The organism is Sphingobacterium sp. GVS05A, from assembly GCF_019969845.1.
Classification (GTDB): Bacteria; Bacteroidota; Bacteroidia; order Sphingobacteriales; family Sphingobacteriaceae; genus Sphingobacterium.
The window spans coordinates 57,672-115,342 of record NZ_JAHXYR010000011.1 but is presented as its reverse complement, the minus strand read 5'-3'; the positions used below and the strand labels follow the sequence as shown (position 1 = coordinate 115,342).

Sequence of the window (57,671 nt, the reverse complement as noted above, 5' to 3'; positions counted from 1 at the left end):
ACTAATGTGGGGGCCTCACGTCTATTTGGCTCTTTCCTAAGTGGTAACTATAGTTATGACAACCGGTATCTACTTGATGCAACCTTACGCATAGACGGATCGTCCAAATTTGGCGCAAATAAACGTACAGCGCCTTTCTGGTCTACAGGAATTGGCTGGAATGTGCATAATGAAAATTGGTTTGCCACTAAGGTGATCAGTCAGTTGCGTCTTCGCGCAACCGTTGGCTTGACAGGGTCCGTCCAATTTGATCCTTACATGTCGCGCGTTACTTATTCTTATGATAAAAACAACTGGTACTCGTCGGGACTGGGGAGTATAGTACGAAATTATGGTAATGAGAATCTTGCTTGGCAAAGGACGCAATCGGTGGACTTGGGTTTAGATATCGGCTTCTGGAAAAACAGATTGACTTTTTCACTGCGCAACTATAGTAAAATTACAAAAGATATTTTGGCAGATATTAATATCGCTCCTTCGACAGGATTTAGTTCTTATAAAGAAAATCTAGGCGATATGGAGAATAAGGGCGTGGAGTTGGGCATAAATTGGCAGGCGATTAAGTCTGAAAAATGGACTTTGAGCTTGTTGGCCAATCTTGTTCAGAATCGCAACAAAATTGTGCGTATATCGAATGCTTTGAAGAGTTACAATGAGCGCGCAGATGAAGAACAACAGAAAGATGAATTTAAAGCCGTACCCTTATTACGTTATGAAGAGGGGCAGTCCATGGATGCCATATATGCGGTTCCTTCTTTGGGTATAGATCCTGAAAGTGGACGGGAAGTCTTTGTGAAGCGAGATGGAACACTGACTTATATCTGGGATCCGCGCGATATCGCAGTGGTTGGTGTAGCGACGCCAAAAATGGAGGGATCTTTCGGTGGTACCTTGCGTTATCAGCAATGGATGTTGGTGGCCTATTTCCAAACACGCGTGGGAGGAAAGACCTATAACCAAACCCTGGTGGATCGAGTTGAAAATGCAGATCCACGTTACAATGTGGATGCGAGGGTGCTTGAGGAACGATGGAAGAATCCGGGAGATCATACATTTTTTAAAAGTATTGAGGATTTGGGACGGAGCGAGTTATCTTCTCGTTTTGTGATGCCAGATAATCTATTAACACTGCAATCCCTTAATATATCTTACGATGCTAATAAAGCTTTTGCCAATCGGTTGGCTCTGGCGAGTTTGCGTGTGGGCCTGATTGGTAACGATATTTTTCGTTGGTCTAATGTGAAGGAGGAGCGAGGCATCAATTACCCTTTTGCAAGATCAGTAACCTTGACGTTACAGGCTAGATTTAAATAAGGTTTGCTAAAATCAAGAATGTAGATTGATAGTGATGTGATTCGTGAACATTACTTCATTCAAACGAACTAACATATGAAAAAGAAAAATATATTTATCGTTGTACTTTGCAGTATTTGCTTGTTTTCCTGCCAGAAGTGGCTTGATATACAACCCCAAAGTGAGGTCGAAAAAGACCTGCTCTTTACTACGGAGGATGGTTTTAAGGAAGCACTATTGGGAATTTATACCCGCTGTGCTAAGGGTGACCTCTACGGTAAAGAATTGACAATCGGCACGCCTGAAGTACTTGTTCAAAATTATACAATTCCGAACAATGATCCCTTAAGTTATCAGAAGACAGCACGATTTTTATACGATGATGGCGACTTTAAAGATCGCAAGGACAATATTTGGAAGGGTTTGTACCATGGGATAGTGAATGCAAATCTCTTACTAGCGGAAATCGACGGCAAGAAAAATCTGTTTGCCGGAGACAACTTCGCTTTGATCAAGGGAGAGGCGCTGGCTTTGCGTGCTTTCCTACATTTCGACGCCTTACGTCTGTTCGCTCCAGCACCTGGCGTGAATGCACAGGCCGATGCCATACCCTATGTAACCAAATACGCGAATAAAACGACTCCATTAAGCAAAGTGTCAGCAGTGTTGGATTCTGTCATTGCGGATTTGGCGATAGCGAAAGATTTATTAAAGGTAGATCCAATACGCTCTGCTTCTTATGTAGTAGGGTATCCGACAATAAAGGACACGCTGGCCAGCTCGGAATTGAATAGCAGCAGCCTCTTTTTGCAAAATAGAAGGCATAGATTGAATTATTATGCTGTATGTGGTATTCTAGCGCGGGTTTATCTTTATAAAGGAGATAAGCCCAAAGCTTTGGCAAATGCGATGGAAGTGATCCTATCGAAAAAATTTCCTTGGACAAATAACACCGATTTCCAATCCGTAAAGGAGGATAAGAAGGATCGAATTTTATACAAAGAGCTTCTATTTGCCTGGTATATTCCGGGAATGAATAACGAATATAATCAAGAATGGTTTAGCACCGGAAGGATGAACTTAGATAAAGAAGAAGGACGCACAATTTATGAAGTTGGAGGTAATGGGGGAGGTGATTTACGTTACACCCAATGGTTTGGTTCAGTGAGTTTAGGAACCACAGCTTTAAGTGCTTTGGTAAAATACAATAGAAATTCTTTTAGTGATAATTTTGAAGCCAATTTACATTATCTAATGGCTCCAGCGATACGATTAAGTGAGCTCTACTACATTGTTGCTGAATGTAATTATGAAAACAATCCGACCTTGTCCGCAGAATATCTGAATCAGGTGCGTATACAGCGTGGTGTAGGAGAACCCGCCGATGTGTCGACGGCTGCTAAATTCCGAACAGAATTACTAAAGGAATACCGAAAAGAGATGTATGCTGAAGGGCAGCTTTTTTATGCTTATAAGCGTTTAAACGCACCTATTATTGGCGAAAAAGGTACGATGATTCCAGCGAGCCAAAAAATCTTTGTATGGCCATTACCAAGTGATGAAATAATTTATGGACAACGCTAATATAGAAATAGAATGAAAAAAAATATTTATATACTGATTGCATTTCCTCTTTTCCTGTTCTTTTCTTGTCAGAAAACTGAACTAAAAACCTACGATGCAGACGCTAATGTTTATTTCGATCTGAGTGCAGAAGCGCGGGATAGCATTGTGTATACCTTTGCCTATGAGATGACCAAAGCTTCGGATACACTTTATATTCCAGTTCGGCTTATGGGTAATCGCTTGGGGAAACAGCGTCATTTTGAGGTTTACGTAGAAAAGGATTCATCCACGGCACGCAGCAAAGAACATTATGAATCATTGTCGTCAGAATATCCTTTAGAAGCTGACCAAGGATCTGGCCATGTAGCTTTAATTATCCATAATACGAAGGATCTAGAGGAAAAATCAGTGTCACTCATATTAAAACTGAAAACGAGTCCAGATTTTGGTATTGATGATCCACGATTGATACGAGTTTATATCGTCCTCTCTGCACGATTGGAAAAGCCAAATTGGTGGGGTAATTGGCCATTAGGCGAATATTCTCGGGTAAGGCACCAGCTTTTTTTTATTGCTACCGAGCAAAGACAACTTTCTACAGAAGGGTTGGATGCCCCAAAGAACCTGTATTTTGCCAACTTACTAACCATTATGCTTAATGACCCTTTTAAGTGGGTAGCAGACCATCCCGAAAAAGGTTATGTATTGGAAAGCAAAGATAATGGTCAAAGCTATGTCTTTTACCATAAGGACAATCCCAATCGGCCAATTCTGTTGAAAAAAAATACTGGAGTGGGTAAATTTTTCTTTATTGATGAATCAGGAAAGGAGCTTAGATAAAATGAAAAAATTGATAATAAGCATTATCGTATCGACGCTGTTGGCGTCCTGTTACAAAGACAAGGGAAATTATGTTATTGATATGCCTGAGTCACCGGTACTGCAAAATTTGGATACGCTATACGAGGCGATGACTGGTGATAGCCTAGTTATCCAACCTAAAATCGTGGGCCTGGCTGCAGAAAATCTGGAATGTGACTGGCGTATTGATGTTCCTGAAGCGCTTGTGCCGGAAGCCAATCATTACAAGGGAAATGCACTAAGGATTGTCTTTGGTCTAGAAGCTAAACGCTATACAGCTAGACTTACCGTAACCAATAAAGCGAATGGGATGAAATATTTTTACCCATTTAAAGTCCAGGGGGTGACAGAATTTTCTAGGGGTACTTTGGTGTTATCTAAGGATCAGGAGGAAAGTAAACTTTCCTTTATCAAAGCTGACAACAGCGTTCAACCTAATATCTATGAAGTCATAAATGGACAACCTTTACCGGCCGAACCCCTGCAGTTGCATTATGTGAAGAATCAATTCACGGGCAACACACCGTTAGGCTATTGGATCATTTCAAAAAAAGGCGGAGTTCGGTTAAATGTCAATAGTTTGAAAAAGGAGAGTGAGAAGCCAGGTACTTTACATGATAATTTCTTTTTAGCTCCTCCGACCATTAACGTTGGGAGTTTTCAAGCTCATCCACAAGGGGTTCTTTTGGGGGTCATCAATGACAAATTTTACGGCGGTGCAACGACAACATGGGATCAATCGGCAACCTATGGAATGTTTGGTACTTATGCAGATGGGGATTACGATTTATCTTCAAAGTTTGTATTGTCAACGGTTAATAACAATTATACCGTAATTGGTTTTGAAAAAAACAAGAAACAATTTGTTCGTATCAATCTCTATGGATCACCGATGTATTTTGGTACACAATATAGTGCGATTGGTTCAGATATTTTTAATCCTACCAATATCGGTATGGACTTGTTACAGCTGGTGCAGATTAATAATGCGGATACCTATGCTTATGTGAAAAATGCGAATGGTCAGATCTATGAGTTAATGTTCAATGCTAACTTTGCGGGTCCATTTAATTTTACTTCGGGGCATAAGCGGCTTTTTATACGACCAGAGTGGATCACAGCTGATACAAAAATGTTGGCAAGTCGTAGCGGTTACATTTACATTGCAGCACAAAATCAAATTTTTCGTTACAATCCTTTGAGTGAACAGGTGCAATCATTAAAAACTGATATCAAGGGAGAAGTCACTATGCTCAAATTGGAGGATGACGAGAGTACGCTGATTGCGGGAGCGGCAGGAACACTCTATTATCTCGATATCCAGGTGGGTAAAAGCGGCGAGCTTGTCAAAAAAATTGAAGGTATCCCAGGTAGCCCTATAGACATGACCTGGCGTAAATAAACACAAGTAAAAATCAAATCTAATTATAAAATATGAAAAATTTCAAAATGGCGACTTTGGCCCTGTTCTTATCACCGATGCTTTTGCTTGCCCAGCAGACCACCTTTCAGATCACGGGAAATGCGCCAAAAGCTTTCAATGGCAAAAAGGTGTATTTGGACTATACAAAAGACGGATTTCCAGCATCAGATTCCTCCACTATTGTAGATAACAAATTTAGTTTTAAGGGAATAGTGGAAGAACCATCTTATTCGAGAATGGTATTTGATCAGGACGGAAAAGGAAAATTAATCGCCCAAAATATTGGTGATCGCCTTTATTTCTATTTGGGCAATGAAAATTACACCATTGTTATCAAAGACTCTTTAAAAACTGCATCTATCAAGGGATCTCCCTTGCATGACCATTATGTTGCTTATTTGAATGAAATTGGTGGCGGTTTTATGGATATTATTGATGCGGGTAACAAAGCTTTTGCTGCAGTAGACAAAGATGCACCAGATGCTAACGAGCAATATAAAACCATCCACGAAAAGTTCGAAGCTCGGTTTGAGGCGCGTAGAGTAAAAGAGCTTGCATTTGCCTCGAAAAATCCAAATTCAATCTTTGCGGTGGACGCTCTTATTGATGCAGCCAATAAACGTAAACTTAGTGAAATAGAACCTTTGTTTCTGAAATTATCTAAGGAAGTACGTCAGTTGACAAATGCGAGACAACTGGAAGCGCGCTTTTTGGCTGAGAAAAGTGTCAAAATTGGTAATAAAGCACCAGATTTTTCACAACCAGACGCAAATGGTAAATTGATCAAGGTCTCAGATTTCAAGGGCCAATATGTCTTGATTGACTTTTGGGCGAGTTGGTGCAGTCCTTGCCGCGCCGAAAATCCGAATTTATTAAAAGCTTATAACAAATATAAAAGTAAGGGTTTGGAGGTTCTTGCGGTATCTTTGGACGATACGAAGGGAAGAAATGCTTGGTTAAAAGCAATTAAAGAAGATGGATTACCTTGGATTCATGTTGCTGATTTAAAAGGCTGGAGCAATGAAGCTGCAGTATTATACGGGGTTCGCGCCGTTCCACAAAACTATTTGGTGGATCCGAAAGGAAATATTGTGGCAATCAATATCAAGGGTGATCTTCTACATCAAGAGTTGGCCAAAATTTTTGGAAACTGATTTTGTTACCGGTTATAGATATTTGACATAAGCTTAGTAGGTCGTATTTTTGAGGCTAAGGATTAATTTCCTTAGCCTTTTTTGTCCTAATTTCATCATCAAAAGCTAGCTTCACTTCATTCATATAACAGTCCAATATGTGGCAGATTCCTACTTTATCTACCATGAATTACACAATTCTCCGTTCAAGTATTTTAGCATTGATACCAGCAGGATCAATGAATTTTGTGCGGATGAGATATTATCTACTGCACGGCTGCATGCGGAGTTTAAGGACGCAATACATAAGACCCAGCCAAAGATTAAAGCCTAAAGTGATCTTCAGACCTATCTGCCAACCACTTCGACAAATCATTAGAAGACGGATTTAATCAAAATAAAATAATAACATCAGGATAGAATAGTCTCACTATGCTTACATTATATATGTTTAGAATAAAGTACCTCTGCTTGCCTTAAAAGTGATGAGGATCATCTCAAAGGATAGTGGTGATCATGATCTGAAAATTTTTATAGATCTAACTTTAGACTATCAAACCATAAAATAAATTCATTATGAAAACCACAGAAATCCCCGATCAAATTCTTCAACCTTCACTTATATCACAGATAAAAGATTTTTGGAGTAAAGACGAACTCACCAGTGCACTAGACAAAATAGAACCAATGATAAATATCATTGAAAAGGATGCTGTTTATAAACTAAGAGTTTCATTAAAAAAGATCTAGATGGAAACTATTTTTATAAAATCTCTCGGGGGAGCCGGAACAGTGACCGGATCAAAGCATTTATTAAAAACTCCCGAACTCAACATATTAGTCGATTGCGGCTTATTTCAAGGAATTAAATCCTTGCGTGAACAAAATTGGGAATCCTTAAATATCCCTGTTGCGGAAATTGATCTGGTTATTCTTACCCATGCTCATCTTGATCATTGCGGTTATCTCCCTCTACTCGTGAAAAATGGATTTAAAGGTAGGATCTATATGACTGAGCCTACAGAGGAACTGGCAAAATTAATTTTGCTTGATAGCGCGAAATTGCAGGAAGAGGATGCAAAAAAGGCTAATCAGTATCATTATACCCAACATAATCCTGCAAAGCCTCTGTATACACAAAAGGATTCCGAATGTGCTTTTGAATATTTTTATACCGTCAAGGAAAATAGCAATATTAAACTAAGCGATCATATTCAATGTCAGTTTAAGCCCTCCGGGCATATCCTCGGCGCCTGTTCGGTGGCAATTACATGCTTTGACAAAACGATCGTCTTCTCAGGGGATATTGGACGAAACCATAGCGAGATTCTACCTATCCATGATTTTTTTACCAAAGCGGATTTCTTGGTGATGGAGTCTACTTATGGGGACAGATTACACGAAAAGGCAGATTTGTATGATAGTCTGGAACATTGGATCAACATTACAGTTAAAAATCATGGCAACATTATTATCCCAAGTTTTGCTGTGGGCAGGGCGCAAGAGCTTATCTATATGCTCTTTCGTTTAAAGGAACAAAACAAAATCCCGCACGATCTGCCGATAATCCTGGACAGTCCTATGGCTGCTAGTGCCACAGCTATCATGGTTGATTATGCCGAATATACCACGGTGGAGAAAAGAAAATGGCAGGAAATTATTGGGAATATTGAAATTAACAGAGATTATAAAAATACAGAGGAGATCATTCGGGATAAAACAAGCAAAATCATTATTGCGGGTAGCGGTATGATCACCGGGGGACGGGTACTTGAATATTTGAAACATGATATAGGAAACAGTCATAACACAGTATTGATTGTAGGATTTCAGGCCGAAGGTACACGCGGTAGGGCATTGTTAAATGGATCTCACGAGTTGAAGATTCATGGCAGTTACTATCCCGTAAAAGCAAATATCGTAGAATTGACAGGGTTCTCAGCACACGCTGACCAGTCTGAACTAATGGAATGGATCAGAAAATATAAAAATACTCCCCAACAGATCATGCTTGTACATGGAGAACCATGTGCATTGGAAGCATTACGCGTAAAGATCCAAACCGATCTAAAAATACCTGTTAAAATTTTAGTCAAAGATGAGCAATTTGCACTTAAATAATTCGACAGATTAATGTTGTGACTATCTAAGATCCAATTTATAAAAGTAAAATTTTGGAGAACATATTCGGGAAAATAGTGTTTCTCATAGAGTCAGTAGATAATCGTTTCTATATTAAGCAAATTCTTTATGGCATATAATATCCCCAGTCATCTTAAAGGTCTCAGTCAGGAAGAAGTAAATCATGCCAGAGCAAAATATGGGTATAACCAGTTGGCGGCAACCCATAAAAGTAACTGGATGGAATTGCTTTTGGGGGTCTTAAAAGAACCCATGCTGATCTTACTGATCGTTATCTCACTGATCTACGTAATCGTAGGAAATTATGCTGAAGCGGTTTTTATGCTGGTGGCTATTGTAGCAGTTACGACGATCTCGTTTTATCAGGACAACCGTAGCAAGAAAGCGCTGGAAGAGCTTGAAAAACTAAATGAGCCCCTGAGTGTGGTCATCCGAGAGGCACAGGTGGTAAAGATTCCTACACGTGAAATTGTCGTTAACGATCTTTGTATCACAGAAGAAGGTCGCATGATAAATGCAGATGGAATTATAGTGCACAGCAACGATTTTTCTGTCAACGAGTCCTCCCTCACAGGGGAGAGTTTTTCAGTGTTCAAGGATAGTACGACAACCGATAATTTAGTTTATAGCGGCACTATAACCGTGTCGGGACTTGCTGTTTTTCAGGTACAAAAGATAGGCAAAGAAACGCGCGTCGGCAAGATCGGCGAATCCATGCGGACGATAGAAGAAGAGATTTCGCCTTTACAGATCCAGATCCAGAAATTTGTAAAAGCAATGGCAATCGTTGGACTTGTTATTTTCTTGCTGGTCTGCTTGTTCAGTTACCTGGATACGCACAATATCGTAGGGAGCCTGCTCAATGGGCTGACATTGGCGATGTCTGTACTGCCCGAGGAGATTCCTGTCGCATTTACGACATTTATGGCCCTGGGTGCATGGAAGCTCATGCGCGAGGGCATTATTATAAAAAGGAGCAGTATTGTAGAGACCTTAGGCAGTACAACAGTAATCTGTACCGACAAAACTGGTACCATTACGGCCAACATCATGCAATTAAAACATTTGTATGAATATCGTTCCGATATCGTTTATGCCGAAGGTGAATTTGACGACAAAGCCCTTAATGAGCTTATCGACTATGCGATGTGGAGCAGTGAACCAGTGCCTTTTGATCCGATGGAAATCACTTTACATAAAATATACGAAGAAACGCAAAAAAACGATTTAAGAAGGAGTTATCAGCTGTTTCATGAATATCCTCTTGAAGGTAAACCGCCAATGATGACACATCTTTTTGAAAATAACGAAAAGGAGCGGATTATTGCAGCTAAGGGCGCGCCCGAGGCGATACTTAGCGTTTCCCAGCTCTCTGACACCGACAAAGATAAAATAAGAGGGGTGATTGAAACTTTTGCTCGGCAAGGATATCGGATTCTTGGTGTCGCCAAATCACATTTTGAAGGAAATGACTTCCCAGCAAAACAGCAGGATTTTAAGTTTGAGTTTTTAGGGCTTACGGTTTTCTATGATCCACCTAAACAGGGCATAAGGGAGGTCTTTCAGCAGATCTATGCTGCAGGAATTAAAGTAAAGGTGATTACCGGTGATAATGCTGAAACAACAAAAGCGATCGCATTGCAAGCAGGAATTGTCAATGACACTCCGGCATTGAATGGTACTGAAATAGTAGGAAATACCGAAGATGATATCATAATGCTAGCAGAGCGGACAACGTTATTCACCCGAATGTTTCCCGATGCAAAACTCGCGGTCGTAAATGCGCTGAAAAAGAGCGGCGAGGTTGTGGCCATGCTCGGGGACGGCGTAAATGATGGTCCGGCATTGAAAGCAGCACATATTGGTGTGGCTATGGGCAGCAAAGGTACAGAGATCGCCAAATCAGCGGCAGCATTGGTCATTACCAATGATGATTTGCAGAAACTTATTGTTGGTATTGCCGCCGGTCGCCGGATTTATACCAATATCAAAAAGGCTGTCCAGTATATTATTTCTATTCATATTCCCATTATTCTCACAGTATCCTTACCCTTATTTTTAGGATGGATCTATCCACAGATATTTACCCCCGTCCATGTGATCTTTCTGGAACTAGTCATGGGACCTACCTGTTCTATTGTATATGAAAATGAACCTATCGAAAAAAATACGATGAATCAGGCACCAAGGGCGATGGGAAAGACTTTTTTGAGTATCAACGAACTGGGGATAAGCATTATCCAAGGGGTAGTAATCACACTCGGGGTCCTGTTTAGCTATCAGCTTACTGCACAGCATGGCGGAAGCGAAGAAAAGATAAGGGCGATGGTATTCTGTACCTTGATCTTTGCGAATATATTGTTGAGCTATGCCAACCGCTCTTTCTATTATAGCATAGTCGAAAGTTTTAAGAATCGTAATTTTTTACTGGTAGGGATCTCTTGTGCCGTGCTTATATTACTATTTGTCATATTATATTGTAGGCCAGTTGCTTCTTTCTTTGAGGTGACAGCCCTAAGCGCATCTGAATTGACTATAGCACTCGCTGTTGCTGCTGCATCTGTACTGTGGTTTGAAATTTACAAGCTCATTAGGAGAGCGTAGGCCATTTTATTGTGATAATTTAATAACTGTCAATATGCTAGGAGAATTGAGTAAAAGAGAAATTATCACCTTATTAGAAAGCCAGTTTATTGGTCGTATAGGGTGCCATGTCAATGGTGAGACATACATTGTCCCTGTTAACTATGTTTACCAGAATAACGCGATATATGTCCAGTCGGGAGAAGGCAAGAAAATTGAAATGCTTCGTACAAACTCCCGAGTATGTTTTCAGGTTGACAAGATTGATAGTATGTTCAGGTGGAAAAGTGTCATTCTGTGGGGAAATTTTGAAGAATTGAAAGACATGGAGAGACAGCAGGTGATGCAGGGGCTGATCTTACGCATTATGCCCAATACAGACGAAGCCGGACGAAATCCAGCTCATGCAATAAATGCACAGCTTCATGACTCATTAATCGTCTTTCGTATCAATATAGAAAATGGAACCGGACGCTTTGAATCTCATAATGATTAGATGGAACTTCAACTAGTCGATCACCTCTTTATTTATTGATCAAAGTTTACGATCTCTGCATTGATCAACAATCTTTACAGAAAAACAAAAGTATCTACTCTTTTTAAGCTACCTTTTTTCTGCTGTTTTTGGATTATCGTAAAATATGGGAGAAGGATAGCAAAAGTTGGTGAATGTTCATCCAATAATCGTTTATAACACATTGCTAGGCAAACATGTTTAATCTATAGCTACTTTGTTTTTGTGGTAGATAATTTAGCCCATTATTATTTGTCCTATTGGACCAACCGACATGAAAATAATCATTCAAAATATGGTGAGCCGCCGTTGCAAAATGATGGTAAAATCTGAACTCGACAAATTAGGGATAGCCTATACATCTATCGAATTAGGGGAAGTCAGGTTAGCTCAGCCTATTTCTGAAAATATCAAACTAAAACTCCGGCAAGGATTGCATCAATCGGGGCTAGAGCTGCTTTTAGCGTTGAAAAAGAAGGTGTCAATTGCGACACCTTCTCGCATAGTTTGTGATTTTTGACAAAGTTTCCCTATTTTTTAAAATGTCCAAACATAGTTAAGCCCTACCTTATTTGATTGATAATAAGGCAGGATGAATGTATTTTTGCCCAAATTATTCCCTAACAATTTTGACATTGCGGGAAAGGACCAGTAGGCAATTTCAGTTGACAATATCCCTATACCCGCGCCAGCGACCACATCACCGACCCAATGCTTATCATTGAACGTACGATAGGTGCCTGTGAATATCGCAAAAGGATATCCGAGCAAGCTTAACAACATGTTATTCCCGCGATATTCACGGAACATAAAATGCGCTGTAGCAAAGGCTGTGGCAGTATGACCAGACGGAAACGACAGGTTATTAGAACCATCGGGTCTTCGCTCTTTGATCAGGTGTTTGGTCGGTGTCACAATGGCTGTTGAAATCAGCAGTGAGGTTGCCAAAATTATGCTTCGATCTTTAAAGTCATGTTTCCCCTGCACACCCAAGGCATTCAATCCATAGACTAAGGCTCCGGGAATAAATTGCGTATAGTTATCAGCTTTAATGGGTGAAGGGCTATGTTCGCCTATCTCAAAGCGTGTGGAATTATTCAATTCTTTTAATCGGTCATTGGTGAGGCTAAGCACACCATATCCGATACCTATCGCCGGGATAATCAATTTTTTGTAATTAGGCTGATAAATTTTACCCACAGAATCCTCCTGAATAAAGTTGATCCTAAGTAACGTATCAAGATTCGGATCAACAGATCTTGCAAAAGCTAAATTCACGAAAAGTGAAAATATTGGTGCAATTAAGGTTGCTCTTTTCATCTACTTAAATCTAATATTCAATGATGCAATAGGAGAGGTCATACCAACAGGTGTGATATAATGCTCGAAACGCAGTTCGAGCATGTCTAAGCAACGTATACCGAAAAGCCCGATGGCTATATAAACGCCCCCCATACAGCTTCGCGTATACCTGGTAAAGCACGAAAATGTGAAGATCACAATACTGAATAATGTTATTGGACTTTTACTCTTCATCTTCTGCTGTGTTTTTGAGCTGCATCAAAAGAGTGTAGGCATTTTTGCTCACGATTTGCTTACCCTGGAAATCCTGAAAGTTCAATACCTTAACCAGGCCTTTTTGAGGCTCCTCCACGGAAATCTCTGTCAGCCGGTAATTTCTATTTCCTTCTGAGACAAATACATAACTTTTGCCTTCAAAGTCCACGATACTTTCTTCAGGGAGGGCATGACCGAATGTTGCAGTCGTTTGAACCTCGGCATTCATATACAGCCCAGGAATCAGATCCTGATCATATTTATCCAGATGGCAATGAACATCGGCCATACCACTTGGATCAATATCCTTACCGATCAGATGGATCTTTCCGTTATATTTTTTATTGGGTTTGGTATTGGAGTAGGCCAATAGAAGCTGTCCAGGACGCATCTGCTCAAGATCCTTTTCGTATACCTTAAGGTTGAGATGGATGTCATCGGGATTGATCAGTTCGAAGAGTATATCCGACGGGTTTACATATTTTCCGATATTGACATTGACTTTGCTCACATAGCCATCTATGCTGCTGTACACAGGTGCACTTTTACGGATATTGCCAGCAATTGTACTGGGCGGGATATTGACGAGCTCAAGCTGTCTTGCGAGTGCATTCATAATGATCTGCTGGCTGTTCATCTCAGCTTGAGCCTGCTGCATTACCTTATCACTACTCGCTTGGTTTTGGTTGAGCTCTTTTTGGCGTATGTAGTCGAGCTGGGCAAAGTGTAGTTTTGATTGGGCAGCGAGATAATCCTGTTGGAGCTGTACAAACTGTGGGTTTTCTACGATTGCAATCACTTCTCCTTTGGATACCTTCATTCCCGGAAGTAGTTGCGTACGCTTCAGATATCCGCCGAGAGGGATACTTACAGACGCCATATTCTGCGGCGGGACATCTATTTTCCCATTCAGTTTTAAGAAACTTGCAACAGCTTGGTCCGAAAGTGCTACTGTTTCGATCCGAACATTCCGGAGCTGTGCATCCGTTAAGGAAACGAGATTTTCGTCCTTTGGTTTACTAGCGGTCACTGGTTTGTTTTCCTTATTTCCACGACAGGAAAAACTGAGACAGATAATAACTCCTGTCAGGAGCTGATAGACCATATATTGGGATAAAAATTTTTTAGTTTTCATTTTTATTGATTTAGCATGATGTAATGAAGCTGAATGGCACTTTCGTTGAGCTGCCACAACGCATCTGCATAGTTGCTTTTTAACGAGATCGCCTGATTGACCAGCGTGACAAATTCGAGGTAGTTGATGGCACCGTTGGAAAATTGTTTCTGTGCCGTTTCAAAAATCGTGTCTGCATTTTTGAGTTCGGATGTTTCATAATGGCCGACAACATCAAGGCTACTCTGAAAGCGTTGCGAGAGCTCTTGCTTTCGTTTCACGAGTGCAATCTCCGCATTGTGATATTCATCGTCTGCAATCTCCTCGGCCAAACGCGATGCTTCTACCCGGGCTTTCTGCCCTTTAGCAAATACAGGTATAGCAAGGCCCAGCTGTAACGAATGGAATCTTGGACTTGCACCATATGTTTTGTTATTCGGACCTACCCCTTTAAAACTGTTCAGATTGTAGCCTAGTTGAAGTTGGGGGAGAAGCTTGGATTTTTCAACTGCAGTAGCCTGTTCGGCCACTGTTTTTCCTTGTTCTAATACCTTGAGCAAAGGATGGCCTTCTAGCGAAGGTGGGTTGAAAAACACTTTTCCAGTTGAGGCAGGTGTATATATGAGGTCGGAATTGAGCAGCCATTGAAACTGGGATTGAAGCACCTTTATTTCGGCATCTACCTGTCGCAACTGGATTACAATTGCAGTTTTTTGATTAGCGGCCGTAGCGCTTTCCAATACATCACTTTCACCAGCTTTCTGACGAAGAACAGTTTTAGCAAGAAAGCTGCTATATAATGAAAGTGCTTCGGTCAATAGCTGTTCTTTTTGCTGCCAGTACAGTATATTGTAATAGGTAAGGCTGACGGCTTTCTTCAGTTCAAACTCTTTGAGCGCTACATTCAGCTGACTCTTTTTCCAATCTTCGATATATCGGGTACGTTGTTTACGGTAGACAGCCGGAAACGCAAAACGTTGTACGATGCTGAACTTACTGTCTTGATAGGCACCATTGATCTGACCGTAATCAAAGCCGATTTCTGTCTGTGGAATATCTGCTGTGAATGTACCGATTAGTGCTTGGGTATAAGCAGCTCGTAGTTTTTCACTTTTTAAACTACGGTTATTTTGCTGCGCGAGCGCAATGGATTGATCCAAAGTAACAACAGTCTGTGCATTTGAGTTTTGAACACTTAGCAAAGCAATTACGAACAGCATTGGGGCAAGGGCACCAGATTTTAGCTTAGTGCCTTTAAATCCCTTTTCTATCGTTACATACAGCAGCGGAAGTACGAACAGCGTTAATAGTGTAGCGATGAGCAAGCCGCCGATGACCACTGTCGCCAATGGACGTTGTACTTCTGCTCCAGCACCATTGCTCAATGCCATCGGTATAAATCCTAAAGAAGCAACTGACGCGGTCATCAAAACGGGGCGTAAGCGATTTTTGCCTCCGTCAACCACAATGCGTACAATATTATGGATACCGCTTTTTTGAAGCCGATTGAATTCTGATATTAGTACAATGCCATTCAGGACTGCGACCCCAAATAGCGCAATAAATCCTACACCGGCACTGATACTAAAAGGCATCCCCCGTAGTGCCAACAGAAAGACTCCACCAATAATGGAGAGTGGAATAGCACTGTAGATAAGCAAACTTTCCTTAACAGATCTAAAAGCAAGGAATAATAGGATAAAGATCAGTGCCAATGCAATGGGAACAGCAATAAGCAAGCGTTGTCTGGCATTGTTGAGGTTTTCAAAAGAGCCCCCATATTTGATGGAATACCCTGCGGGAAGTTTGATCTCTTTGTCGATCTTAGCTTGCAGGTCGCGTACGATGCTTTGTACATCCCGATCCTTGATGTTAAAGCCCACTACAATCCTACGTTGCGCGTTTTCGCGTTGGATCTGATTAGGTCCCTGTACGATTGCTACACTAGCTAGCTGAGCGAGCGGTATCTGATTACCCGCTGGTGTAGGGATCAGGAGATTGCGGATATCGGTCATATTCTTTCTGTCGCTGGCGTCCATGCGGACTACCATATCAAAGCGTTTTTCACCTTCAAACACCAGGCCAGTAGGCTGTCCAGCAAACGCGGTATTGATGGTCCTGTTGACTTCAGCGATGGAAAGGTGATGCTGTGCGATCATGGAGCGATTATATTGTATCACGACCTGTGGAAGTCCAGCAATCGGTTCGATATAGAGATTTTGGGTACCTTGGATCGTTTCGATAATTTTACCAATTTTTTGAGCATATAGCGCCAGTGAATCCAGATTGTCGCCAAATATTTTGAGGACAACATCTTGGCGGGCACCTGTCATCAGTTCGTTGAACCGCATTTGCACGGGGTATTGGAAGCCCGCTGTGATGCCAGGAACATCTGTCAGTGCTTTGCCCATTTTTTCGGCGAGCTCAGGAAATGTCTGGGCTGAGGTCCATTCTTTCTTGTCCTTTAGGATAACCATCATATCTGAGGCTTCCATGGGCATAGGATCGGTCGGCACCTCTCCACTGCCAATTTTAGTAACAACTTTTTCTACCTCAGGAAACCTGCTCTTTAAAATATGGGCAGCTTTCTGGGTGCTTTCAATTGTAGTTGTCAGGTTACTCCCTGGAAGGACACGTGTATCCACCGCAAAATCTCCTTCCTCCAGTGAAGGAATAAATTCACCCCCCAAATGGCTAAGGATAACCATGGCCAGAATGAAAAATGAAATGACCAGCACAAAAATAACTTTTGGAAACCGGAGTACTTTAAGCAATACGTGGACATAGAGTTTTTCCAGCCTTTTCATCAACCTGTCCGAAAGGGAAGGTTTGCTGTTTATAGTCCGTAATAATATTGCGCTCATCATCGGAATATAGGTGAGTGAGAGGAGGAACGCGCCCAATAAAGCAAAAGCAACCGTTTCGGCCATAGGCTTGAACATCTTACCTTCGATTCCCTCCAGTGTCAGGATCGGAAGATAAACGACCAGAATAATGACCTGTCCAAATACTGCACTGTTCATCATCCGACCAGCAGATGCGTTGACAATATTGTCCATTGCTTCCGCAGGCACTTTGAGGAGGCTTTTTAATCGCTGTTGTTGTAGGAGCTGATGCATCACGGACTCTACTATAATTACCGCTCCATCAATGATCAACCCAAAATCGAGTGCACCAAGGCTCATCAGATTGCCACTAACACCAAACAGGTTCATCATGCAGATAGCAAAGAGCATGGCCAAAGGAATAACAGAAGCGACGAGTAAGCCAGCCCGTATATTCCCCAAAAAGAGCACCAGCACAAAAACGACAATTAGTGCGCCTTCCAAGAGATTTTTCTGCACTGTATTGATGGCATTGTTGACCATCTTGGTACGATCAAGAAATGGTTCGATGACGACCCCTTTGGGCAGTGTTTTTCGGATTTCCTCGACTTTGGCCTTTACATCGGCGATGACTTGACTGCTATTGGCTCCTTTAAGCATCATTACAATGGCACCGGCTACCTCACCATTATCGTTATAGGTCATTGCACCATAACGGGTCGCATAACCCGTACGCACCTCGGCAATGTCGCGGATAAAAATAGGAAGGTCATTTTGTTTACCAACAATGACAATATTTTGGATGTCGGCTATAGTGCCAACAAGTCCTTCACTACGAATATAGAGAACTGTCGGTCCCTTTTCGATGTAAGCACCACCGGTATTTTGGTTATTGGCATTGAGTGCGTCAAAGACATCGTTTATTGTGATCCGATAAGCATTAAGCCTGTCCGGCTTTACTGCAATCTCGTATTGTTTGAGTTTCCCTCCGAAACTGCTGACTTCAGCAACGCCTTTGACACCGAGCAGTTGCCGTCTGATAATCCAATCCTGGATGGTACGCAACTCTGTCACATTATATTTGCGTTCGTAACCCTGTTGGGGGCGAACTACGTATTGATAAATTTCGCCAAGCCCCGTAGAAATAGGCCCTAGCTGAGGCTGGCCTACACCTTGTGGAATTTCCTGCTGTACCTGCTGGAGACGTTCGGCTACCTGCTGCCGGGCCCAATAGATATCAATGTTGTCTCCAAAGACAATAGTGACAAGGGATAGCCCAAATCGGGAAAAACTTCGGATTTCCTGTAATCCAGCAATATTACTGTTGGCCTGTTCAATTGGGAAGGTAACCAGTCGTTCGATATCTGTCGCTCCAAAAGAGGGCGCAATGGTGATGACTTGCACTTGATTGTTGGTAATATCGGGAACGGCATCAATAGGCAATTTAGTCACCTGATAAGCACCGACACCGATTAGAGCCAAAATCAATAGTGCAACGATGAGTTTGTTCTTGACAGAAAACTCAATGATTTTCGTAAGCATAATAAATAGATTCTGTTAAATCGTAAATCCATGATGAAGATAAACGCCAGTACAATGCCGGAAGGAACACTCAACCACTTAGCATAAAGGGTATCGCGATCTTACCAATAACAAAACGTTTTATAGCGGATACTCCATCCGAAATAATAAAAAAAGGATTTGATCAACAGAATTTTGGCGGTTGCCATATCGAATTAAGGAATGTATCATCTACAAACTGATCATTCCGGACTGGTGTATTATCATTATTTTCAGGTAGGGACCTGTTATCAATTTCGATATTAACAATTTGAGGACAGACAAAAACAGCGCTATACCAAGCTGTGTGCATCATAAAGGGTAGCCGTTGGTCTTTGTCATAATCATCGTCATTCGGATGGTTTTGCAGATGGTCTCCTTTGTAGTGTACTTTCAAAAAATCAAGTACAGACATTGTTGGATTCTTTTCCTTATGCTCAAAATAATGCTCAATCAACAACGGAAATCGCAACAATTGCGAAATTTCAGTTGCCGACGCGATATAAATCGTCAAAAAACATATTGCAAGCAATCTTTTCATCCTAGACAAAGTTATTAAAAAAAATAATTCACTGTATCGGCGCTGTCTAAAGTTTTTTTTCTTTCATGAGAGAAAGCTACGTCATGAAAGCCATATTAATATATTGACAATTTAACCAGGCTGCTATCAGGCTTGGTAAGCAGTTTTTTCTTTTTCCAAACGAATAGATCTCTAAGCCGTTCTATACGTGACAGAGTTTCGTTTCTGCTGATTGATTTGGATGGTTGGGTATTTAATGCCCAACCTCCATTCATGTTGAACATGGCTATGCAGGTGTGAAAAGCCTTGACTAATCTTTTGAAGCGGCATTCCAGAAAGCATCTTCATCTACTATTATTTCCGAAAACAACCACACTTCTTTTATCTTGCTGTCTTCGATCCTCAATAGGTCCATACCTTTCATGGCGAGTTGTTGATCTCCCTTTTCTGCTTTAAAGTGGATTGCAGCAATGACAAGATCTGCATTATTGCTTAGGTATTCTATTCGGTCAATGGCAAAAGTACCGTTGCTCCATTTCATAAAATTCCCCAAATGGACAAACACGGCCTCTTTTCCCGTATAGGTACCGGATTGAATCCCATTGCCAGGCTGATGCCAGAGGATATCATCTGCAAATAGACTTCCTACTGTATCAAAGTCTCCTTTACCTACTGCATCAAAATAAGACTGAACGATCGTTACATTGTTTGACATATTATTTTAACTTTTAAACTGTATTAATATTGTACAAATGTCTAACTTAGCCTTCTTATATACAAGTACCTACCTATAAGTAGGGTACTTACCTCAGATTAAGAATAACTGACTGTCAATTAGATAAAATGAATATAAATATTTCTGACGAGAACTGCCCGCTACGAAAAACGCTTGAAATCATCGGTGGAAAATGGACCATGTTGATAATTTTCCAGATCAATGAACGGACAATCCGCTACGGAGAACTTAAACGTTGTATTGTAGGGATCAGTGAAAAAATGCTAATCAGTCAACTTAAGTTTTTATGCGATAAGGGATTCGTCCATAAAAGATCCTTTGCTGAAATCCCTCCAAAAGTGGAATATACGCTGACAGATATAGGAAAAGAACTGCTTCCGGTGATCAATCAAATTATACAATTTGGTTTAAATCATAAGTTTTAATAGGTGGCTAAATCAATAAAGACTCATTAAGGATGAGCCTTTATTATCATGGACAGTTAATTCAATTTTTATCTTGGTCACTCAAAAATTATCCTGCACCTTAAATCCAACACGAATAGCTTTAAGACCGATCAGTCCCTGTAAGTCCTCGACTTCAAATTTTTCGATATCGTCATTTAATAAACCCTTGTGCTGAAGCAAGTTGATATAACCCAAGTATTCGGTCTCTTCATGTCCATAGGAATAGACAATGACAAGTTTACCTTTTTGTGTAATACGTTCTGTCGAGCCTTTGATCTTCGCCTTGTCAATACGTTTTTTAGCGATTTCATAACGTACATTGTAGGATCCGTCGATATCAAATTGTTTTTCATCCATTTTGAAACGGATGGAAATCGGCGTTGCAAAGACCAAAATCAGGGAGGTCACCTCCAACTGGTGGGGTAGTTCGGGTTGGAGTACCCTAAACTGGCTTTCCATTTCACACATGACCTGCAACTGCCACAAACGTAAATTTTTGAGGTAATAGAGCTCAAAATTTTTGTCCGGTGCGATGGAAGCGCCGATAAACATGTTATGCTCAATACCGTCAGTCTTATAACGCTCGTAATAATGCGGGAAGTATTCCTGCGCCTCTAGCTGCTTTTCGTCAAGGATCGTGACCAGCTTTTTATTGATCAGTGTGATCGAGTTGTCGTAATCTTGTCGCGCCTCATAAAGTCCGCCAATAGCCGGATTTATCCGGTCGAAATAGGCATTGATCGTCTTGACAATGGAACTATTTTTATTGTTTTTGCGGAAGTTGTCCAGAATGGGATGTACTTCGATATTAAAATGATCCAGAATAACCTGTTCGGTATCGTTTGACAAGGAGTGATCAAGCGTTTCGAGATTTCGCTCCAAGTCGAAGATTTTCTGCTCAAACAGCGGCAATCTATGTTCTTGATTGATGGCGGTAAACAGCTCGATCAAATCAGTCACCTGATGAATCAGATCCTGCTTAATGGCCTGATTGCGGGATTCCGAAGAGCCCTGCACGTCAATCTGGCCATAGAGTGCATATACGTGTTCAAAGACGATTTCCTGTAAAGTATAATCCTTTCCAAAGGCTCTATCATTGAGGTAACGGATTGCCTCTTCCTGAAAACGCCATTTGACACTGGGATGAATCGAGGTATATTCCTTTTGGATGATCGCTTCAATCTGATTCTCCGTTTCAGAAAATGCTTTGGATACTTTGTCTTTGATAAAAGGTAAGATAAAGTTGAGTTTATTGGCATTAACCGAGTTCAGTGCGCGCACCTTGGAGGAGGACATTTCCAATATGCCGAGTACTTTGTCGCCTTGTATCAGGGGGGCAAAGATAAAACTCTTCACATGTTGCTGTTTCAGTTTGTTGATAAAAAACGCTTTTTTAGGGTCCGTGGTGGGTAATTTATCGATGTCCGGAACAACCAAAAGTTCTTCTTTACTTAGCAGGCTTTCCAATGTTTCGTTACAGAGCATTTCCTCACATTCGGCTATGGTAGAATCGTAAAGAAGATGGCTGTACAGCTGCTTTTCGACAATTCTCAAATTAAACTCCTCCCTAACTTTTTCAAAGGAGGTCAATCCGATTCGCAGATCGTCTATTTTGTAAATGGATCTGAAAATATCTTGAATCTCTTCCATCTGGGCCGCCTTATCTTCGAGCAATAAGTTACTTTTGAAACTCGACACAGCATTCTCCGTGGTCGCATCAAAAAGGGTCATAATGGAAAAACCTTTTAATATCCAGCTTTGTTCAGGAAATTTGGATTTCCACAGAGCTATATCCGAAAAATTGTCAATCAACTCAATAATGTCTTCCTGAGAAAGTTGCACTGCGCGATCTGTAGGAATAATATCCATAAAATCCGCATTGAAAAGCACCCTGTAATGGTGCATAATATTATTTTTATCCGGAATATCCAAGAATATCGGCGTATCCATGGCATCCACTTTAACGCCAAAATACTGACTGATGATCATACAGCAATTCAGAATATAATAGGTATCCGAAGAGATATCACGGTAGCTAAAATCATAATGATCCCCTGCATCACGGAGGATATTGTCTAAGCGTTCGCTATGATTGAAGGTATATAAATAGAACGGAATTGTAATGGCCTTGATTTCATTTTTCGTCAGTGATCTTGGAAATAGATCCGCCAAAAGGACTTTGATAATAGGCTCATAAGGATGTAAATCCGCTGTATTTTCGATACCGTTGACAAGTGCCGGATATTTTTTGATTTCTTCCAGTAAAGATTTAGCATAAGTAGCCTGGAATTCAACTTCGGACAATGCCGTTTCCTCAAAAGATTTGATAATCTTATGAAAAGCAATCAGCGTCTTAAAAGGACTGGAATCAAAGGTGAAGTTAAACTGCATAGCGCTTGTTTCTGAAAAATTAGCTAATTATTGGGTTTACACAAAAGTATAAAATAATCACGGATTGAATAGCAAAATCTTAGGTAAATGGTTCTTCAATGGATAGATTGTCTATTTATTGCTTTTCGTTAATAAAAAAGGTAAATTGGGCTTATCTTTTACACCATTGCAAAAGGTAGTTTCAATAAATTAGCGGGTGAAAACAGCATTATGTTTAGGCATCGAGATAAAGGGCGAAATTATATCCATAATGTACAATTAGCTGCATTATTGTCCGTAGTAGCCGGAGTAGTAAATATAGTAGGGGTGCTTTCCTTTAAAACATTGACTACAAATGTAACGGGCCACTTCGCCTTTTTTTCAGAGGAGCTTTATCGAAATAATTACATGTTTGCCTTGCTGAGTATACTATATGTTATTTCCTTTTTATTGGGCGCATTTGTTGCCAATACAACAATGGAACTTACATCGCGGGGAAAGGCACATTTTTCGTATAGTTTACCCATTGGTATTGAAATTAGTTTACTTGCATTTGTATCATTTTTTAATTTCTCCTTTTCCACCGCCTCTGTTTGGCTGTCCTGCACACTTTTGCTCGCTATGGGTTTGCAAAATGCTTTGGTAACTAAAATATCCGGGTCTGTCGTTCGCACCACGCATTTAACGGGATTGTTTACAGACTTGGGAATTGAGCTATCTCAAGCTATTTTCTATAAGAAAATAAATGAGCGCAAACGTTTAAGACGAGGCATCCTACTCAAGGTGATCATCATTGGCGGTTTTTTCTTAGGCGGTATTATAGGGGCTTTTGTATACGGGTGGTTTGAAAGAAAGACGCTATTATTACCTGTCGTCATATTACTGATTGCACTTTTTTATGACCGCATACTGCTCGGATTTTATAGGCTCAGGAGGAAGAAGCAAGATCATATACATAAATCCCCCGGAAGCACCTAGCGGAGCGAATAATTACAACAATCTGAACTATTCTGTATTGCCCTATGTTCTCAAAGTAACCTGCAAGCAAATTTGCAGGACGTAGAGAAATTAACACATAAAATAATGAATGTATTTAACAGAAATATGCTGGGTGGATTGATCGGAGCGGTGATACTCAATGTAATCCATAGCGTTGCAAAAAGATTTGACACAGAAGCTCCGGCAATTGATGAAGTAGGCGAGGAAGCGATGAAAAAGACGGTAAGTGCTGCAGGATTTGAACCTCCAAAAGGGAATGCCCTAGTGGCCGCAACCTTTGGAGCTGATGTTGCTTCAAATGCAATGTTGTATACCATGATCGGTTATGGCGGCGACAAACATATCGTTCTCAGAGGAGCCTTGCTTGGTACAGTCGTTGGCCTGGCAACATTGACAATCCCAAAGCAGGTTGGACTCGATACTGAACCGATAAAAAAGACCGAAAGAACAAAAATAATGACGGTAGCCTGGTATGTCATCGGCGGAATGGCAGCCGGGCTGGCCATAAAAGCGATGCGAAGACATCATTAATAACCTCTATATCGTATTAAGGCTCCTTTTCTTGCACAATCTATCTGAGCAGAAAAAGGAGCCTTAATTATTGCCTATTCCTAACGGAGCTTCATCATAAAATGGAGTTCAGCTTATTTGGACATCGCATGAATGACTCCGACATGCGATCTGAAAGCTGCCCAGAATGTTTTAAATTCGTTATATTGTAATTTATACTCCTTGCATGTTTGTTTCACAATGCGATTAAGCGCTGGGTAATGCACATGGCTAATCTTTGGAAATAGGTGATGTTCTACCTGAAAATTAAGACCTCCCAGCAACCAGGTCAATACTTTGCTCTTGGTAGCGAAATTAGCTGTTGACTGGATCTGATGAATCATCCATTCTTCATCCACCCGTGAGGCTTCTATGGTCTTGAATTCTGTTCCCGAAACGACATGGGCCAATTGGAATACAGTTGCCAGGCTCATTCCACACACTACACCGGCGATCAATAGACCAAGTAGCGTAGGCAGCCAGCCGACAAATATTATAGGAACAACCACAAATAGCGTAAAGTGGATCAGCTTACTTACCCAAAAAATAACACGCTCCCTGACAGGAAAATGAAACTGCTCCTTATCATTGCCCATACGGCCGCGGAAGTATTTTTCATAATCCTGATAAAAGATCCAGGCGAGATAGGAGATTCCGTATAACAGCGGAAAGTAAAAGCGCTGATAGCGGTGATGCTTTTTTAATTTTTGATCATGGTGTATGCGCATGAATTTGACCTCGATATCGTGATCTTCACCGTCGATATTGGTATAGGTATGATGGGCAATATTGTGTTTGAGTTTCCAAAAATAAATGTTGCCTCCTAAGAGATTGAGTGAATAGGACAGTACGGTATTCAGTCGTTTATTGTCCGAAAACGAATTGTGGCCCGCATCGTGCATAATATTGAAGCCTATTGCAGCAAGATTGGCTCCGAAAATGGCGCATAATAAGATAGCAATGCTCCAATGAAGCGGAACGAATACCAAAAGAATATAGAGCAGGATAAAGGTGGTCAATAGAATGGAAGCTTTCAAATAAATTCTTCGATTGCCAGTTTTTTGTTTTGATGAATTTACAAAATAGTGATTGATTTTTTGCTTTAAAGCTTTAGAAAACAATGTATTTACATTGTCGAATTTAACAGATTGGGACATTTGATTTTTTACGCGGGAAATATGCTTGTACTTAATTTCCAATCTTTAGTGATTGGTTGATGTGAAGTTACAAAATATAATTGATCATCAATGTATAAATAAAGTTAAATTTCATCACAACTGGAAAAATTCTAAGGTCATATAGGATGAGCATAGCTTTAGTATAGCATATATCTCAAAAAGTCAAAAGCTTTAGGCAAGTAATCGTAACCAATAACCATAAAGGCTACCGGATGCTCGATATACCTCATTGAACATCGTCGGTAGCCTTTATCTCAATGAGCCTATGTTATATGCTAGTCGAACTGATTTACACTTGAGAAGCCTATTTTTAGAATACTTCTTTCGTTTTTTCACCCTCCGCTTCTGATCTTGGCGGAATTAACTTATACATTACGGGAGTAACGATCCTGGATAAAATCGTGGAACTGATCAGTCCGCCGATTAATACAATTGCCAAAGGTGCTATAAGTGGATTAGGGTTTAAAGCTATTGGAAGCAACCCACAGATAGCGGTGATTGAAGTCAACACCACCGGTAAAAACCGTGTTTCCCCAGCCATATTGACGGCCTCATCAATACTATAACCTTCCTCCCGGAGCTGGTTGGTAAAATCAACAAGTAATAACGAGTTTTTTACTTGAATACCCGAAAGACCAATAAAACCAATAATGGATACCAATGACATTGGGTTGCCGGTCATTAACAACAAAATTACACCACCAAGAATACCCAATGGTATGATGGATAATACTATGATGATTCCCTTGAATGTTTTAAATTGCAATAGAAGTACGCCTACAAAAAGGAAACCACTCAATAATATCACCGAAAGGAAGTTACCTCCCAGGGCATCGCCTTCTGACTCAGCCTCACCTGATAATTTGTAATAATATCCTGGCGGCATCTTTAGTTTGTCAAGTGCCGGGATAACATCTTTTAGAATATCATTGGCATACACACCATCTTTGGTGAGAGAAGTCACCTTGGCGAATCGGGACTTGTTAAAATGATTGATAGCGGTGGGAGAGGTCTCGAAGCCCATGGATGCAATCTGGTCGACCTGTACCGGTATCCCCTGGATGTTGTTAACATATAGCCCCTTCAAAGCATTTAGATCTGAAAATTTATCTCGTGGAATGGTGATGACTACTTTGCGTGTATCACCTCTGTTGTCAATATAATCACCTACATTGAGCCCTGCCACCGCCAAGCGGATGACCTTGTCCACCTCGCTGGTCAGGACGCCCAACGTACGTGCTTTTTCTTTGTTAATAGTTATCTTAACATCAGATTTGTAGGTATTAAGCTCATTGCTTACAAAGAATGTCCCCGGATGTTTCCGTAAAATCTCTTCTACTTGGAAGGAAAGTGCACGCAAGGTATCCTGCTGTTCACCAAAAATGCGAACCACAATATTCGCTTCAATAGGCGTCCCCTGTTCGAAATCCTTTATTTCAATTCTGGCGAGGGGAAAATCAGCGAATCTTTTTCGCAATGTTTTAATGAGCTCTTGCTTAGATTTTGGGCTGGTCTCATCGCTCATTTGTACAAATATCTGCGCAAAATCTGGCTTTACATCCTGTTGGTGCACGTTGTAATAGATCTGAGGATTACCTTTCCCTACATTGGAGGTGTAGTATACAATCTGCTCATGATTTTTCAATTCTTTTTCAATAAGTTTGGTCACGCGGTCACTTTCCGGAATATTAGCTTGCAAAGGAAGCTTTATATTAATCAAGAACATCGGTTTTTCGGACGTTGGGAAGAGTTTGAAACCGGCAAATGGAAATAGCATGAAGGCAAGTATGCTCAAGATAATAGATATACCGACAGTAACTTTAGGCCATGTCAGGGCCAAAGGCATTACACGACGATAGGAAAAGCTTAAAAACTGCTGTAGTTTTTGCAGGAAAAAGTTTCCGTCGCTATGGCTATGGCTTTTCAACATACGGCTTCCCAAAAAGGGCACCAATGAAAGCGCTACCAGCATTGAAGCGAGAACACTTGTGATCACTGCGACAGGCAAACTACGGATAAATTCACCAGCGATATCGGGTAGAAAAGCAAGTGGTAGAAATGCAATGACCAGGGTTGCTGTACAGCCGACCACCGCGATGCCGATCTGTTTAGTGCCTTTTAGGATCGCATCTTTTTTTGAATGCCCCTCTCTAAGCCAACGTTCTATGTTTTCGACAACAACAATACTGTCATCCACCAAGAGGCCCAACGCCACAACCAAACCTACAATACTGAGCTGATTAAGAGAATACCCCATTAGGTTCATGGCTATCAGGCCAAGCGCCAAAGACAGAGGAATGGAGATCATGACAATAAGTGAGGCACGGAATCCAAGCGGGAGCAGAGTGATGACAACCAAGAGGATTGCAAGTCCAAAATCAAAGCCCAGATGTCCCAAACGTTTGGATACCATATCAGCCTGATCAAAATTCTTTACCATCTTAATATGTTCTGGGAGACCTTTGTCGAATTCCTCCAATACGGGCATATATTCCGCTTTTACTGTACTAATGTTGACATTATCTTTCATCGCAGCGGTGACTAATACGCATCGCTGCCCATTAAGCCGTGTGATGTGATTGACGGTTTCATCTTTATAGCTTACGGCGGCGACATCTTTTAAGTAAATGATTTTTCCGTTCGCGTTATAAATAATAGTGTTGGCAACATCTTCCACATTTTTGAATTTACCACTGGTTTTCACATTGAATATTTTGCTATCGAGATTGATGCTTCCGCCGGGGATATCGGCGGCTTCGCTCTGTAAACTTCCGATGACGAGATTAAGTGGTATTTTTAACTGTGCAAGTTTGTCCAATTGCATGTCAATCCGAATCTCCTGTTCTGGAATTCCGGCGTATTTGACTTCCTTTAGATCGGTTATCTTCTCCAGCCTGGTTTTGAGGATGTCGGCATGATCGCGCAGGACTTTGGCTGATGCAGTATTGGAGATTAAAGCCACCTGAATAATTTTAACATCAGAAGATGCAATCTTTTCGGTTTTTATCAGGTAGATATCCTTGGGAAGTTCGCTGTTTTTTAACGCATTGATTTCAGTGGAGATCTCCTGATATTTATTATCTACGTCAACGCCATATCTGAATTTGGGCTGTATGACGGCTACTCCGTCTTCGACAGAGGTCAGGATCTTTTCAATATTGTCCAGTCCGTAAATTTTATTTTCGATCGGTTTTACTACCTGTTCTTCCATATCCTTGGGACTTGTACCTGGATAGATGACCGTAATGACATATTGGGGAGCATGTGTCGTCGGATCTTCTGATCGGGGCATAGTGAACAAGGTCAGCAGCCCAACAACTGCAAAAAGAACGAATATGATCAGAGTAAACTGATAATTTTTTACTGCGAAGTTTGTTATTTTCATTGGATGCAGGTTTACTTGATTATTTTAATGATAGACTGTTCATTGAGATAAGCACTGTTGGAAATGACAATATTATTGATCCCTTCGAGCCTGTCGTTCAGGTAAACTTTATCATTTTCAAATTTAGCTATGTTGACTGCCAGTTTCTTTACTTTATTGGCTCCAATTGCTGTAAATACAAATGCTTTCTTTCCGTCAGCTTCTACCAGTGAACTATAGGGAATGACCATTGCAGTTTCGTTTTTATCGGTGATGATTTCTGCCTTCCCGAACATGCCAACAGGAGGGACTATACCTTGGAGTTTTAAGCTCAGCTCAACCTGGAATGAACCGATCTCCTGGTCAGCATTTTGAAGTTTTCGCAATATAGTTGCCTCGAAAAAGCGCTCAGGATACCCATCAAGAATGACTTTTGCGGCCTGTCCCTCTCTTATTGCACTCCACTCAAGATCAGTCACGCCAACTTTTAGAATATAATTGGCATTCTTTCGCACGGAATTGGTAGACAGTATGGGTATACCCCCGCCGATTACTTCACCTTCATTGGCAGTTTTTTTTACCACAAAACCATCAGTGTAAGCATAAATCTTCGCATAACGCTCATTGAAAGCAAGCGCTTCTTTGGCTTTCTTGGCAACGTCTAGCGCAGTTTTTGTGTTTTGCAACTGTTCTAGCGTAAATACACTATCCCGATATAGATTGACTGCTCGGGTGTAGTCGCGCTGTGCTCTCTCGACACCCAATCCTAATTGCGCAACACCAGCTGCTATTTCCGTCGTGTTTAGCGTGGCCAACAGTTGACCTTTACTGAAAAACTGCCCCTCGTCCACCAAAATACGGCTGACCACACCGCCTATCTTGAAGGAATAATTGGTCTGATCTTCAGTACTTACTAATCCAGTGGCCTGTATGGAGCTGGCAATACGTAGAGAAGAAATAGGCGATACTTTTACAGATATGATATCAGGTGCACCCAATGGGCTTTTGCCTTTTGGTTTTTCATTGCAAGCGAAGAAGAACAGGGATGCTATAAGTAATGTAAATTTAATCTTTTTCATTTTTTTAATTATTGAATATTAAAACTAGCAGTGGCACGCTCAATGGCTGAAAAGGAAATCCATGCGTCAAACAGGGCGATATTCGCCTGTAGCTGTGAATCAACCCATTGATTTTGGGCGTCAAGCAATTCGATATAGATTGCCATGCCTTCCTTGTACATTAATGCGACATCTTTGTAGTAGGTCTGACTTGTTGTTAATTGGTTTTGCGCAGCATGATATTGTGCTATGGAGCGCTGCATATCTGCTTGCTTGACCCTGAGTTCAGTAAGTAATTGCTGCTCCACGTAATCTGTTTGAGACGCTATCGCGTGTTGTTCTGTAATAGCTTGTTTGATCCGATTGGTATTCTTACCGGAGGCAAAGAGGTTCCATTCCAAGGAGACTCCCAATAGATAGTAACGGCTTTGCCTATTGAACTTCCAATCAAAAGCCTGGGAGCCCAAATCCAAGTTTGTTCCGATTTTCGGAATTATATAGGATTTTGCAAGCCCGGTGAGATCCTCATTTATACTTTTTGCGATTTTAAGTTTCGAGAGTTCTTCCCTTTGTAAGATGTTGTTTATCGCCGATGAACTTTGTTCTGGCAAGTTGGTTACCTGATCAATCGCAATGCTGTCCGATAAGGGTCGATTCAACAGAAAATTGAAATAAAATTGTGCCGATTCTTTTGTCTTTTGGGCGTTAACTAGGGTAGCATCTATTTTGGATACTTCATTTTTACTTCGAATCACTGCTGTTCGGTTAATTTTACCATTATCAAATAGCTTTTTATTTACCCGCTCTGCTTCGATCACTAGATTGCGGTAGGATTGGTAGATCTTCTCTGCAGTGGCAGCTTTCAGGTAATTGTAATAAGCGGTCTTGATCTCCTTGACCAGTTCACGTTTGTAAAGTTGAACCTCTGTCTTTTGAAGTTCAATCTGTTTTGATTTGATCTTTTTATTATAGCTTAATTCGGCATTTAAAATCGGCTGGGTGATACGAAATTTTGCATCATAGAAATTATCTGGATTAAGCTGTTCAGCCCGGTTTTGTAGTTGTGGAAATGCACTTGTTCCTGTCAGTTGATTTAGTGTTGAGTAAACGTTATTTAGCATGTCACCGACTGGAATATCTATTGTACGACCACCATCCGCCTTTGTATAGGTAGTTGAAAAAGTGATATTGGGTAAAAACATACTTTTCGCTTCTCCAAGCGCATAAATATTCTTCTCTAGCAAGAAATGCTGCTGTTTTAGACTTTGATTGGATGCAATCCCCTCACGGATGTATACCTCCAATTTATTTTGTCCAAAGGCAATCTCTATGGATAAAATGGTGTAAAAAAAGTAACACCACAATAGTCTATTTTTATATTTTTTGATCATTGTAATAAAATTAAACAGTGTTCAATTAATTGGCAAAAAAAAGGATTATCCTTTTTCTAATAATGCGACAAAGCATTCATATCCATACTTCATGAGCTCTTCATTGGACTTGTCTGGAAAGTTTGTTGTACGATCCTTACAGAACAGCGCACAGATACCGTGCATCGATGACAAAATCATAAATGATAAATACTCCACGTCCATTCCTTTAAATCGCCCTTGGGCCTGACATTCTTTAACCAAAGCCAACAAATGATTTACCGCCTCCTGTGCAATTTGGAAACCACCATCTTTGGATGATTTTTCAGGTTCATCTGCGATAAACATCAGATTATAATAATCTTTATTCTCCTGAGCAAAATGAATATATGCTCTACCAACTGCTTTCAAACGTTCAAAAGGATCAGCAACATGGTCTAAAACCTTTAACTGTGCTAGGAAAAGCCTGAATCCTTCTTTATGAAGCTCATGGAAAATTTCACTTTTATCCTTAAAATGGAAATAGATCGTGCCGGGACTATAATTTATCTCGCTCGCAATATTTCTCATACTGGTATTTTCATAGCCTTTATCAAGGAATATTGTACGAGCTGCATCCAAAATACGCTTGCGCATCTCTTGTTTCTCTTCCTGTTTTCTTTCTGCTATACTCATTTAGTGATAAATATGAATTGTTAAAAATCGTTGTTCAGCATTATGCTATGGATGGGGGAGTCCGGGACTTATTTTACCCATTATATTAATTGCTGTTTTTCTGCTCAGAAACCTGAAAACAAAGAGCATGGCTCTGTTTTTAAATCCCTGTATAATTCTTGGTTTCGTCCTGCTGTTCAGCGCATTAATCAGTTAGTCAGCAACTTGCGATACCGAAGAGACGACAAATTTTGGGAAAGCACTGGTTTCCCGGCCAGCATTGGAATGAAAATCTGAATCGGCAGCACCGGGGTTGAAACCTGCCACAAATATACCCTTATTTTTAAATTCGTACCAGAGCGATTCCGAAAAATTGGCCACAAAACTTTTTGTTGCGGCATATACCGCTCCGCCGGGTAATGAAGAATGTGCGAGCAGTAATCCTATATTGATCAGGGCATCACCGGATCTTGCATGCTTTAAAAAAGCATACGATAGGGTGACCAAGGCGTCCATATTCAGCCGCATCGAATCCAATTGGTCGTCCAAAGGTATTTCGACAAAACTTCCATAGGTGCCAGTACCTGCATTATTGACTAATAGGTCATATTTGTTGTCCCTTAAATGATCAGCAAGATATAAAATATCTTCTCTTTTTGTCAGATCAAGCGGGAGGATCTGGTGACGGTCCCTACCCAAAGATTCTTGCAGCGAGCCTAGCTTTACTTCATTTCTCGCAACCAAAGTCAGGCTAAATCCTTGCGCGGCGAGCCTTTTGGCAACCTCAAGGCCAATGCCGCCGCTAGCTCCGGTAATCAATGCTTTTTTCATTTATAAAACTATTTAAATTAATGATGCTACAAAGTTATTGAACAGTGTTCAATAAAACAATATTTATTTTGAGAATATTTTTTGTTACATCTAAAAATGAACAAGTAAGATTTTATTTTTTGGCTGGAACTTGTAGAAGTATCGGGGGAAAAGAATCGATGCTTTGGTGTGCAATTATATTATTCTGGCTTCGTCCATTTCTGAATAATATCATTTGCTTCATAAATAGAGATTACTTTTTTGTGGGCTGTAATTATAGCATTTTGTTGCGCTATAGTCTCATTTTTTTGTTCGATCTGCCGCGCTTGCTCAGCGAAATGGCTGTCAAAGAAATTTTTGACCAAGGGATGATTACCGTAATAAATTAAAAGATTGGTTTTCAGCAAATTGGAAAAATTAACAAGCGTTTCGAAGTCTACAGACCGACTTTGATAGATATTATCCAACATTGACTCGCTGAAGTCAAGGGTTTCTTTTATTTCCTCTTCACTTATTGCTTTTTCGATAACGATGTCTCTGATAATTTTTCCAATATGTGGGATTGCTGTATTGCTGTCAAAATTTTTCATCTTTTATAGCTATTGGTTAGACCTTACTATTTATATTTTTCTCGATAGTCTTGAAGTAGAAGATTGTTGAAAAGAGATTCCTTTATACAGAGAAAACGCTCGGCGCCCTGGCCAAGACGAGATAAAATAGGCATCATCGCCAAAATATTTAATATTTCGATAGATTTATCACCTGGGGTTTGTATGCTTGCAAATTGATTTTTAATTATTCCTTCTTCGAGTGTAGCGCTGAGCCAGTGTAACAGAAAATCGTAAAATCTTCTGACCTCAAGTTTGATATTAGGGTCTATATCTTTCATATCGGATGAAATAGCAACGATAGGACACATCTTTCCTTTAACGGCTAAAGCAACGTAAAAATCAATCAGCGCAGCTAACTTCTCATAGGGTTCCTTTGCAGATATAGACTCAAATAAAACAGCCTGCACGCTCTGTGAATAGTGTATTATTGCAATGATCAGATCGCTCTTGGTCGGGAAGTAATAATGTATGGAAGAGGTTTTAATCCCGATATCCTTTGAAATATCATGGAAACTAAAGGCGTTAAAACCATTGTCAGATAACATTTCGGCGGCTGTATGAATTATTTTCTCTTTTGTATACATTAATCTATCTACTATTAGGTAGATAAATATAAGCGTTTTTTTTGATTATAATTTTATTAATTTATTAAAGGTAGGGGCGCGCTAGTTCATCAGCCAAGGCACGGTTTTCTGCGCGCTTATTAATATCTGCTTTTTCCAAAGCAATAATCAGGTTTTGTTTATCGAGATCATGGCAATACGCCGGCTCACCGGGTTGTTGCCGCCATGATGATGCAATCGCACCTGCATCTAATGCATCAAATCCGATTTCGTCAATTAGTCGCATAATGAATCGCTTGGCTTTTAAATCGTCGCCTGCAACTGATAGGGAAATCCGCTCTGGGCTTCCTTGGGGGCGCGCTTTTGAGGCCAGACTTCCTGCAACGATATTGTTGAACGCTTTTATCACCGGATGACGAATCACTTTTGCCACCCATTCGCTGTCTGTTAGTCCGTTTTCGATCGCTGTATTACTACCGTCACGGGATGGATAATAATTCCCGGAATGAACAATGATCGCTTGTGAGGTAGACAAAATCTGCACGGGCAGACTTGGAATAGCTTTTTCTGGAACGGCTATAATGACGAGGTCTTGAGCTGCTGCGGCTTCTTCCGCAGTTCCAGCGGTAGTACCTGTTTTAGCAGAAACATCTGCCAGCGAAGCAGGCCCACGTGAATTGGAAATGATCACCTCATGACCTAAATTGATTAAATATTTAGCCAGTATGCTACCCATATTCCCCGAACCTAATATTCCTATTTTCATCTTTTCGACTATTTTATAATCATCAAATGTACAAGTCCTTTTCTTCCCTTTATGTTGTGCTTTCCAGAAGGAAAGCGAAATAAATCTAAGGTCTATAGTGTCAATCTTACTTTCCTTTAGGAAAGTACTATCTTTTGGTAACTACATTTTAGGTAATTTTGTCTTATTGATTTTACTTGTTAAACAGATAAAGTAAAATGATAGTTAAGGGATAAAACGTATGAAAAATAATATAAAATACTCCATATTAGAGCTGGCGACGGTATCACAAAATACGAGTTTTAAAGAAACATTGAATAATACAGCAGGACTTGCCAAAGTGGCTGAGCAAAAGGGTTATGAAAGATACTGGTTTGCCGAACACCATAATTCAGACACAGTAGCCAGTTCAGCAACTGCTGTTTTAATAGGGTATGTAGCGGAGAATACTGAGCGAATAAAAGTAGGTTCGGGTGGTGTAATGTTACCCAACCATTCGCCACTAATTGTAGCCGAGCAGTTTGGCACGTTGGCACAATTATATCCTAACCGCGTTGATTTGGGCTTGGGAAGAGCCGTGGGAACAGACAATGCAACGGCACAGGCTATACGTTCGGATTCGTTTCAGGCAGCACACGCTTTTCCGGATGAAATTGAGAAAATACAGCGTTACTTTTCGCTGGAAAACAAATCTGCTAAAGTGAGAGTTCCTATGGCTGAAGGAATGGACGTCCCGATCTTCATCTTGGGTTCGAGTACCGATAGTGCTCATATAGCTGCTCAAAAGGGTTTACCCTATGCTTTTGCTAGCCATTTCGCTTCTACGCATTTGTACAATGCATTACGTATCTACCAACAGGAGTTTCAGCCTTCCAAGTTTCTGAAAGCACCCTATACCATGGCTGGAATTAATGTAATCATGGCCGATACAAATGCCGAAGCAGAAAATTTATTCACTTCATTGATCGGAATGTTTTATGGAATGCTAACTGGCAATATGCAAAGTGTGCAACCGCCGAAGGAAATGACCGCAGCTTGGCGAGAGATTCTTAACCACCCAAGTGTGAATCAGATGCTCAAATTTTCTTTTGTGGGCGACAAGGAAACCGTAAAAAAACAAATTATTGGCTTTTTGGAAGAAACCGCTGTGGATGAATTGATTGCCGTTTCGACGCTGTATTCACCCGAAGCACGGATAAAATCAGTACAACTATTTGCCGAAGTAATGATGGAAATTAATGTAGATCTAGCAACTTAATAAGTGTAAATTATGGCACAAAAAAAACAGCACTGCGATTGCCTTTCTACCATTAAGCCTGTTCGCGATACCTTAGATGTCATTAACGGGAAATGGAAATTGCCCATTATTATCTCTGTTGGGGTTGGAAACGATCGTTTTACAGATATTCAGGAAAGCATCCCTGGAATCACACCAAAAGTCTTGGCAAAGGAATTGAAGGACCTAGAACAACACAAATTAATAACAAGAATAGTCGCCGACGAGTATCCAGTTAAAATTACGTATAAATTAGAGCCTTACGCTGATACATTGACACCGATTATTTATGCCTTAAAAGATTGGGGAGAGAATCATAGAAAGGTGGTGACGGAAAGGTGAAACTTCTTTTTGGCCATAAACGAATTAATGCCCCAAATTTATGTACCTTGTATTGGATCATGTGAACCACGATAAAGCTAAACGACAATGGTAATTATTAACCGTTTTGAAGAATACAAATCCTATGAAGGAAAAATCATTGGAGTTTCTGGTTGGCATCAGATCGACCAGCAGCAGATCAATAAATTTGCAGCATCAACGCTCGACTTCCAGTGGATCCATGTTGACCCGCAAAGAGCAAAGGATGAGGGGCCCTTTGGTTCAACGATCGTTCATGGTTATTTGACACTATCACTTATACCGTATCTATGGAAGCAGATCGCAGATGTCCGTAATGTAAAAATGGAAATCAACTATGGTATTGAGAATTTCAAATTTGGACAGGCAGTGCCCGTAGACAGTGAAGTACAATTGCAGGCTACAGCAAAGTCAATATCAAACTTAAGAGGAACAGTGAAGGCTATTATACAGGCAAAACTCTCAATTAAAGGACAAGATAAACCGGCCTATACAGGTGACGTTATCTTCCTATATCATTTCAATTAATAATATCATATATTACCAAGGCTCTTTGACAAGGCGGCTAGGTACGTTGTGTGGAATAGCCGATTCCGCTTCTAACAATTCTAACAACTTGGATTTTTGATATTCTATGAATATCTTGATGATAGTTGTGCATCCTTCATATGCCGAAGCAATGGAAACATTATGTTAGATTATGTCATCCTTACGGTTTTATTTGTGTACATTTATAGAACCTCCCTACGTGCAGCCCCTTGTTAAAGATACAAGACGATCGTATGCAAGGACTTCACATAAATAATCCACAATGATTTTAACGACGAAAAGAGGAATTGCATTCCTATCAACTTTTCCCCCGCGCGCCTGCGGTATTGCCACCTACACGACAGATTTAATGAAGGCTATTTCAAGTAAATTTCAGGATTCTTACGACCTTATTCCGATACCAATCGTAGCACCACAGGGTCTCACAAATTATGACGATACACCTCTTGGTTTATTGGAGATTGCAAATCCGCTTTCATTTAATACGCTATTAGAGAATATTCAATTATACAAAACTATCGACTTAGTTTGTATTGAACATGAATTTGGCTTATTCTCCGGTCAGGAAACACAATTCAGCTCTTTCCTTTCCAATCTTAATACTGCACAGATCACCATAGTGATTACTTTTCATACAGTACTACCATCGCCAGATGCCGTATTACTTGAACAGGTAACCACTATTGCGGAGTATTGTTCGCAGATCGTCGTCATGACTCAAAATTCTGCTGATATTTTGGTAAACGCTTATGGAATCTCTCCAAATAAAATCACAGTAATCGCACACGGAACGCATTTAGCTCCCGCAAAGAACAAACAAGCGACGCTGGAGCAATATGGCCTACTGGGCAAGAAAGTGCTGAGCACTTTTGGTCTGCTAGGGCCAAGCAAGAGTATCGAAACTACGCTTCATGCACTTCCCGCTATTGTTGCGCAAAATCCAAATGTGATGTTCCTCATTATGGGACAGACACACCCCACTTTGTTACAACGTGAAGGGGAAGCGTATAGAAATCTACTGGAAGAAATAATTGAGCGGTATGGGCTTGCAGCTCATGTCAGGTTTGTAAATGAATTTCTCTCGATAGAGTCGCTGTTAGCTTACCTATCGATCACGGATGTTTACCTGTTTACCTCGAAAGATCCCTTTCAGGCGGTTAGTGGAACCTTTTCTTATGCCCTGAGTTCGGGATGTCCCATTGTTTCGACTCCCATTCCCCATGTCCGGGAAGTTCTGAAAGCAGATATGGGCACGATGATTGATTTTGAAGCATCTGATCAACTTGCGGAGGCGGTTAATCAAATTCTGGACGATACACCGAGACTAGAGAAAATCCGCCATGTGAATCTTCAAAAAATGGTCAATACCTCCTGGCAAAATGTAGCAATAGCCCATGTCAATCTATTTGAACTCCTTATTGACGAAAAAAGAGATATGTTGTATTCTATTCCCCCCCTCAACTTGGACCATATGTTTCGGATGTCAACAGAACGCGCATTTGTGCAATTTGCGGACATCAGCATGCCAGACCTAGCGAGTGGCTATGCTTTGGATGACAATGCCCGAGCGCTTATCGCGATGTTACATCATTATAAATTATACGAATCTCAGGAAGACCTTGGCTTGATCAAGAAGTACCTGGATTTTATAGCTTACTGTATGCAGGATGATGGTACATTTTTGAACTATGTAGACAGTGACGGTAATTTTACCCTACAAAACGAGCAGGAAAACCTAGAAGATGCCAATGGACGGGCGGTATGGGCATTGGGCGAGGTGGTTGGATTAGCCAATCTTTTACCCGAACGGATAGTCAAACCTGCTATTGAACTTTTGGAGCGGGCTTCCAAGCATGCGCTGGTTTATTATTCAACACGATCCATGGCCTTTACGATAAAGGGCCTAAGTTTTATGAAAGGCAATAATTATAAAGCGATCATAGATGTTTTAGCCGGCCGCTTGGTAGCTATGTTTGAGTATGAAAGTACTGCCGATTGGCAATGGTACGAATCCTACATGACCTATGGCAATAGCGTGATTCCGGAAGCTTTGTTGACTGCCTATGAGTCAGCCGGTGATAAGAGATATCGGGACATTGCTTATCAATCCTTTGATTTTTTATTGAGCCGGATTATTATTGGTGACGAAATCCATGTTATTTCCAATAAAGGATGGGCACAACGTGATCAACCGAGAGCTCAACCCAAAGGAGGGGAGCAGCCCATCGATGTTGCCTATACCATTATTGCGCTGGATAAGTTTTACAGACATACAAAAGATGAACACTATAAAAACACGATACGGACAGCATTCGAATGGTTCCTGGGGCGCAATCATATCCAGCAGATTGTTTATAACCCAGTAACTGGCGGTTGTTTCGATGGCCTAGAAGAGCGTACAGTAAATATTAACCAGGGTGCAGAATCGACCATAAGTTATTTATTGGCTAGGCTCAAAATGGAAGCCTATTTGCCCGAAAACCTGAGTTGATCTTAAGTGGTAGAGCAGCGTAATCTGGATGAGGTGGTCGTGACGGCGAGCCGATTGGCCGAACATATTGATGAAGTACCATCGTCTGTCAACTATATTGGCGATAAAGCACTTGAACAACAGCGTCAGATTAATGATAATCTGACGTTCATTTTGATGCAATAGGTGCCGAGTATCTCGTCGAGTGAAGAAAGCCAGGATAACTTTATTGCCAAGATCCGTGGCCGTAATTTTCTGGTACTGATAGATGGTATCCCGAAATATACTCCCTTACGAAATAGGGACCATGACCTGCGTACAACTGATGTCAGCACCGTAGATCATATTGAGGTGATCAATGGTGCGATAGCACTGTACCGCAATGGGGCTGCGGGTGGTGTGATCAACTATATCACCAAAAAATCTCAAACTGAGAAAAAACTGATTTCGTCATAACCAGCTCTTGCCCGCCAGTTGATTCATATTTATTATTCCAAAAATTTGCTCCTCTATAGCATGTTTTAATAAGTAAATTTAATACTTTTAAGCCATCTAAAAGATAACGTGCTTTGCGCTGGTTAAATTGAAGAATGCAACACAAAAGATATATTCCGGTCAGGACGCTACCCAAAGAATTTGGTCATGGCATTGCTCTTGCAAAAGTTTCACCCGAATCTTTTTGGGAAGATGAAGAAATCATGCAGGCACATCGGCACGATTATCATTTCTTTGTCTTACAGAAAAGTGGGGTTACTGTTATGGAAATAGATTTTCAGCAATACCGCACAGATAAACCGACCATATACTATCAATCGCCGGATCAAGTGCATAGGGCAGTGCAGGTGGAGCATATAGAAATGTTTATGCTAATCATTAGCAATGAAAATATTGCCGCCGAATATCTTACTATTTTGCAAAACATCTCGCCCTTAAAACCTTTGGCGATTGAATTGGAAGATCTTGGGATTATTGAGAAGACTTACAATTTGTGCATTGAACTCTACGAACGAACGAACGACAAATTGCATTTTTCTGTATTGAAGGACAGCGTAAATGCCTTGATTGCTTTGCAGCTATCCGTGTATCTAAAATATAGTAAAACTGCCGAGTCACTATCGCGGTTTGAACGGATTAATAAAGCTTTTTTCCTACTGTTGGAACAAAACTTTCTGACCTTGAAACGTCCTGCTGCGTATGCTACCCAATTTAATATTTCGGTTTCCTATCTCAATGAATCTGTCAAAAATGTAACAGGGTTTCCTGTTTCACATCATATCCAGCAACGTGTAATTTTGGAGGCCAAACGATTGCTATATCATTCTGACAAATCGGTTAAGGAGATTGCTTTTGAATTGGGCTATGAGGATTATCCTTATTTTTCTCGCTTGTTTACCAAGATATGTGGCATGAGTGCAAAAGCGTTTCGTAGCAAAAACCACGATTAGTCCAATCAATACTACTCTTTATTCTTTTTTATACAGAAGCCGGTGGCTTTCTTTGTGTTCAATCAAAACATAAGATTATGCCGAGTGCTCCAAAATGGGTTTTTGATACCCTCAATTTATTCGTTTCTCAAATTCCCGAGGTCCAAGTAAGTCAAACTGAATATTTGTCAACAACCGTTAAACGAATTAGTTTACAGGGGGATTTTGAAAAACTGCAGTTTTCCGTCGGTGCTTTTTTTGACATACGCGTTTCTGACACCGATGCCAGAAGATATACCATTGCTGAAATAAACAGCGAGAAAAATACCCTGCAATTAATTGCACATATCCATGGTAATGGTTGTGGAAGTGACTTTATGAATCATCTGGAAGTGGGTGATCGCCTAGTGCTCAACAAACCTCGCACAGAACAAAAGTACTACGATAAAGCCGCTGAGAAAATTGTATTCTTTGGCGATGAGACTTCACTGGCATTGGCCTGCTCTTTTTTGCCTGTTATGGAGGAGCAAAAGAAGGAACACCTGTTCCTTTTCGAATTGGATGCAGAGAACAATGCTATCCCGGAGCTACTCGGACTGGAAAACAGCATTGTGTTTCCAAAATCGACCTTGTTTTCTGATTCAGATCAGATTAAAGAGTTACCCATTTTCAAAAATGAATATTGGTCCGACGCTTATTTTGTACTTACGGGGAATGTAAAATCCGTACAAAACTTTCGAAAAGTAATCCGAACACAAATGCATGCGCGCGTTAAACATCAGGGCTTTTGGCTGCAAGGGAAAAAGGGGCTATAAATTACAGTTGAAAGATGTGCAGACATTACTCGCTGTATTTATTTTTGGAACAGCGGATTGAATCTTTTTGAAAGGTGATTAACGTTATGTGTGTTAAAAACTAAAGGTATATGGTGATTTAAGATAAACCACCATATATCCTTTAGGACTGAACTGATAATATGGTATTAAAGTGCAGCTTTGATAGCCGCCAAACAATCGGATTGATATTTCATGATATTATCTTTGTCTGCAGCAGATATCTTTCCATCTGCAAGATCTTTTTCGATCTCGTTTTTAATATCCAACAACGATTTTTCTTTATCCACTGCTTTCTCATGCGAGTCAGCATTGATACGGTCTACCCATGTTTTACCTAATTTTGTATAAAGCTCTTTGGCTTTATCATTGGATAGCGTTGGAGCGGGTACTGACGCAATTGCTGCATTGGCGGCAGCTTTATTTGAATAAACGACAGCTTCGGCATCTTTCGTAGCAGCATCTTCTGAGGTATTCATCGCTTCTTCATTCGCATCAGCAGCTTTTTCCTCAGCGTGTTCCATGCTGTCAGCGGCTTTTTCCTGTGGTGTCTGATTATTACATGAAACTAAGATGGCTACTGTCGCTAGAGAGGCGAAAAATGTTTTGTTTAAAATCATATTATTATTTGTTTAGTGAAACTAATTAAATAACAAGTGCTTTTTAGAATTCGTTTGTTTTAATTTACTTTTTAGACTTTAATAAGCTGTTTTTTTCGCTGTGGCCATAAAATGAAATTATTTCAAACAGTTTATACCTGGACATTGTTGAATATATATAGATCGCTTGTCCGATCATGAAGAATTTTAAAAGCTAGGCACCTTTCCATCCTAGCTTTTTTTGTTTAAAGACCTGCCTATTATTATTTGATAACAATATAAATGATTTAAAAGGCAGATGGAATTTTAGGTAATCGATTGCTTGTTTTTGAATTATGATTAACTTGGAAAAAATTTTTGCTAACGACATAGATACGTCATTTCTTGTTGAAATAGGCCTGCGTTCGACTATCATGTTTTTGCTTATTTTAACGATACTACGCCTGTCTGGAAGAAGAGGAGTAAGGCAGTTAACACTTTTTGAGGTAGCAATTATAATAGGCTTAGGATCGGCGGCCGGAGATCCCATGTTCCAGGAGGATATTCCAATTTTTCATGCCATTGTTGTTTTTATATGCGTAATCGCAATTTATAAAACCATCACTTGGATTACATCAAAGTCGGAAACGGTGGCTCAGTTGCTAGAGGGCAAAGTATTGCCAGTTGTTAAAGATGGTGTATTTGACATCAAACATGAGAATGACAATACTTTTTCACGTATGGAGTTCTTTTCCGAACTACGAAATCTGAATATCGAACACCTGGGTCAGGTTAGGGAAGGGGTATTGGAGGTTGATGGGTCCCTGAGTGTACTTTTTTATACCGATGAAGATACGAGATATGGACTACCACTTTTTCCCTCATCCTATAGGTCTGTTGATATTTCTGTAAATGAAGGACCATTTGCATGCATGTGTTGCGGAAATGTCTTATCTCATGTAAATACTGATTCCCCACAATGCCCGCGATGCAAAAGGACGAAATGGGCTCAGGCAATAAATAGCAAACGAGTTTAGAGAATCTGGTCATATAATCGGTGATATATACTATGGCTATCAACGTGTTAATAAACTCAAATCGGAGTGGTAAAAGTCCAACTCCGATTTAAATATGAACTGAAAGAGCTTGTGTTAACCTTCTACAGGTATTTCTGCGATATCATAATACACTTTTAACCCTCTTTCTTTCGCCAGCCGCACATCTTCATCCGCACCTTTGGATGCTCCTTCAATACGCAATACAGCATCACATTTTTCGAGCATCCGATGTGCGACAGGATATTGAATTTCTTCCCATTGCTGGTCACCGACCTTAGTTGATCCAGCCAATTTTATCAGTGGAAGGGCCATCCATTCTCCAATAAAGGGAATATGGCCTTTCCGAAAGATATCCAGTGCAAAAGATTCGAGCTTGTCTAGATTTCGCTTCATCAAAATCGGATCATCGTTGGTGCCACCACGATAGGGGCCTGCAATTAAAATAAGCATATTTTTTACGTTTGTTAGTTGATGCTAAATAACGGCCTTATCAGATAGAAAAAAATAAACTAGTTTAAGGTTTCCAACTTTTTTCGCTTAATCATACTTAAAAATTCGGCAGTAATACCCAAATACGAAGCGATCTGCTTTTGCTTTACCTTATTTGCGACCTCAGGATATTTTTTCACAAATATATCATAGCGTTCTTCCGCTGTCATCGAAAGATTTTGCACCACACGCAATTGTTCCCGGATATATGCATTTTGCATCAAAATCCTAAAAAAGCGTTCAAATTGCGGTACCGTCTGATACAACTTTTCTAAATCATTTTTCTTCAATTGGTAAACCGTGCTTTCTTCAATGGCCTCTATGGTCAACATGGCGGGAAGTGTATTTATAAAACAATACATATCCGTCACCCACCAGTCTTTTACAGCAAACATAATCGTGGATTCTTTACCCGATAAATCCAAATAAAAAGCCCGCAATGCACCGCAATCAACAAAATAGATCGAATCGCACAATTGCCCTTGTGTCAGGAGCTTATTTTTTCGGGGTATTTTCTTTTTCTTGAGCAGGGACAAAAACAAGGAACACTCGCTTTCCGTGAGCGTGATGTGTCTATTGATATTTTCTAAAAGTGACCGGTCTTCCATACATGCTCAATCTACAAATTTCTTTGGATTCCGGCGCTTAATTTTTCTTCTTTAGCTCAGCCTTTGGATCGCAAGATCCAAGCTATCCTCTTTTTCCAGTTTCAACTTCTGTTTGATCCGATAACGTGCCATCAGAATACTTTTGGGGTCTACAGCAAGTCGATTGGCAATTTCTTTATTGGAAAGCCCCATCAGGATATAGGAGCTGAAAACCGTCATGGAGGCACTAGAAGCAACAAACGCAAATGATCAGCGAGGAGTGGTCCTGATGCAACATCGAATGACAACCGGATTGACATTGGAATATGAGGACGAACAATTGACCGAAATCTTTGCCGATAATAGGGCAGGGCAGCTTCATTTTAAACAGATGCCGATCTTTTCCAGCAGCCCGCTAAATTTGGTCAAGAAAATAGCGAAAGATCTAAATGAAAACCCTATCGTTCAGGATGATGAGCTTGTATTTCCTAAAAATAATATCTACCTTTTTTCGTTTTTGAGAAAAGATCTGACCGAAGGGAATCCTCAGAACAGAACTATGATGTGGCGCATAAAACCACGGATTTTAGGAACAGATTTATCTAACTATACAGCTTTGGAAATCATATGAAAATAGGATACTACTTCTGCCTGTTGTTTTTTCTTTTCTTCTCCTGCGATGGAACGCAAACCGCCCAGAATAATACCGTGGCGGGAAGAAAAGGCACAGACAGCAGCTTAAAATGGATAGATTATCGACAGGGTGAGCTGCCTCCGGAGGGATATTACAGCGCATTGGACAGCACCATCAAAAAATGGGGTATCCGCTATGAACGCATCGAAGGTGGCTGCGAAATTATACCGGGCGAAAAGCAACGGTACGAGCAGCATAATGAAAAATATTTTGAGCAGCTGGAAAAACAGCTGGGTAGCGGTTGGCGGCAGCGCTTTGATCAAGAAGTGAGGCTATTGGATAGCCTAATCAGCTCAGCACCAATTAGTCCTGATGACAGCACAAGAATAAACAAGGAAGTAAAACGGACCAATACCTTGCAGCAGTGAGTACGGGATCGAATTTATAAGCAAACTACCAGCTTAAATCCCTTGCCGCGGATATTGACAATCTTAATCGCGGGATCTCTCTCCAAAAATTTGCGCAGTTTACTGATAAAAACATCCATGCTACGGCTATTGAAATAACTATCATCACCCCAGACATAGTCTAGCGCCACCTTACGGTCGAGTACAGCATCCCGATGGTCAACCAGTAGTTTCAGTAATTGGGCTTCCTTGTAAGAAAGTATCTGCTGCTTATCGCCCATGGTGAGCTGTAGATTCCTGAAGCTAAAATGAAATTTGCCAATGACATATTCTTCAGTCAGGCCGTTGGGGGATTGTTTCTTGGCAGAGCGCCTATTGAGCAAGGCATGCATGCGAATAATCAATTCTTCCATGCTGAATGGCTTTTTGATATAATCGTTGGCTCCAACCTCAAAGCCCGTGGCCAGATCCTGAATCGTAGACTTTGCCGTCAGAAATATAATCGGAACTTCGCTGGCTAGTCCACGTATTTCTTGCGCCAAGGTAAACCCATCCTTGTAGGGCATCATCACATCAAATATACAGATGTCTGGCCGTGCAACACAGAAGGAAGAAAACGCTTTGAGACCATCCATCGCCCAAACGACTTCAAAATCACGGAGCTCTAAGGCTTCCTTGATCAGCTTGCCCATCATGGGTTCATCTTCGGCCAATAATACTTTTATTTTATTCATAAGGATGATAACAAACGAATTAAGATTTAACTGGAATATAAAGGAAAAATGTCGTTCCCTTGTCTAATTGACTCTCCACCTGAATGGTACCACCATGGAGCTCCACGATTTTTTTTACATAGGATAAGCCTAAGCCAAAACCTTTGGCTGCATGCACGTTGCCCGTAGGTACCCGAAAGAATTGATCAAATACCCGGTCGAGGTAATCCCTTGGTATTCCCAGGCCATTGTCACTAAAGGATAGCTGAAAGTGTTGTTTCTCCAAACTAACACCAATCTGAATAGCAGGAATTTGCCGGCTATATTTAAGGCTATTATCGAGCAGATTATAGAGAATGTTTTCCAAATGGGTCTTGTCTACTTCAACAGTTGGAAAATCGTCTGCGATTGTTATTGTCAACGTTCCTTTCGCTTCATCAAGTTTGGACTTTGTCTGACGCTGAAAATCATGCAGCATCTGGCTGAGATCGGTGGACTCTTTTTCCAAAATATATGGATTATCCTGCGCTAGCCGGAGTACGGTCTCAATCATTGTCGATACACGCTTGAGTTCGGCACCGCAAATATTGAGATATTCATCCAGTTTTTCAGGGTTATCCTTTATCCCAAATTTGCTCATCAACTCTACTGCCAGACTTGCTGTGGCGATAGGCGTTTTGAACTCGTGGGTCATATTGGAGATAAAATCATTCTTAATCTCGGTCATTTGCTTTTCGCGATTGAAGGAATTAATAAGGGCAAGCGCAGTATAAAATAACATACCCAAGATAAGTATAGAAACGAAGAGCAGCCATTTCATGCCATCTAAGCTTGTGAACAGATCAGGTTCTACGCTAATCACTGCACTGTAGGTGGGGCTGATGGTACTTTTCACCAAGATGTAGTGGGCGACGGAATCCAATGGTTGCGTTGCGCTATCTGCAAGGGTAGCAAAGGAAACCTTAAATTGATTCCTAAGTTGTAATTCATCAAAATTGGCGCCTAACAATGAGTCCAGCAATCTGCCAATGGCAAGCGTATCGACGTCTTTTTGTGTGAATTCGGTATCGTTTGCATATACCTTAACAGCAGAACCAATGGAATGGCGTGCGGCGATAGACTTTGATGGCTGCCCCTTCATTTTTACTTGTACTGGATCAGCCATTGCGGTATCTATCCCTTTGTTACCCCGTGAAGAAAGTTGAACGAAGGTATCCTGAACCCTATGCGTGGTGACTTTTACATGCTTCGGGCCTTTGCCCGTATGATTTGCCCGTAAGATCGAATCGACCAGTTTTTTTTCGACATCCTTGGCAGTTTCTGCGATATCCATCCGAAATTCATGGGTCGTCTTTTTTGAGACGTTTGTACAGGTATCACAGCTTTTCTTTGTCGTTGAATCTTTTGTAATCTGTCGATGAATCTGCACGCCCTTTAGCTCATTATTGGAGACTTGATCAAGTATACCACCCATGGCACGCAGAATGGACGATTGTTCTTTGGATAGGGAGCTATCAATACCAAAATACGTTTTGAGGCGAACGACATCTATGGCATCTTTAATGGCTCCTTGTATCATGATCTTCTCCTTTTGCTGATTGATACGAAAGGCATTGGACAGCCAAAACACCTGCATGACAATAACGGCTATCGTGCTAGCGATTAGTAAGGTAATGATAACGCGTGTTTTCCTGTGTGTAGTCATAATAAAATTCTCAGCTACAATGCTAGCTAAAATCCACGAAAAAGAGAGATTTGCTAACAGTTCATAACATTACTTAACAGTAGTTAACAATTCCGTTTCCGGTTAACAGTATTTAACAAAGCAATTGGAATGGGAGCTACACTTCCATTCTACTTTTGATCCACTGACAATATAAAAGTAATAAAAATGAACACAACAAAGTTTTCGCTGACCGCTATTATCGGTCTTTTTCTCTTCGTCCAAGGGCTATTTGCTCAAGACAATCAAGTGAATATGTTTATTAAGTATGATTTTGAACATATCGCTGATAGCACAAAAAAGGAGGCTCCTATTACACGTTCCATGTACCTGTATATCGGTAATGGAAACGCCTTCTATTCCATGGCACCCATGGAAAAAAATAAAGAGCAGGGTGCACTTCATATCAGTATGGATGCTGTTGATCAGTCTGATGGACTGGTCAATCTCTATACACCTTTCGGAACGGGGGAGCGTCCTTGTCTAGTGACGATGCTCGGTCAATTGTATAAGGTGTATCCCAACAAGAACTATAAAATAGAGTGGGTTATCACCGAAGAAAAGCGGGATATCGGGGGCTATGCCTGCATCAAGGCGACAGGACAATTCGGTGGCCGTACCTATGAAGCCTGGTTTACCGAAGAAATCCCATTTGCTGTGGGGCCCTGGAAGCTAAATGGTTTACCCGGTGCCATCCTTGAAGCCAAAGATTTGACCAATGAGGTTCGCTTTCGTTATGCGGGATTGGATAAGGTCACCGACAAGATGCCCCTGATGGAGATCGACAAACTGCCCGAACTTCCCTATGAAAAATATCGTAAGGCGATGGAAAATAGTAAAGCGGACAAACTGGGGGCAATGATGGCACAATTACCTGCCGGTGCTACCGTAAAGTTCAAAACAGAGGACGGACGGGAAATCTCTCAGGAACAAGCTGAGGCCCTGATGAAAGAAAGTGGGAAAAATAAACAAAAATTTCAGTTGAACAATCCTGTAGAACGTACGATCAAATAACGATTCTGATGAAAGAAATCTTTTGTAGCCTATGCTTAACCATGGTGTCCACGCTTACTTTTGCCCAGGAGAAAATTGAGGGTACCATCAGTAGCAACAAGCAGGCAATACCCTATTCGACCATCGTCATCGGCTATGCCAACAGCGGCCTCCACACCGTCAGAAGCAATGGCGCGGGACAGTATGTATTTAACCTGACGAAAGAAGAAATGTCCAAAGTTCAATGGATCGAGGTTAGCCATATTTCGTATGAGAAAGTCCGAAAAGAGTATAAAGACCAAAGTCCGAGAATGGACTTTGAACTGGTCAAAAAGTCCATTCAGCTGGCAGATGTTACTGTCAAGAGCAAACCCTTGGCGGTACGTCGCGCCGGTGATACCACACGCTATGCAGTCAACAACTTTGTCGCTGCAGAAGACAGGAACATCGGCGATGTACTGCGCCGCATGCCCGGTATAGAGGTCGACGACAACGGCGTCATCAAACACAATGGCAAGACCGTCAGTCGAATGTACGTTGATGGGGACAATATCTTTCAGAACGGCTATGGCGTTGGAACAAGAACAATACAACCCAAAGCAGTAAAAGATGTTGAACTTGTCCAAAATCATGAGCATAAAAAAGTCAAACAGGGGGTAAGCAATTCCGAAGATGTCGCATTAAATCTTGTTCTTAACGAAGATGCTAAAATGATCTGGTCAGGCGAAGCTACCGTTGGTATTGCCGCACCAATCGATGGTTTTATCAATGGGAATGCTATGAGCTTTAAAAAGAAATATAAAACCCTCAATACGCTGCAATATAATTCAATAGGTGAGCGCATTAACAACGATGTGGAATCCATCAACTCATTCAACCTGACCGAACCGATCGCAGCGGCAACGCCCTCGGTTCCGACAAACAAATATTACAACAATCGATCTGTCGCCTTTAATACCAATCAATTTTATAAATGGTCCGAGGCATGGAGTTCTAGCGTGAATGGCAATCTGTGGGCCGACCGGGAGCAGCTCAGTAGCGATGGTAAGCAAAGATATCTATTAGCCGATGGCAGTCAGGTCAATTACAACAACTCTTATAATACGACAAAAAAACCATTTTATGGCCGCGGCAGCTTTACATTGGAAGGCAACGATAATCGGTATTATTTAAAAAATACAATCGATTTTAAAGCCGAAAACCAAAACCACCACACCTGGTTACTGGATGGTGGAGCTCGCTATGATCAATGGGGCCGGGATCAGTTGAATTTTATATCCGAATCCATGGAGTATACGCCCAAATTAAAAAACAAGGACCTGATTACCTTTAACCTGGATCTGGGGCGCAAATGGCATAAAGACCGCTTGGAGGTGTTGCCCGGCGTGATGGCGAATTATTTAAATCAAAATCAGCCCTATGATGCGGTTCGACAAACTGTTTCTTTGCCCCAAACCAATGGAAATATACAGGTGGCCTATACACGTAACAATACACGCTTAAAACGTACTTACTTTGCCCGTTTAAATTACCTCGATAAGGAACTCAACTCGGCATTAAACCTGGTGAGAGATGGATCTGTATTTGATAACGAAAAGTTTCCTGGCAACAATTTGCGCTGGAAACAACAGCAAATGTCAACTGGTGTAAAACTAGACTGGAAAAATAAGGACTTTATCCTTTCAGGGGTCTTTCCTGTAACCTGGAATGCCTGGGATATTGCAGACCGCCAAGCAGGATCAGCCAAAGTGACGAAGAAACTGTTGTTTACACCGACTGTATCTATGCAAGCCTATCTCCCCAATAGGGATTATTTCTTATTGTCCTTACGTTTCAATCAGGAAAATTCGGATCTAGATCAGCTCTACCCGAATCCAATTTTGAGTAATTTCAGGGAAATAAAAAGTTTCGCTGCACCACTGTATTTCACAGCAAGCCAAGCATATGTATTGCGGTATAATATCGAACGGCCAATCAGCTTATTTTACCTGAATGTAACAGCATCCCATCTGCGAACGCAAAATGATTACTTAGTTGGCCAGGATATAACACAACAGGGGATTATCAGTAAGTTGATGCCCTATGACAACCGTACGAGTAGTAATGCCCTGACACTGGGTATGTCTAAATCTCTATTGAAGGAGGGAATTTATCTAGGGTTCAATGTGAGTGCGAATCAAAATAAATACAATCAATTTTTGAATGGTCAATTTGCAGCAGCCACGGGCACGACAATGACAGTCAGCCCAAGGCTTGAATATAAGGGCATCTCCAATACGACATTATCCTATCAATATACCAATAGTAATTTTCTAAATAGGCTAAAAAGTGAAGCGGAGCGGAGTTCCAACCGATATACATCAAATACACATAGCCTGGGTATGCTTTATGTTGTCGGTACTTACCTCTTTATAAAGGGAACCTGGAGTTATGGTAGTTATAAAAGCAGTGGACTTGACCCCATCGCCAATGGCTTTCTAGACGCATCCATCCGCTATAAACCACTTAAAAGTAAACATAGTCTGGAACTCAATATCAATAATATCCTCAATAAAAAATTATATACCAGTTACAGCTTAACTGCGAATCTGGAAAATCGCCAAACCATTCCGTTACGTGGGTTCCAGTCGGTATTAAAATATAGTTTTCTCTTTTAGATAACGCTTGCCGCTGGCCATTACTGGTAGTAGTAACCTCAAATCGGAGCGGTATAAGTATCCGCCCCGATTTGAGGTTGATCTGAATGAGATTAGATTAGCTTTTTACAGGGATTTCATTGAGATCATAATAAACTTTTAGCCTCATTCTGTGGCCAACCGTCTGCTAATTTTTTTCGCCTCCATGCATCTTGATCGGTTCTATTCCAGAAAAAGAGTATTAAGGTACATGGATTTATTCCCTATATTGCAAAAGAAAATAATCGGTAGTAAATGCACGCGAAGTTTATTGAACTAATTACACAACAGGTCACACTTTCAAGTCTGGAAAAGGATCTGTGCCAACATTATCTGGAATCGGTAAAGTTTCCTAAAAATCATATCATCGAGGAGGAGGGGAAGGTGCCTGTCTATCTGTATTTCGTTGTATCAGGCTTTGTCCGCTTGTTTCATTATAACGATAAGGGCGATGAGATAACAACGCATATCAACTGTCCACCGGGATTTATCACTTCTTTCATAAACTTCAACAATCAAACCCGATCGGATGAAAATTTGGAATGTATCACAGACTGTGAACTGCTGCGAATCGACAAAAGGAATCTTGACCTTCTAATTGAACAATCATCTGCATTTAAAGATTTCAGTATCTATGTATTTCAACAGTCGCTATCCTACAATGAGAAAAGAGCGAAGGAACTGGCAACGCTTACGGCTGAAAAACGTTATTTGAAACTGATGGCCGAACAACCTGAATTACTCCACAACGTACCGATGCAGTATATTGCCTCTTTTCTGGGCATGAACCCCAAAAGTTTAAGCCGCATCCGTAAAAGGATCATTAGGTAACATTTGTGAAGTGGTTTTAAATCGCCAGAGCAGAACTTTGTCGTAACATTTAAAATCTACACACATGTCAACTAAAAATTTGGTATTGGTGTCCGGAGCGAACGGACATTTAGGTAATAACCTTGTCAGATTATTGATAAACAAGGGCTTTCAGGTACGCGCATCGGTTCGGAATATTAATCGTTGCGACAGTCTAAAAGGGCTGAATTGCGAAGTCGTTCAGGCGGACATCATGGATAAAACCGCATTTAAAAACGCGTTACAGGGTGTTGAAACCTTCTATGCTGTGGGGGCCGCTTTTAAACTATGGGCCAAAGATCCACAAAAAGAGATCTACGAAGTGAATATGCAGGGGACGCGAAATACCATTGAAGCTGCCGCTGAAGCAGGTGTCAAAAAAATCGTCTATATAAGCTCGATAGCCGCGCTGGACTATACGCATACGCCCACCAGAGAATCCAACGGTTACAATCTGGATCGCAGGGATGCCTATTACAATTCGAAAAATGACGGGGAAAGGCTAGCGTTCAAATTGGCAAAGGAATTGGATGTCAAATTGGTTTCCGTGATGCCCGGTGCTATGATCGGTGGTGAAGCTGCCCTTCCTCTGAATGTTTCCTATGATATCCTAAGATTGATATTAACCAAACAGATTCCTGTCGACACCGATATTGCACTCAACTGGGTGGATGTCAAGGACGTCGCCGAAGGCTGTTACCTCGCCGCCACGAAAGGGAAATCGGGGGAGCGGTACATACTCGCAAATGAAAAGTGTATGCGCATCACTGATACGACCAAAATAGCGCAAAAACTATACCCTGGTCTTAAACTACGTATTCCAGCGTCTGTGCCCAAGTTTATACTCTATGGAATTGCGGGACTGATGCAGTTGTCAGCGAAGCTAAAAGGGAAGCCACCCATAATCACAACAAAAGATATTGCGATGTTCTCAGGACTTCAACAGGATTTCGATATTTCTAAGGCTAGAACGGAACTGGGATTTAACCCCAAAAGCAGCACACAAGCAGTCACCGAAGCCCTGCTATATCTGATGGAACACAAAACTCTGCTTTAGCGTCATGCAGCGCAAAAGATGCATCATAGATCGACTTTATGGGGTGTCTTGATTAGATCTTTGGCCCGAAGGTTCTTGAGTGGCCATATGAAGAATTAGTGCTGCAATAGTTAATTTTTAATTTGAAGATTAAATAAACGCCATGTATTTAATTTTATTTGATTATTTCTAAAAAAAAGATGTTGTTTCAATAAATATAATTTTTTAGCTTTGTTTAATGTAACAATAGTGTTACATTTTGATTGTTAGTTTTTCATGTGGCCACGTTGTAAGCTGACTTAAATTATGATTGATTAAAAAATAAGAACGTATGGAATTAAGAAAAAAAATCCTAATTGGATTGATCATTTCCGCTTCGGCTACGCTCGTAGCTTGCAACAAAAACGCAGACAGTACAGATGCCCCAAAAGATTCTGAAGAACTGAAACCTGTTTCAAAAGCTGACATACCAGCCGGTTTTAAAGATGCGCATATCTGTAAAGATGTCTATTTACCTGGTGGTACAGATCCAAGAGGCGCGGTGATCAGTGCAAAAAAATGGACTAACGGCAGTGTCATCACTGTACGCTTGTATGGTGGGTCGACCAAAGTACGCCAAAAAGTAATGCAATATGCTAATGAGTGGTCCAAATATGCCAATATTACCTTTCGTTTTGTCAACAGTGGTAAAGCACAGTTAAGGGTTACTTTCACCGATGGTGCGGGATCTTACTCATATATCGGTACCGACGCATTGCGCATTGCGTCGAATGAGGAAACCATGAATTTTGGCTGGTTTGATGACAATACATCAGATTCTGAATTTAGCCGGACAGTGATCCATGAATTTGGCCATGCCCTCGGTATGATCCATGAGCATCAGCATCCTCTGGCGGCTATTCCATGGGATAAAGATAAGGTATATACCTATTACGCTGGATATCCAAATTATTGGAGTAAAAGTGATGTCGATAATAATCTGTTTGCAAAATATGCAACGACACAGACGCAGTATAGTACCTATGATCCGAGTTCGATAATGCACTATTCTATCAGTAGTGCACTGACAACCAACGGCTTTAGCGTTGGTAACAATACGGTATTATCCGCAACGGACAAGTCCTTTATTGCGCAGGTTTATCCTAAAAATTAATTATTAAGCTGATCTTTTCATACACCCCATTAGATCGGGGTGTATGATCTTTCTTGTGTATGAAAAAATATTTTGCCCTCTTCTGTTTCAGCTTGTTTTCATTTACTGCATTTGCACAGGAAAAAAAGGTTAAATTCTCGATAACACCTGTTTTAGGCTGGAATCAGGAAAAACTGGACTGGAATATTGCGGGTGATGAAAATGGACAAAATCCCAATATATTATCCGAACTCAAATGGCGAAAACTTAGGGGGCCTGAAATAGGAATTTCCTCAACCATAGCATTATCCTCGGTTTTACAGACCGAAGTAGCCTTTCGCCACTTTTGGATCAGCCAAGGCACCGTCAATGATGCTGATTACGCAAGCGATAATAGAACTGTAAAAACTTCAGATTATGATTTTAAGGCCGATCGAGGCCATTCAAGCGACCTGCGGGCTGAAATTTTTTACACAATCCGGGCAACTGAAAAGTTTGCATTTGCGGCACATACCGGCTATTTTGGCCGCTATCAAACCTTGTATATGCTGGATGGCACGCAGCCGCTTGTGGAAGGCAAAGAACTGAAGAGCACCTATAAACCACGATGGCATGGTCTGATTTTAGGATTAAGGACTGATTACCATACTGATCACTGGAGTTTTCTGCTCAATGTCAGCAGCCTATATTTCCCCCGTTATTCAGCAAATGCCAATTGGAACCTCCAGGAGGAATTTAGCCACCCCATTAGCTTTACCCATAAAGCAAAAGGTATAGGCTGGGAAGTGAACTTCCGGTTGGAGCATCAGATTACCAAAACAATTTTTCCTTTTTTACAAGTCGGTTATACAGATTTGAATACCGGAACAGGTACGGACCAACTATTTAAGATGGATGGGACCAGCACAATAAGCCAGCTGAATGCTGTTCATTATTCAAGTTTTAGGATGGGATTGGGTGTCCACATGAAGTTTTAGTTTAGAAAAGATAGACCGCACATGACCGTGTATTCTTTTTGATAAAAAGAGGTTTGGTATTTGTTGTATTTGCTCAATTTTTGTATCATTGGGCATATCATAACCAATGCAGCAGTTTAACTCATTTTTACACTTTGCACTATCCATACTCCTGTTTATTCTACTGGGCCAACCAGAAGCATTTAGCCAGGGCAATACCTATGCATTCAAAACCTTAACATCCGATCAGGGGCTTATTCATAACCACGTGAATTGTGCGCTACGAGATAAGTATAATTACCTTTGGTTTGGTACCGAATCTGGCTTGAGTCGTTTTGACGGGCGGCAGTTCACCAATTTTCGGTATTCGGCCGGTAAAGGTAGCGGCTTGAGCGCCAATGTTATTTCGGGAATCTTCGATGGTCCTGAAGGCAATATCTGGATCCGAACCAGCAGCCAGATGAATATGTACAATCAGCGCTCCGGCAAGATTATCCAAGACCTTGATTCTGTATTGACAAATCTGCGCCTGCCTGTAAAAGATGTTTATACCATCCGTGCTTTAGATGCTCACAACTTTGTAGTCTTGTACAGTGACCGTACGCTGCTACTCTATGATAGCCAAAAGAAATCTTATCAAACCGTTCCCCAATTGAGCAAAGAGAGTAGAATTACTGATGTAATCGCAGGGCGGGGGCAGGTGATCTGGTTAATCTATGAAAATGGCCTGTTGGGGCAGGTCGATAAAAATTCATTGAAAACTAGGCAAACAATCCGGCTGCCTATTGGTAATAAAAGCGTAAATTTTAATTTATTCGCCGATAAGGAGGGAGATCTTTGGATTTACTCAAAGGATATTCCAATTGGCGTTTATAATCTTGAAGTGAAAAACTGGTCGACTAGACACCTGGAAAGGGAATTGTCCAATCCCTTTGTCGGGAATATAATTCAGGATGACGCTGGTCTGATCTGGTTAGGTACCGATCATGGTGGCATTAATGTGTACAATAAGAAAAGTCAGCGTATAGAGATTATTGATCATGATGGTTATGACTTGCGTAGTCTTCCTTACAACAGTATCACTTGTCTGTACAAAGATCAATCGGGTATTATCTGGGCTGGTACATATAAGGGCGGGATCAGTTATTATCATCCCAACCTGTTGCTGTTTCCCTTGGTAAAAAGCCATCCTGGCTTGCCCAAATCGCTTCCGTATGATGATGTCAATAAATTTGTCGAGGACAAAAAGGGCAACCTCTGGATTGGCACCAATGGTGGCGGACTTTTGTATTATGATAGTACAGAAAAGACCTTTACACAGTATCTGCATGATCCTAGCGATCCAAATAGTTTAAGCAGCAATGTGATTGTTTCATTACTATTAGATGCTGATGGCATATTATGGATCGGGACCTATAGGGGAGGAATGTGTCGTTTTGATGGTAAAAATTTTAAGGTTTTCCATCGGGATACTGGTCCAGGGAAATTAAACGACGATAGTGTATGGGAAATTTACACAGATAGCTTTAATCGTTTCTGGGTAGGAACACTCAGCAGCGGGCTATATCAATTTGATAAGAAAACAGAGCTCTTTTCCAAGACCTACAATACCGGAGGTGAAACTATTAAAAATAGTTATATCTCGGTAATCTTTGAGGATTCGAAAAAAAGACTGTGGATCGGTTCCGCGACTGGGCTAGTGGTGCTGAACCCAGATGGGAAGGTTAAAAATATCACGAGCAACAGTTCGCCAATTAAGCTCATGAACGATCTGATCTATGATGTGAAGGAAGATAAAAAAGGACGCATCTGGGTGGCTACGCAGGAGGGACTGCACATGATCACAGGCGACAAAATAACCTATCTGACGCAGCAGAATGGACTCAGTGATGATGCAATCCTGGCTTTATTGACCGATCATCAAGGCAATACTTGGGCTTCCAGCAATAAAGGTTTATCCAAGATAGTTGAAACGGGGTCGCCAGAAAAATTTATTATCCGCAATTTTACACAGGAGTTAGGTCTGCAGGGCAATGTTTTCAATGAGAATGCGGCCTTAACATTACGGGATGGTCGATTAGTTTTTGGGGGGCCAAAGGGCTTTAATTTTATTGATCCTGCAAAAATTAGGGTAGAACATACACTGGTATTACCAGTGCTCTCCAATCTGTATCTTTTCAACAAACAAATTGCCGTAGGCGAGGAATTCTCTGGTCGTGTGATTTACGATCAATCTCTTCAAAACCTAAAAGAACTAAATTTGTCCTACAACCTTAACGCTCTTTCCGTCGAGCTGTCAACTTTCGATTTCCTACAGCAACATACTGGTTTCTATCAATATCAACTACTGGGACTAAGTGATGAATGGTTTGACTTTGAACCAGG

At 40.8% G+C, this 57,671-nt stretch carries 52 protein-coding genes (2 of these 52 cut by a window edge); 31 read left to right on the top strand and 21 right to left on the bottom strand.

All coding sequences use genetic code 11. The features are described 5' to 3' along the window. From LC454_RS23725 to LC454_RS23680, 10 genes are all read left to right on the top strand, one after another. Positions 1-1,314: the 3' portion of a SusC/RagA family TonB-linked outer membrane protein gene (locus tag LC454_RS23725; protein WP_223584931.1), read on the top strand. Its footprint begins 2,061 nt before the window's first position; only the last 1,314 of its 3,375 coding nucleotides appear in the window; its start codon lies beyond the left edge, outside the window; the stop codon is at positions 1,312-1,314. 75 nt (positions 1,315-1,389) lie between these two features. Then, positions 1,390-2,877: a RagB/SusD family nutrient uptake outer membrane protein gene (locus LC454_RS23720; RefSeq protein ID WP_223584930.1), complete on the top strand. Its 1,488-nt coding sequence runs from the start codon at positions 1,390-1,392 to the stop codon at positions 2,875-2,877. A 12-nt stretch (positions 2,878-2,889) separates the two neighbouring features. Then, positions 2,890-3,699 carry a DUF4843 domain-containing protein gene (locus LC454_RS23715; RefSeq protein ID WP_223584929.1) on the top strand — a complete coding sequence of 270 codons (810 nt, stop codon included), beginning with the start codon at positions 2,890-2,892 and terminating at the stop codon, positions 3,697-3,699. Between the two features lies 1 nt (position 3,700). Further along, on the top strand, positions 3,701-5,122 hold the full coding sequence (locus tag LC454_RS23710) for a PKD-like family lipoprotein (RefSeq protein WP_223584928.1): 1,422 nt from the start codon (positions 3,701-3,703) through the stop codon (positions 5,120-5,122). A 32-nt stretch (positions 5,123-5,154) separates the two neighbouring features. Beyond that, positions 5,155-6,297 carry a TlpA disulfide reductase family protein gene (locus LC454_RS23705; protein WP_223584927.1) on the top strand — a complete coding sequence of 381 codons (1,143 nt, stop codon included), beginning with the start codon at positions 5,155-5,157 and terminating at the stop codon, positions 6,295-6,297. A 555-nt stretch (positions 6,298-6,852) separates the two neighbouring features. Continuing rightward, on the top strand, positions 6,853-7,026 hold the full coding sequence (locus tag LC454_RS23700) for a hypothetical protein (RefSeq protein ID WP_223584926.1): 174 nt from the start codon (positions 6,853-6,855) through the stop codon (positions 7,024-7,026). After that, entirely contained in the window at positions 7,027-8,397 is a 1,371-nt protein-coding gene (locus LC454_RS23695) for an MBL fold metallo-hydrolase RNA specificity domain-containing protein (RefSeq protein ID WP_223584925.1), read from the top strand. It begins immediately after the preceding gene. A 129-nt stretch (positions 8,398-8,526) separates the two neighbouring features. Beyond that, complete coding sequence (locus LC454_RS23690; protein ID WP_223584924.1) at positions 8,527-11,022, top strand: cation-translocating P-type ATPase; 2,496 nt, start codon at positions 8,527-8,529, stop codon at positions 11,020-11,022. A gap of 34 nt (positions 11,023-11,056) precedes the next feature. Further along, positions 11,057-11,497, top strand: a complete 441-nt coding sequence (locus LC454_RS23685; RefSeq protein ID WP_223584923.1) for a pyridoxamine 5'-phosphate oxidase family protein — start codon at positions 11,057-11,059, stop codon at positions 11,495-11,497. A 292-nt stretch (positions 11,498-11,789) separates the two neighbouring features. Further along, entirely contained in the window at positions 11,790-12,035 is a 246-nt protein-coding gene (locus LC454_RS23680; RefSeq protein WP_223584922.1) for a hypothetical protein, read from the top strand. Positions 12,036-12,052: 17 nt separating this feature from the next. Here LC454_RS23680 and LC454_RS23675 read toward each other — a convergent pair whose 3' ends face one another. The 5 genes from LC454_RS23675 to LC454_RS23655 all read right to left on the bottom strand — a co-directional run bounded on the left by LC454_RS23675 (position 12,053) and on the right by LC454_RS23655 (position 19,806). Then, positions 12,053-12,835 (bottom strand): phosphatase PAP2 family protein, encoded by a 783-nt coding sequence (locus LC454_RS23675; protein ID WP_223584921.1) that lies wholly within the window; start codon positions 12,833-12,835, stop codon positions 12,053-12,055. A gap of 205 nt (positions 12,836-13,040) precedes the next feature. Then, a complete protein-coding gene (locus LC454_RS23670) occupies positions 13,041-14,207 on the bottom strand; it encodes an efflux RND transporter periplasmic adaptor subunit (RefSeq protein ID WP_223584920.1) in 1,167 nt (388 codons plus the stop codon). A gap of 2 nt (positions 14,208-14,209) precedes the next feature. Further along, positions 14,210-18,553, bottom strand: coding sequence for a CusA/CzcA family heavy metal efflux RND transporter (locus LC454_RS23665; RefSeq protein WP_223584919.1), 4,344 nt, complete (start codon positions 18,551-18,553; stop codon positions 14,210-14,212). Positions 18,554-18,716: 163 nt separating this feature from the next. Beyond that, positions 18,717-19,112 (bottom strand): hypothetical protein, encoded by a 396-nt coding sequence (locus LC454_RS23660; protein ID WP_223584918.1) that lies wholly within the window; start codon positions 19,110-19,112, stop codon positions 18,717-18,719. A 289-nt stretch (positions 19,113-19,401) separates the two neighbouring features. Next, entirely contained in the window at positions 19,402-19,806 is a 405-nt protein-coding gene (locus tag LC454_RS23655) for a nuclear transport factor 2 family protein (RefSeq protein ID WP_223584917.1), read from the bottom strand. 128 nt (positions 19,807-19,934) lie between these two features. Between LC454_RS23655 and LC454_RS23650 the strand changes: the two genes are divergently transcribed. After that, entirely contained in the window at positions 19,935-20,252 is a 318-nt protein-coding gene (locus LC454_RS23650; RefSeq protein WP_223584916.1) for a winged helix-turn-helix transcriptional regulator, read from the top strand. Positions 20,253-20,333: 81 nt separating this feature from the next. Here the strand turns inward: LC454_RS23650 and LC454_RS23645 are convergent, their stop codons facing one another. After that, positions 20,334-22,664, bottom strand: a complete 2,331-nt coding sequence (locus tag LC454_RS23645; protein ID WP_223584915.1) for a GAF domain-containing protein — start codon at positions 22,662-22,664, stop codon at positions 20,334-20,336. 210 nt (positions 22,665-22,874) lie between these two features. On the opposite strand from LC454_RS23645, the gene LC454_RS23640 reads away from it, so the two are divergent. Both LC454_RS23640 and LC454_RS23635 read left to right on the top strand, forming a co-directional pair. Continuing rightward, positions 22,875-23,621, top strand: coding sequence for a YoaK family protein (locus LC454_RS23640; protein WP_223584914.1), 747 nt, complete (start codon positions 22,875-22,877; stop codon positions 23,619-23,621). Between the two features lie 105 nt (positions 23,622-23,726). Then, the gene (locus tag LC454_RS23635) at positions 23,727-24,173 is read left to right on the top strand and encodes a hypothetical protein (RefSeq protein ID WP_223584913.1); all 447 of its coding nucleotides are present in this window, start codon (positions 23,727-23,729) and stop codon (positions 24,171-24,173) included. Positions 24,174-24,286: 113 nt separating this feature from the next. Here LC454_RS23635 and LC454_RS23630 read toward each other — a convergent pair whose 3' ends face one another. The 9 genes from LC454_RS23630 to LC454_RS23590 all read right to left on the bottom strand — a co-directional run bounded on the left by LC454_RS23630 (position 24,287) and on the right by LC454_RS23590 (position 34,646). Further along, complete coding sequence (locus LC454_RS23630; RefSeq protein ID WP_223584912.1) at positions 24,287-25,228, bottom strand: fatty acid desaturase family protein; 942 nt, start codon at positions 25,226-25,228, stop codon at positions 24,287-24,289. 451 nt (positions 25,229-25,679) lie between these two features. Further along, complete coding sequence (locus tag LC454_RS23625) at positions 25,680-28,754, bottom strand: efflux RND transporter permease subunit (protein WP_223584911.1); 3,075 nt, start codon at positions 28,752-28,754, stop codon at positions 25,680-25,682. 11 nt (positions 28,755-28,765) lie between these two features. After that, positions 28,766-29,812, bottom strand: coding sequence for an efflux RND transporter periplasmic adaptor subunit (locus LC454_RS23620; RefSeq protein ID WP_223584910.1), 1,047 nt, complete (start codon positions 29,810-29,812; stop codon positions 28,766-28,768). 8 nt (positions 29,813-29,820) lie between these two features. Beyond that, positions 29,821-31,182 carry a TolC family protein gene (locus LC454_RS23615; RefSeq protein WP_223584909.1) on the bottom strand — a complete coding sequence of 454 codons (1,362 nt, stop codon included), beginning with the start codon at positions 31,180-31,182 and terminating at the stop codon, positions 29,821-29,823. A gap of 45 nt (positions 31,183-31,227) precedes the next feature. Further along, positions 31,228-31,836: a TetR/AcrR family transcriptional regulator gene (locus tag LC454_RS23610; RefSeq protein ID WP_223584908.1), complete on the bottom strand. Its 609-nt coding sequence runs from the start codon at positions 31,834-31,836 to the stop codon at positions 31,228-31,230. A 192-nt stretch (positions 31,837-32,028) separates the two neighbouring features. After that, the gene (locus tag LC454_RS23605; protein WP_223584907.1) at positions 32,029-32,646 is read right to left on the bottom strand and encodes an SDR family NAD(P)-dependent oxidoreductase; all 618 of its coding nucleotides are present in this window, start codon (positions 32,644-32,646) and stop codon (positions 32,029-32,031) included. A 179-nt stretch (positions 32,647-32,825) separates the two neighbouring features. After that, positions 32,826-33,215: a hypothetical protein gene (locus LC454_RS23600; protein WP_223584906.1), complete on the bottom strand. Its 390-nt coding sequence runs from the start codon at positions 33,213-33,215 to the stop codon at positions 32,826-32,828. A 26-nt stretch (positions 33,216-33,241) separates the two neighbouring features. Continuing rightward, complete coding sequence (locus tag LC454_RS23595) at positions 33,242-33,820, bottom strand: TetR/AcrR family transcriptional regulator (RefSeq protein WP_223584905.1); 579 nt, start codon at positions 33,818-33,820, stop codon at positions 33,242-33,244. A 64-nt stretch (positions 33,821-33,884) separates the two neighbouring features. After that, on the bottom strand, positions 33,885-34,646 hold the full coding sequence (locus LC454_RS23590; RefSeq protein ID WP_410528671.1) for an NADPH-dependent F420 reductase: 762 nt from the start codon (positions 34,644-34,646) through the stop codon (positions 33,885-33,887). A 139-nt stretch (positions 34,647-34,785) separates the two neighbouring features. Here LC454_RS23590 and LC454_RS23585 point away from each other — a divergent pair, with 139 nt between their 5' ends. The 8 genes from LC454_RS23585 to LC454_RS23550 all read left to right on the top strand — a co-directional run bounded on the left by LC454_RS23585 (position 34,786) and on the right by LC454_RS23550 (position 41,438). Beyond that, the gene (locus tag LC454_RS23585; protein WP_223584903.1) at positions 34,786-35,802 is read left to right on the top strand and encodes an LLM class flavin-dependent oxidoreductase; all 1,017 of its coding nucleotides are present in this window, start codon (positions 34,786-34,788) and stop codon (positions 35,800-35,802) included. 12 nt (positions 35,803-35,814) lie between these two features. Continuing rightward, the gene (locus LC454_RS23580; RefSeq protein ID WP_223584902.1) at positions 35,815-36,162 is read left to right on the top strand and encodes a winged helix-turn-helix transcriptional regulator; all 348 of its coding nucleotides are present in this window, start codon (positions 35,815-35,817) and stop codon (positions 36,160-36,162) included. Between the two features lie 87 nt (positions 36,163-36,249). Continuing rightward, complete coding sequence (locus LC454_RS23575) at positions 36,250-36,708, top strand: MaoC family dehydratase (RefSeq protein ID WP_223584901.1); 459 nt, start codon at positions 36,250-36,252, stop codon at positions 36,706-36,708. Between the two features lie 283 nt (positions 36,709-36,991). Further along, on the top strand, positions 36,992-39,220 hold the full coding sequence (locus LC454_RS23570; protein ID WP_223584900.1) for a glycosyltransferase: 2,229 nt from the start codon (positions 36,992-36,994) through the stop codon (positions 39,218-39,220). A 6-nt stretch (positions 39,221-39,226) separates the two neighbouring features. Beyond that, entirely contained in the window at positions 39,227-39,385 is a 159-nt protein-coding gene (locus tag LC454_RS23565) for a hypothetical protein (RefSeq protein WP_223584899.1), read from the top strand. Beyond that, positions 39,386-39,655: a TonB-dependent receptor plug domain-containing protein gene (locus LC454_RS23560; RefSeq protein WP_317196282.1), complete on the top strand. Its 270-nt coding sequence runs from the start codon at positions 39,386-39,388 to the stop codon at positions 39,653-39,655. It abuts the gene before it with no gap. Positions 39,656-39,789: 134 nt separating this feature from the next. Continuing rightward, the gene (locus tag LC454_RS23555; RefSeq protein WP_223584898.1) at positions 39,790-40,644 is read left to right on the top strand and encodes an AraC family transcriptional regulator; all 855 of its coding nucleotides are present in this window, start codon (positions 39,790-39,792) and stop codon (positions 40,642-40,644) included. 77 nt (positions 40,645-40,721) lie between these two features. Continuing rightward, positions 40,722-41,438, top strand: coding sequence for an FAD-binding oxidoreductase (locus LC454_RS23550; protein ID WP_223584897.1), 717 nt, complete (start codon positions 40,722-40,724; stop codon positions 41,436-41,438). 167 nt (positions 41,439-41,605) lie between these two features. On the opposite strand, the gene LC454_RS23545 is transcribed toward LC454_RS23550, so the two are convergent. Beyond that, on the bottom strand, positions 41,606-42,076 hold the full coding sequence (locus LC454_RS23545; RefSeq protein WP_223584896.1) for a hypothetical protein: 471 nt from the start codon (positions 42,074-42,076) through the stop codon (positions 41,606-41,608). 314 nt (positions 42,077-42,390) lie between these two features. Between LC454_RS23545 and LC454_RS23540 the strand changes: the two genes are divergently transcribed. Next, complete coding sequence (locus LC454_RS23540) at positions 42,391-43,071, top strand: DUF421 domain-containing protein (RefSeq protein ID WP_410528669.1); 681 nt, start codon at positions 42,391-42,393, stop codon at positions 43,069-43,071. 114 nt (positions 43,072-43,185) lie between these two features. On the opposite strand, the gene LC454_RS23535 is transcribed toward LC454_RS23540, so the two are convergent. From LC454_RS23535 to LC454_RS23525, 3 genes are read right to left on the bottom strand one after another with little or no spacing between them, the layout of a single operon-like run. Next, a complete protein-coding gene (locus LC454_RS23535; protein WP_223584894.1) occupies positions 43,186-43,542 on the bottom strand; it encodes a DUF4406 domain-containing protein in 357 nt (118 codons plus the stop codon). A 59-nt stretch (positions 43,543-43,601) separates the two neighbouring features. Next, the gene (locus LC454_RS23530; RefSeq protein ID WP_223584893.1) at positions 43,602-44,189 is read right to left on the bottom strand and encodes a Crp/Fnr family transcriptional regulator; all 588 of its coding nucleotides are present in this window, start codon (positions 44,187-44,189) and stop codon (positions 43,602-43,604) included. A 51-nt stretch (positions 44,190-44,240) separates the two neighbouring features. Continuing rightward, the gene (locus LC454_RS23525; protein WP_223584892.1) at positions 44,241-44,408 is read right to left on the bottom strand and encodes a LuxR C-terminal-related transcriptional regulator; all 168 of its coding nucleotides are present in this window, start codon (positions 44,406-44,408) and stop codon (positions 44,241-44,243) included. Here LC454_RS23525 and LC454_RS23520 point away from each other — a divergent pair. Both LC454_RS23520 and LC454_RS23515 read left to right on the top strand, forming a co-directional pair. Beyond that, on the top strand, positions 44,407-44,799 hold the full coding sequence (locus LC454_RS23520; RefSeq protein ID WP_223584891.1) for a hypothetical protein: 393 nt from the start codon (positions 44,407-44,409) through the stop codon (positions 44,797-44,799). The two genes, LC454_RS23525 and LC454_RS23520, sit on opposite strands and share 2 nt — an antisense overlap. Next, a complete protein-coding gene (locus LC454_RS23515) occupies positions 44,796-45,230 on the top strand; it encodes a hypothetical protein (RefSeq protein ID WP_223584890.1) in 435 nt (144 codons plus the stop codon). The genes LC454_RS23520 and LC454_RS23515 overlap by 4 nt, the downstream gene beginning before the upstream one ends. Before the next feature lie 14 nt (positions 45,231-45,244). Here LC454_RS23515 and LC454_RS23510 read toward each other — a convergent pair whose 3' ends face one another. Both LC454_RS23510 and LC454_RS23505 read right to left on the bottom strand, forming a co-directional pair. After that, entirely contained in the window at positions 45,245-45,943 is a 699-nt protein-coding gene (locus LC454_RS23510) for a response regulator transcription factor (RefSeq protein ID WP_223584889.1), read from the bottom strand. Between the two features lie 19 nt (positions 45,944-45,962). Further along, on the bottom strand, positions 45,963-47,627 hold the full coding sequence (locus LC454_RS23505; RefSeq protein ID WP_223584888.1) for a sensor histidine kinase: 1,665 nt from the start codon (positions 47,625-47,627) through the stop codon (positions 45,963-45,965). Between the two features lie 186 nt (positions 47,628-47,813). Here LC454_RS23505 and LC454_RS23500 point away from each other — a divergent pair, with 186 nt between their 5' ends. The 7 genes from LC454_RS23500 to LC454_RS23470 form a co-directional block, all read left to right on the top strand. Beyond that, on the top strand, positions 47,814-48,659 hold the full coding sequence (locus tag LC454_RS23500; protein WP_223584887.1) for a GLPGLI family protein: 846 nt from the start codon (positions 47,814-47,816) through the stop codon (positions 48,657-48,659). 8 nt (positions 48,660-48,667) lie between these two features. Beyond that, positions 48,668-51,295 (top strand): hypothetical protein, encoded by a 2,628-nt coding sequence (locus LC454_RS23495; protein ID WP_223584886.1) that lies wholly within the window; start codon positions 48,668-48,670, stop codon positions 51,293-51,295. 273 nt (positions 51,296-51,568) lie between these two features. Then, positions 51,569-52,144 (top strand): Crp/Fnr family transcriptional regulator, encoded by a 576-nt coding sequence (locus LC454_RS23490; RefSeq protein WP_223584885.1) that lies wholly within the window; start codon positions 51,569-51,571, stop codon positions 52,142-52,144. Positions 52,145-52,208: 64 nt separating this feature from the next. Continuing rightward, the gene (locus LC454_RS23485; RefSeq protein ID WP_223584884.1) at positions 52,209-53,219 is read left to right on the top strand and encodes an NAD-dependent epimerase/dehydratase family protein; all 1,011 of its coding nucleotides are present in this window, start codon (positions 52,209-52,211) and stop codon (positions 53,217-53,219) included. A gap of 310 nt (positions 53,220-53,529) precedes the next feature. Further along, entirely contained in the window at positions 53,530-54,351 is an 822-nt protein-coding gene (locus LC454_RS23480) for a M12 family metallopeptidase (RefSeq protein ID WP_223584883.1), read from the top strand. Positions 54,352-54,410: 59 nt separating this feature from the next. Next, a complete protein-coding gene (locus LC454_RS23475; protein WP_223584882.1) occupies positions 54,411-55,307 on the top strand; it encodes a hypothetical protein in 897 nt (298 codons plus the stop codon). Between the two features lie 106 nt (positions 55,308-55,413). Continuing rightward, on the top strand, positions 55,414-57,671 hold the 5' portion of the coding sequence (locus LC454_RS23470) for a hybrid sensor histidine kinase/response regulator (protein ID WP_223584881.1). It continues 1,753 nt past the right edge of the window; the window shows 2,258 of its 4,011 coding nt (coding positions 1-2,258); its start codon is at positions 55,414-55,416; its stop codon lies off the right edge, out of view.

Bases quoted from the DNA above. Each gene is read 5' to 3' on its own strand.
- LC454_RS23720 (WP_223584930.1), top strand. From the start codon at position 1,390: ATGAAAAAGAAAAATATATTTATCGTTGTACTTTGCAGTATTTGCTTG.
- LC454_RS23715 (WP_223584929.1), top strand. From the start codon at position 2,890: ATGAAAAAAAATATTTATATACTGATTGCATTTCCTCTTTTCCTGTTC.
- LC454_RS23710 (WP_223584928.1), top strand. From the start codon at position 3,701: ATGAAAAAATTGATAATAAGCATTATCGTATCGACGCTGTTGGCGTCC.
- LC454_RS23705 (WP_223584927.1), top strand. From the start codon at position 5,155: ATGAAAAATTTCAAAATGGCGACTTTGGCCCTGTTCTTATCACCGATG.
- LC454_RS23700 (WP_223584926.1), top strand. From the start codon at position 6,853: ATGAAAACCACAGAAATCCCCGATCAAATTCTTCAACCTTCACTTATA.
- LC454_RS23695 (WP_223584925.1), top strand. From the start codon at position 7,027: ATGGAAACTATTTTTATAAAATCTCTCGGGGGAGCCGGAACAGTGACC.
- LC454_RS23690 (WP_223584924.1), top strand. From the start codon at position 8,527: ATGGCATATAATATCCCCAGTCATCTTAAAGGTCTCAGTCAGGAAGAA.
- LC454_RS23685 (WP_223584923.1), top strand. From the start codon at position 11,057: ATGCTAGGAGAATTGAGTAAAAGAGAAATTATCACCTTATTAGAAAGC.
- LC454_RS23680 (WP_223584922.1), top strand. From the start codon at position 11,790: ATGAAAATAATCATTCAAAATATGGTGAGCCGCCGTTGCAAAATGATG.
- LC454_RS23675 (WP_223584921.1), bottom strand. From the start codon at position 12,835: ATGAAAAGAGCAACCTTAATTGCACCAATATTTTCACTTTTCGTGAAT.
- LC454_RS23670 (WP_223584920.1), bottom strand. From the start codon at position 14,207: ATGAAAACTAAAAAATTTTTATCCCAATATATGGTCTATCAGCTCCTG.
- LC454_RS23665 (WP_223584919.1), bottom strand. From the start codon at position 18,553: ATGCTTACGAAAATCATTGAGTTTTCTGTCAAGAACAAACTCATCGTT.
- LC454_RS23660 (WP_223584918.1), bottom strand. From the start codon at position 19,112: ATGAAAAGATTGCTTGCAATATGTTTTTTGACGATTTATATCGCGTCG.
- LC454_RS23655 (WP_223584917.1), bottom strand. From the start codon at position 19,806: ATGTCAAACAATGTAACGATCGTTCAGTCTTATTTTGATGCAGTAGGT.
- LC454_RS23650 (WP_223584916.1), top strand. From the start codon at position 19,935: ATGAATATAAATATTTCTGACGAGAACTGCCCGCTACGAAAAACGCTT.
- LC454_RS23645 (WP_223584915.1), bottom strand. From the start codon at position 22,664: ATGCAGTTTAACTTCACCTTTGATTCCAGTCCTTTTAAGACGCTGATT.
- LC454_RS23640 (WP_223584914.1), top strand. From the start codon at position 22,875: ATGTTTAGGCATCGAGATAAAGGGCGAAATTATATCCATAATGTACAA.
- LC454_RS23635 (WP_223584913.1), top strand. From the start codon at position 23,727: ATGAATGTATTTAACAGAAATATGCTGGGTGGATTGATCGGAGCGGTG.
- LC454_RS23625 (WP_223584911.1), bottom strand. From the start codon at position 28,754: ATGAAAATAACAAACTTCGCAGTAAAAAATTATCAGTTTACTCTGATC.
- LC454_RS23620 (WP_223584910.1), bottom strand. From the start codon at position 29,812: ATGAAAAAGATTAAATTTACATTACTTATAGCATCCCTGTTCTTCTTC.
- LC454_RS23615 (WP_223584909.1), bottom strand. From the start codon at position 31,182: ATGATCAAAAAATATAAAAATAGACTATTGTGGTGTTACTTTTTTTAC.
- LC454_RS23610 (WP_223584908.1), bottom strand. From the start codon at position 31,836: ATGAGTATAGCAGAAAGAAAACAGGAAGAGAAACAAGAGATGCGCAAG.
- LC454_RS23605 (WP_223584907.1), bottom strand. From the start codon at position 32,646: ATGAAAAAAGCATTGATTACCGGAGCTAGCGGCGGCATTGGCCTTGAG.
- LC454_RS23600 (WP_223584906.1), bottom strand. From the start codon at position 33,215: ATGAAAAATTTTGACAGCAATACAGCAATCCCACATATTGGAAAAATT.
- LC454_RS23595 (WP_223584905.1), bottom strand. From the start codon at position 33,820: ATGTATACAAAAGAGAAAATAATTCATACAGCCGCCGAAATGTTATCT.
- LC454_RS23585 (WP_223584903.1), top strand. From the start codon at position 34,786: ATGAAAAATAATATAAAATACTCCATATTAGAGCTGGCGACGGTATCA.
- LC454_RS23580 (WP_223584902.1), top strand. From the start codon at position 35,815: ATGGCACAAAAAAAACAGCACTGCGATTGCCTTTCTACCATTAAGCCT.
- LC454_RS23575 (WP_223584901.1), top strand. From the start codon at position 36,250: ATGGTAATTATTAACCGTTTTGAAGAATACAAATCCTATGAAGGAAAA.
- LC454_RS23570 (WP_223584900.1), top strand. From the start codon at position 36,992: ATGATTTTAACGACGAAAAGAGGAATTGCATTCCTATCAACTTTTCCC.
- LC454_RS23555 (WP_223584898.1), top strand. From the start codon at position 39,790: ATGCAACACAAAAGATATATTCCGGTCAGGACGCTACCCAAAGAATTT.
- LC454_RS23550 (WP_223584897.1), top strand. From the start codon at position 40,722: ATGCCGAGTGCTCCAAAATGGGTTTTTGATACCCTCAATTTATTCGTT.
- LC454_RS23545 (WP_223584896.1), bottom strand. From the start codon at position 42,076: ATGATTTTAAACAAAACATTTTTCGCCTCTCTAGCGACAGTAGCCATC.
- LC454_RS23540 (WP_410528669.1), top strand. From the start codon at position 42,391: ATGATTAACTTGGAAAAAATTTTTGCTAACGACATAGATACGTCATTT.
- LC454_RS23535 (WP_223584894.1), bottom strand. From the start codon at position 43,542: ATGCTTATTTTAATTGCAGGCCCCTATCGTGGTGGCACCAACGATGAT.
- LC454_RS23530 (WP_223584893.1), bottom strand. From the start codon at position 44,189: ATGGAAGACCGGTCACTTTTAGAAAATATCAATAGACACATCACGCTC.
- LC454_RS23520 (WP_223584891.1), top strand. From the start codon at position 44,407: ATGGAGGCACTAGAAGCAACAAACGCAAATGATCAGCGAGGAGTGGTC.
- LC454_RS23525 (WP_223584892.1), bottom strand. From the start codon at position 44,408: ATGACGGTTTTCAGCTCCTATATCCTGATGGGGCTTTCCAATAAAGAA.
- LC454_RS23515 (WP_223584890.1), top strand. From the start codon at position 44,796: ATGAAAATAGGATACTACTTCTGCCTGTTGTTTTTTCTTTTCTTCTCC.
- LC454_RS23510 (WP_223584889.1), bottom strand. From the start codon at position 45,943: ATGAATAAAATAAAAGTATTATTGGCCGAAGATGAACCCATGATGGGC.
- LC454_RS23505 (WP_223584888.1), bottom strand. From the start codon at position 47,627: ATGACTACACACAGGAAAACACGCGTTATCATTACCTTACTAATCGCT.
- LC454_RS23500 (WP_223584887.1), top strand. From the start codon at position 47,814: ATGAACACAACAAAGTTTTCGCTGACCGCTATTATCGGTCTTTTTCTC.
- LC454_RS23495 (WP_223584886.1), top strand. From the start codon at position 48,668: ATGAAAGAAATCTTTTGTAGCCTATGCTTAACCATGGTGTCCACGCTT.
- LC454_RS23490 (WP_223584885.1), top strand. From the start codon at position 51,569: ATGCACGCGAAGTTTATTGAACTAATTACACAACAGGTCACACTTTCA.
- LC454_RS23485 (WP_223584884.1), top strand. From the start codon at position 52,209: ATGTCAACTAAAAATTTGGTATTGGTGTCCGGAGCGAACGGACATTTA.
- LC454_RS23480 (WP_223584883.1), top strand. From the start codon at position 53,530: ATGGAATTAAGAAAAAAAATCCTAATTGGATTGATCATTTCCGCTTCG.
- LC454_RS23475 (WP_223584882.1), top strand. From the start codon at position 54,411: ATGAAAAAATATTTTGCCCTCTTCTGTTTCAGCTTGTTTTCATTTACT.